This window comes from Propionivibrio sp. (assembly GCF_049316945.1).
Classification (GTDB): Bacteria; Pseudomonadota; Gammaproteobacteria; order Burkholderiales; family Rhodocyclaceae; genus Propionivibrio.
In genome coordinates this window covers 1-41,174 of record NZ_JBMOJE010000035.1, presented here as the reverse complement: position 1 = coordinate 41,174, position 41,174 = coordinate 1, and the positions used below count along the sequence as shown (strand labels likewise).

The 41,174-nt window shown below is 60.2% G+C and carries 33 protein-coding genes; 28 read left to right on the top strand and 5 right to left on the bottom strand.

Translation table 11 applies throughout. The annotated features are described in order from the left end of the window. The coding region (locus tag ACOYNV_RS10170; protein WP_422899655.1) for a hypothetical protein at positions 1-321 on the bottom strand (321 nt) is incomplete at its 3' end. Between the two features lie 211 nt (positions 322-532). Here ACOYNV_RS10170 and ACOYNV_RS10165 point away from each other — a divergent pair. The 15 genes from ACOYNV_RS10165 to ACOYNV_RS10095 all read left to right on the top strand — a co-directional run bounded on the left by ACOYNV_RS10165 (position 533) and on the right by ACOYNV_RS10095 (position 21,775). Further along, the gene (locus ACOYNV_RS10165) at positions 533-844 is read left to right on the top strand and encodes an ATP-binding protein (protein WP_422899654.1); all 312 of its coding nucleotides are present in this window, start codon (positions 533-535) and stop codon (positions 842-844) included. Beyond that, positions 841-1,299, top strand: a complete 459-nt coding sequence (locus ACOYNV_RS10160) for a response regulator (RefSeq protein ID WP_422899653.1) — start codon at positions 841-843, stop codon at positions 1,297-1,299. The genes ACOYNV_RS10165 and ACOYNV_RS10160 overlap by 4 nt, the downstream gene beginning before the upstream one ends. Positions 1,300-1,306: 7 nt before the next feature. Beyond that, a complete protein-coding gene (locus ACOYNV_RS10155; RefSeq protein WP_422899652.1) occupies positions 1,307-1,753 on the top strand; it encodes a response regulator in 447 nt (148 codons plus the stop codon). Positions 1,754-1,773: 20 nt separating this feature from the next. Continuing rightward, complete coding sequence (locus ACOYNV_RS10150) at positions 1,774-3,600, top strand: CHASE domain-containing protein (protein WP_422899651.1); 1,827 nt, start codon at positions 1,774-1,776, stop codon at positions 3,598-3,600. Positions 3,601-3,774: 174 nt separating this feature from the next. Continuing rightward, the gene (locus ACOYNV_RS10145) at positions 3,775-5,439 is read left to right on the top strand and encodes a response regulator (protein ID WP_422899650.1); all 1,665 of its coding nucleotides are present in this window, start codon (positions 3,775-3,777) and stop codon (positions 5,437-5,439) included. After that, positions 5,436-7,781 carry a response regulator gene (locus tag ACOYNV_RS10140; protein WP_422899649.1) on the top strand — a complete coding sequence of 782 codons (2,346 nt, stop codon included), beginning with the start codon at positions 5,436-5,438 and terminating at the stop codon, positions 7,779-7,781. Before ACOYNV_RS10145 ends, ACOYNV_RS10140 begins: the two co-directional genes overlap by 4 nt. Positions 7,782-8,086: 305 nt before the next feature. After that, the gene (locus tag ACOYNV_RS10135; RefSeq protein ID WP_422899648.1) at positions 8,087-9,223 is read left to right on the top strand and encodes a response regulator; all 1,137 of its coding nucleotides are present in this window, start codon (positions 8,087-8,089) and stop codon (positions 9,221-9,223) included. Beyond that, positions 9,220-11,748, top strand: coding sequence for an EAL domain-containing protein (locus ACOYNV_RS10130; protein WP_422899647.1), 2,529 nt, complete (start codon positions 9,220-9,222; stop codon positions 11,746-11,748). The genes ACOYNV_RS10135 and ACOYNV_RS10130 overlap by 4 nt, the downstream gene beginning before the upstream one ends. A 368-nt stretch (positions 11,749-12,116) precedes the next feature. Continuing rightward, complete coding sequence (locus ACOYNV_RS10125) at positions 12,117-12,785, top strand: biliverdin-producing heme oxygenase (protein ID WP_422899646.1); 669 nt, start codon at positions 12,117-12,119, stop codon at positions 12,783-12,785. Then, a complete protein-coding gene (locus tag ACOYNV_RS10120; RefSeq protein ID WP_422899645.1) occupies positions 12,766-16,719 on the top strand; it encodes an EAL domain-containing protein in 3,954 nt (1,317 codons plus the stop codon). The genes ACOYNV_RS10125 and ACOYNV_RS10120 overlap by 20 nt, the downstream gene beginning before the upstream one ends. Positions 16,720-17,153: 434 nt before the next feature. Beyond that, positions 17,154-18,860: a diphosphate--fructose-6-phosphate 1-phosphotransferase gene (locus tag ACOYNV_RS10115; protein WP_422899644.1), complete on the top strand. Its 1,707-nt coding sequence runs from the start codon at positions 17,154-17,156 to the stop codon at positions 18,858-18,860. Between the two features lie 84 nt (positions 18,861-18,944). Then, entirely contained in the window at positions 18,945-19,520 is a 576-nt protein-coding gene (locus ACOYNV_RS10110) for a DUF4337 domain-containing protein (protein WP_422899643.1), read from the top strand. A 313-nt stretch (positions 19,521-19,833) separates the two neighbouring features. Continuing rightward, positions 19,834-20,691: a hypothetical protein gene (locus tag ACOYNV_RS10105; RefSeq protein ID WP_422899642.1), complete on the top strand. Its 858-nt coding sequence runs from the start codon at positions 19,834-19,836 to the stop codon at positions 20,689-20,691. Next, positions 20,684-21,253, top strand: coding sequence for a chromate transporter (locus tag ACOYNV_RS10100; protein WP_422899641.1), 570 nt, complete (start codon positions 20,684-20,686; stop codon positions 21,251-21,253). The genes ACOYNV_RS10105 and ACOYNV_RS10100 overlap by 8 nt, the downstream gene beginning before the upstream one ends. 3 nt (positions 21,254-21,256) lie before the next feature. Continuing rightward, positions 21,257-21,775 (top strand): chromate transporter, encoded by a 519-nt coding sequence (locus ACOYNV_RS10095; protein WP_422899640.1) that lies wholly within the window; start codon positions 21,257-21,259, stop codon positions 21,773-21,775. 217 nt (positions 21,776-21,992) lie between these two features. Here ACOYNV_RS10095 and ACOYNV_RS10090 read toward each other — a convergent pair whose 3' ends face one another. Next, positions 21,993-22,403 (bottom strand): surface-adhesin E family protein, encoded by a 411-nt coding sequence (locus ACOYNV_RS10090; protein WP_422899639.1) that lies wholly within the window; start codon positions 22,401-22,403, stop codon positions 21,993-21,995. 146 nt (positions 22,404-22,549) lie between these two features. Here ACOYNV_RS10090 and ACOYNV_RS10085 point away from each other — a divergent pair, with 146 nt between their 5' ends. The 8 genes from ACOYNV_RS10085 (at position 22,550) to ACOYNV_RS10050 (ending at position 31,589) form a co-directional block, all read left to right on the top strand. Beyond that, positions 22,550-23,818 carry an ATP-dependent 6-phosphofructokinase gene (locus ACOYNV_RS10085; protein ID WP_422899638.1) on the top strand — a complete coding sequence of 423 codons (1,269 nt, stop codon included), beginning with the start codon at positions 22,550-22,552 and terminating at the stop codon, positions 23,816-23,818. A gap of 392 nt (positions 23,819-24,210) precedes the next feature. After that, entirely contained in the window at positions 24,211-25,035 is an 825-nt protein-coding gene (locus ACOYNV_RS10080) for an undecaprenyl-diphosphate phosphatase (RefSeq protein WP_422899637.1), read from the top strand. Continuing rightward, positions 25,032-25,601, top strand: coding sequence for a YqiA/YcfP family alpha/beta fold hydrolase (locus tag ACOYNV_RS10075; protein WP_422899636.1), 570 nt, complete (start codon positions 25,032-25,034; stop codon positions 25,599-25,601). Before ACOYNV_RS10080 ends, ACOYNV_RS10075 begins: the two co-directional genes overlap by 4 nt. 8 nt (positions 25,602-25,609) lie before the next feature. Further along, on the top strand, positions 25,610-27,520 hold the full coding sequence (locus tag ACOYNV_RS10070) for a ribonuclease catalytic domain-containing protein (protein WP_422899657.1): 1,911 nt from the start codon (positions 25,610-25,612) through the stop codon (positions 27,518-27,520). Position 27,521: 1 nt separating this feature from the next. Continuing rightward, positions 27,522-28,406, top strand: coding sequence for an energy transducer TonB (locus ACOYNV_RS10065; RefSeq protein ID WP_422899635.1), 885 nt, complete (start codon positions 27,522-27,524; stop codon positions 28,404-28,406). 173 nt (positions 28,407-28,579) lie between these two features. After that, positions 28,580-29,401, top strand: a complete 822-nt coding sequence (gene aroE / locus ACOYNV_RS10060) for a shikimate dehydrogenase (protein ID WP_422899634.1) — start codon at positions 28,580-28,582, stop codon at positions 29,399-29,401. Then, positions 29,398-30,105, top strand: coding sequence for a monofunctional biosynthetic peptidoglycan transglycosylase (gene mtgA, locus ACOYNV_RS10055; protein ID WP_422899633.1), 708 nt, complete (start codon positions 29,398-29,400; stop codon positions 30,103-30,105). The genes aroE and mtgA overlap by 4 nt, the downstream gene beginning before the upstream one ends. 140 nt (positions 30,106-30,245) lie before the next feature. Next, entirely contained in the window at positions 30,246-31,589 is a 1,344-nt protein-coding gene (locus ACOYNV_RS10050; RefSeq protein WP_422899632.1) for a CorA family divalent cation transporter, read from the top strand. 217 nt (positions 31,590-31,806) lie between these two features. On the opposite strand, the gene hemL is transcribed toward ACOYNV_RS10050, so the two are convergent. From hemL to thiD, 3 genes are read right to left on the bottom strand one after another with little or no spacing between them, the layout of a single operon-like run. Next, entirely contained in the window at positions 31,807-33,087 is a 1,281-nt protein-coding gene (hemL, locus tag ACOYNV_RS10045; protein WP_422899631.1) for a glutamate-1-semialdehyde 2,1-aminomutase, read from the bottom strand. After that, positions 33,084-33,728, bottom strand: a complete 645-nt coding sequence (gene thiE / locus ACOYNV_RS10040; RefSeq protein ID WP_422899630.1) for a thiamine phosphate synthase — start codon at positions 33,726-33,728, stop codon at positions 33,084-33,086. Before thiE ends, hemL begins: the two co-directional genes overlap by 4 nt. Further along, the gene (thiD, locus tag ACOYNV_RS10035) at positions 33,721-34,569 is read right to left on the bottom strand and encodes a bifunctional hydroxymethylpyrimidine kinase/phosphomethylpyrimidine kinase (protein ID WP_422899629.1); all 849 of its coding nucleotides are present in this window, start codon (positions 34,567-34,569) and stop codon (positions 33,721-33,723) included. Before thiD ends, thiE begins: the two co-directional genes overlap by 8 nt. A gap of 545 nt (positions 34,570-35,114) precedes the next feature. On the opposite strand from thiD, the gene ACOYNV_RS10030 reads away from it, so the two are divergent. The 5 genes from ACOYNV_RS10030 to ACOYNV_RS10010 all read left to right on the top strand — a co-directional run. After that, positions 35,115-35,474 carry a response regulator gene (locus ACOYNV_RS10030; protein ID WP_422899656.1) on the top strand — a complete coding sequence of 120 codons (360 nt, stop codon included), beginning with the start codon at positions 35,115-35,117 and terminating at the stop codon, positions 35,472-35,474. 41 nt (positions 35,475-35,515) lie between these two features. Further along, entirely contained in the window at positions 35,516-35,878 is a 363-nt protein-coding gene (locus ACOYNV_RS10025; RefSeq protein WP_422899628.1) for a response regulator, read from the top strand. 15 nt (positions 35,879-35,893) lie between these two features. After that, the gene (locus tag ACOYNV_RS10020) at positions 35,894-36,403 is read left to right on the top strand and encodes a chemotaxis protein CheW (protein WP_422899627.1); all 510 of its coding nucleotides are present in this window, start codon (positions 35,894-35,896) and stop codon (positions 36,401-36,403) included. 67 nt (positions 36,404-36,470) lie between these two features. Next, the gene (locus tag ACOYNV_RS10015; protein ID WP_422899626.1) at positions 36,471-38,636 is read left to right on the top strand and encodes a methyl-accepting chemotaxis protein; all 2,166 of its coding nucleotides are present in this window, start codon (positions 36,471-36,473) and stop codon (positions 38,634-38,636) included. Positions 38,637-38,670: 34 nt separating this feature from the next. Further along, positions 38,671-41,174 (top strand): Hpt domain-containing protein (locus ACOYNV_RS10010; RefSeq protein WP_422899625.1); only part of this gene is annotated, 2,504 nt, incomplete at its 3' end.

Below are 41,174 nucleotides of genomic sequence, written 5' to 3'. Positions count from 1 at the left end.
GCCAAGTACTACCCCGACTTCAACTCTTTCACCACGGCCATCGAACGTTGCTTGCGTGCTTATCCGGTTGTCACAGACACTAGACGAGAAAGCCCACTTGCCAGCTAAAGTCGCGGCGAAAACGGCGTAGCGACTGCCAATTGCCATCTGAAACTGGGCAAATCCCCACTTCTGGCCTGAAAATTGGCATGTATTTCTGATGCCTGTGATAACCGGATAAGCACAGTTGCTCTCCCGCAAGCGGGCGAGGGGAGCGATCTTCTCCCCTCGCCCATTTATGGGAGAGGGGCCGGGGGAGAGGGCGATGAATCTGGCGAGCACCAACAAAATCCAGAACAGATCAAGCTATGTGCCTGAAGATGCCCGTATCTATTGGCTTGTGGCCGCTACTCACTGCACAGGGCCGATTGGCAAGGCTTGCAGCGAAGCTGGTTGTGCGTTACTGGCCTTGAACCGGCGAACGGTCAATCCATGAAAAAAAATATCGCCAGCCGCTTCGCCGTGGCCAACCCTTGGGCAACGCGAGGAGGCCTTGAAGGAAAGCGAATTCCACTACCGCACGGGCGCCGATTACACCACCGACCGGGAATTCCGGATCATGCCGGACGGCCGGGCGCATCGCCGAAAGCGGCGCCACCGTCAGCGTCGGCGACTTGCCGCCGGCCTGCATCGATGCCCCGCGCCTGGCCGATCCGTTCGCGGCGGCGCTGAAAGCAGCACCGGCATCGGGCTGGCCATTGTGCGGCGCATTGCGGAAAGTTGTGGCGGGCGCGCCTGGATCGAAGAAACACCAGGCGGCGGTTGTAATATACTGTCCGGATTACCAGTGGAGGAAGCATCATGAACGTGCACTTGACTGCCGGATTGCAACCCTTCGTCATCCTGCTCGCCGAAGACGAGCCGGCCGACGCCCACCTGGTCAAGGCCGCGCTGACTGAAACCGGCGTCGTGGCCGAACTGCATCATGTGCGCGATGGCCGCGAGGCGTTCGAGTTCCTGCGCCGGCAAGGGCCGCGATTTTCTGATGCGCCACGCCCGGACCTGATTCTGCTCGATCTGAACATGCCGCGTATGGATGGGCGGGAATTTCTCACCGCCATCAAGCAGGAGCCCGACTTCAGCGACATTCCGGTGGTCATTCTGACGACCTCGGAGGCCGAGCGCGACATCGTCGCTTCCTACAACCTGGGCGCCGCCGGGTATGTCACCAAGCCGGCGGATATCCAGCAATTCATCGCCGCCATCCACCAGCTCGGCGACTACTGGATCAAGCTGGTGCGCCTGCCCCATCATAACTAGGTGACAGATGATCACTCCTCATGTTTTTCGCATTTTGCTGGTCGAAGATGAGCCCGGCGATGCCCGGCTGATGCAGATGGCGATCAGGAAAAGCGGCTACCCGCTTGATCTGCAGCGGGTCGAAGATGGCCTCACGGCGCTCGAGTGCCTGTCTCAGCAAGGCGAGCGATTCCGTAGTTCACTGCGCCCCGATCTGATTCTGCTCGATCTGAAGATGCCGGGCAAAGGCGGCATCGAGACGCTGCAGGCGATCAAGCAGAGCGTCAATCTGCGTGCGATTCCCGTGGTGGTGATAACCACCTCGGCGCTGGAGGCCGATGTGAGCGCCGCTTACCGCCATGGCGCGGCAGGCTTTGTGCCGAAGCCGACGGATCTCATTGAATTCGTTGCCGTCGTCAAGACGCTTCTCGACTATTGGCTGATGCTGGTGCGCCTGCCGAACAAGTACAGATGAAGCCTGTGTCGAATACGAACATGGCCAGCATTCTCAAGTCGGCAGGCCATGCCGCCCGGAAACTGCAGCAGCTGCCGGCGATAGCCTGGGCGGTCCTGCTCGCTTCGCTCGCGCTGACCGCCGTTGCCTGGAGTGTCTCGGACAGGTTTGTGCACCAGATCGCGCAGGATCGCTTCATCTCACGAAGCGAGGACGTGAAGGACAGCATCATCCGCCGCATGGCAGATTACGAAGTCATCCTGCGCGGCGGCGTCGCCCTGTTTGCCGCCCCCGAGAGCGTCGAACGCGCCGATTGGCAGGCTTATGCAGACAATCTGCACATCGCGCGCGACTTTCCCGGCGTCCAGGGCTTTGGTTTCAGTCAGGTGGTATTGCCCGCAGAGCGTGCGCGGCACGAACAGCAGATTCGCGGCGAAGGCTTCCCGGAGTACACCATCAGGCCGGCCGGCGAGCGCGAACTGTACACTGCCATCATCTATCTGGAACCCTTCAACGTCATCAACCAGCGTGCCTTTGGCTACGACATGTATTCCGAGGCGACCCGCCGCGCCGCCATGGAGCGCGCTGCTGACAGTGGCCGGCCCGCGCTTTCCGGGCGCGTCAAGCTGATGCAGGAGACGGCGACGAATGTGCAGCACGGGGTGCTCATGTACCTGCCTGTGTATGGCCACCAGTTGCCGCTTGAAACCGTGCAACAACGCCGCGCGGCGCTGCAGGGCTTCGTCTATGCGCCGTTCAGGATGGACGATCTGATGCACGGCATCCTCGGCGCCGAGCAGCGCGACATCGAGTTCGAACTGTATGACGGGGCGCAGCCCTCGGCGCAGAACGTGCTTTACCAGGGCCATGCCTCCGGCTTGAACGCGCTGGAGCGATCGCTGGCCACGACTTTCGACAATCTGAGCCAGATCGAGATCGCCGGACGCAGCTGGTCGATCTACCTGCATGCCAGCCCGGGCTTCCTCTCAGCGGCGGAGAAAAATCAGCCGCTGCTGGTGGCCGTCGGCGGCAGCGTCGTGAGTTTGCTGCTGTTCTTCATCTTCGTCTCGATGGCCAACCAGAAGAAGCGCGCCGAAGCGCTGGCCCGCGAAATGACGGTCGATCTGCGCCGCTCCAACGCCGATCTGGAACAGTTCGCCTATGCCGCCTCGCACGACCTGCGCCAGCCGCTGCGCATGATTTCGAGTTATCTGCAGTTGCTGGAAATGGAACTGGCTCCGCTGCTCAACGAGGAGACGAAGCAGAACCTGTATTTCGCCACCGAGGGCGCGCAACGCATGGACCAGATGCTGACGGCCCTGCTCGAGTATTCCCGCGTCGGCCGCAACAGCGATGCAATGACGCTTGTGGAGAGCCGCCAGATGCTCGATGAAGCCTTGCATTATCTGCAGCCGGCGATTGCCGAAGCGCAGGCCGAGGTGCGCATCCAGGGCGTCTGGCCAGCCATTGTCGGCCGGCGCGATGAAATGGTGCGCCTCTTCCAGAACCTGGTCGGCAACGCGCTGAAGTACCGCATCGCCGGGCGCCGGCCGGAAATCCTGGTGGTCGCCGAGGCGGGCGTGAATGCTGGCAGCGAACATCGGTTTTCCATCCGGGACAACGGTGTCGGGCTGCTCGCCGGGCAGGAGGCGCGCCTGTTCAAGTTGTTCGAGCGGCTGCAGCCGCGCGGGAAATATCCCGGCACCGGCATCGGCCTGGCCTTGTGCCGAAAGATCGTCGAGCTGCACGGCGGACGCATCGGGGTGGAATCACCCGGCGAGAACCGGGGTTGCTCCTTCATTTTTACCCTGCCGGCCGCGACTGACCGCTCGCCGGCGCTGATTACGCAGAATGCTCAGAGGTTGTAAAAAAATGCCTGAACACCCACCGCAGAGGCGCAGAGGCGCAGAGGAAACGCAGAGGAAACGCAGAGGAACCCCATTGTTTTTAAGGATTTTCTCTGCGAAACCTTTGCGGCTCTGCGCCTCTGCGGTGGATTCTTGATATTTTCACAAGCTCTCAGTACACCCAGGAGAAATCGCATGTGTGAAACACCTCAGGAAAGCTTGTCAATCCTGGTCGTCGAGGATGACCCCGGTGACTTTGGCATGGTCAAGGCCTTTTTGCGCCAGGCCGGGCTGGCCGTCAGCGCCGAACCCGTTCGCTGGGCCAAGACCCTGGCCGAAGGCATCGCCAGCGCCCGGCGCAGCGCGCCCGATGTCATCCTGCTCGACCTCTCGCTACCCGACTCGCTGGGGCTGACCACGGTGCACGCCTTTCTCGCCGCCGTTCCCGCTGCGCCGATCGTGGTGCTCACCGGCAATGACGAAAAAACGCTGGCGCTGGCCACGCTCAAATCAGGGGCGCAGGATTATCTGGTCAAGGGCCAGTTCGATCAGGATGCGCTGGGCCGTGCCGTGCGCTACGCGCTGGTGCGCGGCAAGCTGGAGCAGCGCCTGTTGCACCACCAGCAACACCTGGAGGAGATGGTCAAGGAGCGCACCATCGAACTGGCCCGCGCGCTCGATGCCGCGCAGGCCGCCAGTCGCGCCAAGAGCGTCTTTCTGGCCAACATGAGCCACGAAATCCGCACCCCGCTGAACGGCATCATGGGCATGACCTGGCTGCTGATCCATAACGCCAGCGACCGAAAGCAAATCGAGCGTTTGACCAGCATCGATGGCGCCGCCCATCACCTGCTGGATATTCTGAACAACGTTCTGGACATGGCCAAGATCGAGGCCGGAAAAATGATCCTCGAAGAGCGCGCTTTCGCTCCGGCGTCAATTCTGCACGAGGTGTTCGCATTGCTCGACGGCCAGGCCAATGCCAAGGGGCTGTTGCTTGAACTCGAATGCGACATGGCATTGCCCAAGAGCCTGCTCGGCGACCCGCTGCGCCTCAAGCAGGTGCTCATCAACCTGGCCGGCAATGCCCTGGAATTCACCGAGCGCGGCAGCATTACGCTGGGTGCGCGGCTCAAATCCCGCACTGGCGCTGGCGCATTTGTCGAGTTCTCGGTGGCCGATACCGGCATCGGCATCGCCAGCGCAGACATCGAAAGGATTTTTCATACCTTCGAGCAGGCCGACAACAGCAACACGCGGGCCCATGGCGGAACGGGCCTCGGCCTGGCGATCAGCCGCAACCTGGTCAATCTGATGGGCGGCGAGCTGGAAATCAGCAGCGTCCCCGGTCACGGGAGCACATTTTCCTTCGTCGTTGGCCTGAATATCCCGGAGCCGGCGCAGCAACCGGCCCTCGACCAGGCGGTGCACAGGCCTTTTTCGCTGTCCGGCGCACGCATTCTCGTCGCCGAGGACGACCTGCTCAACCAGGAGATCATCCGCGAACTGTTGTCGAACAAGGGAATGCAAGTCGAACTGGCCGCAGACGGCGGGCAAGCCGTCGATCTGGCGATGAGCAACCCTTACGACCTGATCCTGATGGATTTACACATGCCGGTGATGAACGGGACGGACGCCAGCCTGTGCATCCGGCAACTGCCGCAGCACGCCGATACGCCGATCCTGGCGTTGACCGCCGATGTCTTTGCCAACACCCGTGAAAAATGCCTGCTGGCCGGCATGAATGACCATATCGGCAAACCATTCGAAGTTGACCACCTGCTTACCAGCATCGAGTACTGGCTGAACGTCAATCATGCCGCGTCACGGGCGGTCGGCAGCCGGGAGCCATTGCCATGAGCAACGGATCATCGCGGCCGTCCTCGATCCTGGTCGTCGAGGATGATGCCGGTGACTTCAGCCTGGTCCGGGCGCAGGCGCGCCTTGCCGGCTGGGTGCTCAGTGAGAAGGATCCCGTCATCTGGGCGCAGACGCTGGCCGAGGGCATGGCCACGGCCCGGCGTGAAGCACCCGATGTCATTCTGCTCGATTTGTCGCTTCCCGACTCCTCGGGCCTGGCCACGCTGCGGGCGATGCGCGCCGCCGTGCCGGACTTGCCGATTATCGTGCTCACCAGGGTGCAAGGCTTATCGCTGGTCGGCGACGTGTTCGAAGCCGGCGCCCAGGATTATCTGGTCAAGGGACAGTTCAATTTCGATGCGCTCGGCCGCGCCGTGCGCCACGCCGTGGTGCGCAACCGGCTCGAGCAGAAAATCGCAGTCAACGAGCGCATCCTGGCCACCGGCATCGAGGCCATCGACGAGGCCTTTGTCCTTTTCGACAGTGATGACCGGCTGGTTTTCTGCAACGAAAAATACCGCTCGCTGTACGCTGGGTCGGCCGATCTGATGGTGCCCGGCGTCACCTTTGAGCACTTCATTCGGGAGCGCGTCAAGCGCGGCCAGTATTCCGCCGCCAGCGGCCGCGAGGATGAATGGGTGGCCGAACGCCTGGCCGCCCACCGGCAAAGCAATATCCAGTTGCTCCATCAACTCGACAACGGCCGCTGGCTGCGCATTGTCGAGCGCAAGACGGCAGACGGCCATATCGTCGGCTTCCGCGTCGATGTCACCGAACTGCAAACGGCGAAAGAGGCCGCCGAAGCGGCCAGCGCGGCCAAGAGCATGTTCCTGGCGAGCATGAGTCACGAAATGCGCACGCCGATGAACGGCGTGCTCGGGATGCTCGAACTGGTCAGCGCGACTGAGCTGACGTCCGGGCAAAGGGAGTACATCGAACTGGCCCAGAATTCAGCGCGCAGCCTGCTTGTCCTGCTCAACGACATCCTCGACTTATCGAAAATCGAAGCCGGGAAGATGGAGCTGGAGCACGTGAAGTTCGAGCCGCGCAGCGTTCTTTCAGAAACGTTGCGGGCGCTGTCGATGTGCGCGCAGGAGAAAGGCCTGGCGATCGATCTGCAGATCGATGAACGGATCCCCGATTTTTTGCTGGGCGACCCGACGCGCTTGAGCCAGATCATCATCAATCTTCTCGGCAATGCCATCAAGTTCACGCTCAAGGGGCGCGTCACGCTTGCCGCCGCCGTTGAAGAACTCGGCGCCGAGGGCGCCAGGATCGCTTTCAGCGTCAGCGACACCGGGATCGGCATCCCGCGCGAACAGCAGGGCGCGATCTTTGCGGCGTTCACCCAGGCCGATACCACGACGACGCGCAAGTTTGGCGGCACCGGTCTCGGGCTGGCCATCTGCAGCCGCCTGGTGGCGCTGATGCAGGGGCAGATCGAGGTCGACAGCGAAGCCGGTCGTGGCAGCGTTTTCCGCTTTGTTGTCCCCTTTGGCCTGTCCGCCGGGACGGCGGACAGTTTTCAGCCGGCCGTGCCGGCCGACCTTGCCAGCGACGTCAGGCTGCGCATCCTGCTGGCCGAAGACAATCCGACCAACCAGAAATACGCCATGGCCGTCCTGGCCAACGCCGGCCACTCCGTGACGCTGGCGCAGGACGGCGAGGAAGCCGTGGCCCAGGCCCTGGCCGCCACCTTCGACCTGATCTTGATGGACGTTGAGATGCCCCGACTGGATGGCTTTGGTGCGACGCAGGCCATCCGCGCCGGCGGCTTCGCCAGTCCGATCATCGCGCTGACCGCGCACGCCATTCCGGGCTTTCGCGAACGATGCCTGGCCGCCGGGATGACCGACTATCTGTCGAAACCGGTGCGCAGCCGCGATTTGCTGAGCAAGATCGCGCAGATTCATGGCCGCGCGCCGGACCGGGCGCTGGCAACTGAAGCCTTGGTTCCGGTAGCGGGCAGCCAGGCAGAGAGCGTAGCGCCGGTGCTCGACACGGCTTACGCGCTCGAACTGCTCTACGGGGACATCGACATCCTGCTCATGCTGTTGCCCATCATGCCTGACCAGATAGCGGCAGACCGGCTGGAGATAGCCGGCGCCATTGCCGGGAAGGACGCCGTACGGGTAAGAAAGGCCAGCCATCGCCTGAAAGGGAGTGCCGGCCAGATCGGCGCGATAGCCACGCAAAAGACTTGCGAGCTGCTCGAAGCGACAGCGGCCAGCGGCAATTGCGACGCCTTTGTCGAGCTGCAGCAACAGCTCGAAGCCGATCTCGATGCCCTGGTACCGGCGATTGCCAACTACCTTGAAAAGTGCTCTGCAGCTACCCCATAAGGCGACTAGAATTACAAAAGCAATAGATTTGTGGCTAAAGATAAAAAGGGTGCATTGCTAACAGCCTGTCGGACTGTGAAACTGATGGATAGCCGTCATTCCGGCGAAGGCCGGAATCCAGTGGTGCACCTCTGGATTCCGGGTCAAGCGCGGAATGACGAGGTTATCCATGGATTTCATCATGACTGACTACCAGTTTCCCGGTACGATTGGAATTGACAAAAACAGCACCCGGATCAAAGACCATATCCCGCACGTCGGGTTAGCGTAACTTGGAATAATCGAGAAATAGCAGGGAGAGAATCATGGACAGCGAATACACACTTTTCATCGTCGACGATGTGGAAGCCAGCCGGCGCATGGTCGAGTCGGCCTTTGGCCAGCTCTACAACGTTGAGTCGTTCGCGTCCGGTGCGGCCTGCCTCGAACGAATGGCCGCAAAGGTGCCCGACCTTTTCCTGCTCGATGTCGATATGCCCGGCATGGACGGCTACGCCCTGTGCCGCCAGATCAAGAGCCAGCCGGCCAGCAGCGCCGTGCCGGTGATCTTCATTTCGGCGCTCGACGACCTTGAATCACGCCTGGCCGGGTATGACGCAGGCGGCGACGATTTCATCGTCAAGCCGTTCAAGCTGGCTGAACTGAAGCAGAAAGTAGTGGTCCTGCGCCGCACCGGCGAGGGCCAGTCAAGCCTGCAGCAGCGCCTGGAAGACTCGCACATGCTGACCAGCCTGGTCATGTCCAATCTTGACGAATACGCAGTGCTGGTCAATTTCCTGCGTTCGCTGAACACCTGTGACGGCTATCGCGAGGTCGCCGACGCGACCCTGAACATGCTCAAGGCTTTTCAGCTGGACGGTGCCTTGCAGTACCGGCTGCCGGGGCTGGAGATGACGATCAACATCGATGGCGAGGCGCGACCGCTGGAGGCCTCGATCATCAGCCTGGTGCGTTCGCTGGGAACCATCGCCACCTACCGCAACCGCGCGGCGTTCAATTTCGATCGCGTTTCCGTGCTGGTTAACAACATGCCGATGGCCGACCCGGAATTGTGCGGCCGGATCAGGGACCATCTGGCGATCGCCGTCGAAACGGTCGATGCCAAACTGCTGGCGATGCTGGTCCATCAGGAAAGCACGCAGACCAAGGGCGGCATTTCGACCTTGCTGCAGACCCTGGGCCGCACCGTTCGCTCCTTCAGCGACAAATACGAGCAGGCGCGCTTCCAGGGCACGGAAACCACGCGCCTGATGCTGGGCGAACTGGATGTCCAGTTTGCCGGTCTGGGCATGCTCGAATCGCAGGAAGAGATCATCAAGGGGATCATCCAGTCACGGACGGATCAGTTGATCGACATTTTCGATTTCGGTGCCGAAACCGAGAAAACACTCAACGACCTCTCTGTGCGCCTGGGCCAGACGCTGGAGCCCGTCGGCAAATGATCGATCGCACCATCCCGCTGGCGCTCAAGCCACGCCCGGTGGTGCTGGTCATCGAGGACGAGCCCGGCGATGCGCAGCTGATCCGGCTGCTACTGCTGGAAAGCAACGACGAGGCGTTCGAGGTGCATCTGGCCGGTTCGCTGGCCGAAGCACAGCACCTGATCGACGACGATGGATTGCACCCGGATGTGGTACTGCTCGACCTCAACCTGCCCGATTCGACCGGCATCGCCAGCGTCGAACGTTGTCGCAAACTGAGCGATGCCCCGGTGGTCGTGCTTACCGGGCTGGATGACCAGGCGGCAACCAAGACGGCAATTCAGTCGGGCGCCGAGGACTATCTGACCAAGGGCGGCGATGGCCCCGCTTTGCGCAAGGCGATCCGCTACGCCATGCTGCGCCACCAGCGCGACGCCGACGCCCATCTCGCCGCCAGCGTTTTTACCTTTGCCCGCGAAGGCATCATGATCACCGCCGCTGACGGCGCGATCATTGACGTCAATGACGCCTTTACCCGCATCACCAGTTACCGCCGTGACGAAGTCCTCGGCCGTAATCCGCGCCTGCTCAGTTCAGGTCGGCACGACAAGGAATTCTACGCCGCCATGTGGCGCAGTCTGATCGAGGACAAGCACTGGTACGGCGAAATCTGGAACCGGCGCAAGGACGGCGATATGTTCGCCGTGATGCAAACCATCAGCGCCGTGCGCGATGCGCGCGGCAGGGTCCTGCACTACCTGGCGCTGTTTTCCGACATCACCGTGCTCAAGGCGCATGAAAGGCAGCTCGAGCACATCGCCCACTACGATTCGCTGACCAGCCTGCCGAACCGCGTGCTGCTGGCCGACCGCATGCAACAGGCCATGGTCCAGGCGCAGCGCCGCGGGCAGCGGCTGGCCGTGGCCTATCTCGACCTCGATGGCTTCAAGGTGGTCAACGACAACCACGGGCATGAAGTCGGCGATCAGTTGCTGATCGCCCTGGCGGCGCGCATGAAGGACGCCCTGCGCGAAGGCGATACGCTGGCCCGCCTGGGCGGCGACGAGTTCATCGCCGTGCTGCTCGATCTGGCGGACTTGACCGCCAGCGTGCCGATCATTGCCCGCCTGCTCGCCGCGGCGGCGCAGCCGGTGAACATCGACGACCTCCTGCTCCAGGTCTCGGGCAGTCTCGGCGTCACCTTCTACCCGCAGGCCGAAGAAATCGATGCCGACCAACTGCTGCGCCAGGCCGACCAGGCCATGTATCAGGCCAAGCTGGCCGGCAAGAACCGCTACCACGTCTTCGACTCCGAACAGGACAGCAGCGTGCGCGGCCACCACGAGAGCCTGGAACGTATCCGCCGCGCCCTCGCCGCGCGCGAATTCGTTCTCCATTACCAGCCCAAGGTGAACATGCGCACCGGAGCGGTGGTCGGCGCCGAGGCGCTGATCCGCTGGCAACACCCGGAAAAAGGTCTCCTGCCGCCGGCCATGTTCCTGCCGGTGATCGAGGACAACGCGCTGGCCATCGACATCGGCGAGTGGGTGATCGATACCGCCCTCACCCAGGTGGCGTTGTGGCATGCGGCCGGACTGGGCATCCCGGTCAGCGTCAATGTCGGCGCCCGCCAGTTGCAGCAGGCGGACTTCGTCGAGCACCTGCGCGCCCTGCTCGCCGCGCATCCGGACGTGCGCTCGGGCAATCTCGAACTGGAGGTGCTGGAAACCAGCGCCCTGCAAGACCTGGCGCGAGTCTCCCAGGTCATCGAGTCGTGCCGGGAAATCGGGGTGATGTTCGCCCTCGATGATTTCGGCACCGGCTATTCCTCGCTGACCTACCTGAAACGCCTGCCGGTCACCCAGCTCAAGATCGACCAGAGCTTCGTCCGCGACATGCTCGACGACCCGGACGACCTGGCCATTCTGGAGGGCGTCCTCGGTTTGTCGCGCGCCTTCCGCCGCCAGGTCATCGCCGAAGGCGTGGAAACCGTCGAGCACGGCGAGATGCTGCTGCACCTCGGCTGCGAACTGGCGCAGGGCTACGGCATCGCCCGGCCGATGCCGGCGGCCGACCTTCCGGCCTGGGCGGCGACCTGGCGTCCCGATCCGGCCTGGGCCGACCTGCCTGTAGTCAACCGCGACGATTTGCCGCTGCTGTTTGCCAGCGTCGAGCACCGTGCCTGGATCGGCAGCATTGAAAACCTCCTCCAGGCCGAGCGCCAAGACCCGTCACCGCGAGATCGGCACCCGTGCCACTTCGGCGCCTGGCTGAATACCGAGGGGCGGGCACGTCATGGCACAAGGCCGGCCTTCAGGGCCATTGAACCGTTACACCGGCAGCTGCATGCGCTGGCTGAGGAGTTGCTTGATCTTCAGTCACGGGGCCGTCATCCGGAGGCGCTGGCGCGGCTTTCCGAACTCCATGCCCTGCGTGATGCCTTGCTCGAACTGTTGAAGGTGCTGGTGCAGGAAAGTGGCTTGCGCGTCGGCGGCAGGGCCAACAAACGCCCGGCAAAGCCCGTCAAATGGCGATCTGCAAAATGAAGCCGGGCTACGGGATTTCCGAAGATTTGCCCGGCAAGACGATCCAACCTAAAAAGGGCAGTTGACCACAGCGAACACGGCGAACAGCGCGAAGCCTCCCTGAAGAGGGACAACGGAAAAACAAGAGCTTGCAATGTTTTCATGATTCACCCTTTGGGTAAGCCATGAAATCCTGAAAACCTGAGCACCCCACGAGTATTTGCTTCGCAGCAGCTTTTCGCCGTGCCCGCCGTGTTCGCCGTGGTTAAACTGAGGTTTTAAGGTTCAATTAAATTGACTCAAGCATCTATTACCTTTAGGCTAGTTGCAGGAAATATTACCGTGCCAGAAAATAGACAGCATTCAGCCAAGAAAACGGGATTTCGTTGATGGACAGGCAGCACGATTCACCACACGCCACCGATGACCAGGGCCGGCCAAAGCGCGAAAGCGTTAGCGCCGGGCTGCAGCGCTTTACCCACGCCGCCCACGTGCACATCAACCGGCACCCGTTGTTGTCAGGCTTGACCAAGCCGGGTTATGCGCTGGACAAGTACCAGGCTTTGCTGGCGGCGTATTACCATATCTATGCCGTTATCGAGCGGCACATCGACGCTTTCCTGGCCGTCAACGCGTTGCCTTTCAGCTACGGCGAGCGCCGCAAGCTGCCGTGGCTGGTCACTGATCTCAAGTATTTCGGCATTGATCCGGAAACCCCGGACTTGAGTCCATTGCGGCCGATTGCGCTGGCCCCGATCGACAGCGCCGGGGAACTGATCGGTACGCTCTACGCCATCGAAGGCGCAACTCTCGGCTGCCAGGTGCTCTCCCGTCACCTGCACGAAACGCTGGGCCTGACCGCCAGTAGCGGCGCATGCTTCTTCAACGGCTACGGCGACGCGCATGAAACGCAGCGGCGCTGGCGTGAATTCGGCGTTTTTGCCAATTCCATCCGCGCCAACCCGAAACAGCAGGGGGCCGCCGAACTGTCCGCGCTCGGGGTGTTCGAAGTGATCGAGCGACAACTGGATGATTACCATGCCCGACTTGATCGATAACCCGGATGACCAGGGTTTCCTCGATGCGGCCCTGAAAACCTGCGCTGAGGAACGTATCCACGAGATCGGCACGATTCAGCCGGTGGGTGTGCTGATCGCCGTCAGCGAACTGGACATGACCGTTCGCATGGCCAGCGACAACCTTGACGATCTGTTCCGCCTGACGGCCAGGAAGGCCATCGGTCAGCCGCTGGCCACGCTGATTGGAGCCACCCAGGTTGAAATATTTCGCACCCTGTCCGCCCGCGAGAGTTTGCCGGGTGGCCTGATCTGTTCGATCGCCCTGCGGCGCAAAGGCCGCAGCACCACCTTTGATGCCCATGTATTCCGCGCTGACGGGTTGATGGTCATCGAGATCGAAAAGGATGCGCCGGGTCAGGGTGACGTCTTCCGCCACCAGTTCATCCCGATCCGTGATTCGCTGTGGAAGCTCGATGCCGAGCAGGATATGCAACGCTACAGTCAGGCGGTCGCGGATGAAGTGCGCCTGCTCAGCGGTTACGACCGGGTCATGATCTACCGCTTCGACCACCACTGGGACGGCGAAGTGATTGCCGAAAGCCGGGTCGACGCCGCCCTGTCTTACCTCGGCCACCATTTCCCGGCGGCGGACATCCCGCCGCAGGCCCGCGAACTCTATACGCGCAACCTGGTGCGCCTGATTTCCGACGTCGACGGTACCTCCGTACCGATCGTCAAGGCCGCCTCGGCCGCCCCGCTGGACTTGAGCCTGTCGTGGTTGCGCAGCCTGTCGCCGGTGCACATTCAATACCTGCGCAACATGGGCGTGCACGCCAGCCTGGGCATCTCGCTGGTGCAAAACAACCGGCTTTGGGGCTTGATTGCCTGCCATCATCTTTCCCCGAAATACGTTCCCCTGCGCACCCGGGAAATGGATGAATTCATCGGGCACATGGTGTCGCTGAAGCTGAGCAACATGGAAAGCGCCGAGCGCGGAAAACTGCAGGACCAGATAAGAGTCTTCCTCCAGCACCTGTCCGATTCGATCCGCCAGACCAATGACCTGGACGTCGTCGCCAACTCCTGCGAGGCCGACTTGCTCGGCCTGGCACGGGCCAGCGGCGCCGTGATATCCATTGCCGGCATACGCCACCATCTCGGCCAGACGCCCCCGGATGCGACCCTGGACAGATTGCTCGAGGCGCTCAAGTCGCTTCCTCCAGCGCCGATCCATTGCACCGACCACCTGGCGGAACTGCTGCCCGATGAAGCCGGCCTGGGCGATATCGTCTGTGGCCTGATGATCGCTCCAGTGGACCAGACGATGCGGGATTTCGTCATGTGGTTCCGGCCGGGCATCGTGCGTACCCTGCGCTGGGCCGGCCGTCCGGACAAGCGGGTTTTCCTCGATGCAAGCGGACGCGCGCATGTCTCGCCACGCCTGTCCTTTGCGACCTGGATGGAAACCAGTCGCGACAAGTCGCTGGCCTGGTCAAAAGTGGAGATCGATGCGGCGGCCACGCTTTCACTGGCCATGATCGAAGTCATGACCCGGCACGCACTGAAATCGAGCGATGCCAGCTATCGCCTGCTGGCCGAAAATTCCACCGATCTGATCGCCCGCCTCAATCCGGCCGGACGCTTCCTTTTCGTTTCGTCGGCGAGCAAGGAACTGTTCGGCGCCGAACCGGCGGCGATGCGCGGCCGGGCTCTCCTGGACTGGATTCTGGCTGATGACAAAGCAACCTTGGCGCGCTTGCTGGCCGATCTTGCGGCCATCGGCAAGCAGACAACGACGACACTGCACTGCCGCCGGGAAGACGGCCGTGCCATCTGGATCGAAGCCACACTGAAGCGCATACGCGGGCTCGATGACACGGATGAGATTGTCTTCAATGCCCGCGACGTCACGCAGCGACACAACTATCAGATCGCCATCGAGGAAGTGCAGCGGCGCAATACGCGCATCATGGATGCGTCGGGCGATGGCTTGCTCAGTCTGGACGGGTCCGGAAACATTGTTTACGCCAACGAACTGATCGGGCAGATGCTCGGTATCGAAGCGGCTCAGCTTATTGGCAGGCACAGTTGCGATACCCTCTACCGGTGCGAACACCCGGAGGATTACCGGCAATCCTCCCCGTTCATGAAAACGCTGCAGGACGGCGAAACCCGTCAGGGAGTCATCGATCTGCCGCAGCCGCTGGAAGGCTCGTTCACGACCGTCAATTTCATTTGCACCCCCCTGCTTGAAGAGCACGCCATCGTCGGCGCTGTCGTGGTTTTTCGCGCGGCTGTTCAGCCGGCAGCCCCGGACCAACGACCGGCCACCGACATCATCCTCGAACAGACCGACGAGGCCGTCATGGTGACCACCGCCGAGGGCGTCATTACCTCGGTCAACCGTGCGTTTACCGAGATCACCGGCTTCCGTGCCGAGGAAGCCATCGGCAAGACGCCGGGCCTGCTGAAGTCGGGGGTGCATACCCCGAACTTTTACCATGGTTTCTGGGAATGCCTGCGCACCAAGCATCGCTGGGCGGGAGAAATCTGGAATCGGCGCAAGAACGGGGAAGTCTACCCGCAGTGGGGTAGCGTCACGGCGATTATCAACAACACCGGCGAGGCGCAGAACTACGTGGCGGTGTTCTCGGACATTTCCAAGGCCAAGCAGGCCGAGGAAAAACTGTATTTCCTCGCCAATCACGATGCGCTCACCGGCTTGCCGAACCGCATGCGCTTTTCCGACCAGCTGGCCGGTGCCATCAGTCGGACCAAGCGCAATGAAGCCAAGGTCGCCGTGGTTTTCATCAACCTCGATCGCTTCAAGCTGGTTAACGACATTCTCGGGCCAGCCTCGGGCGATACCTATCTGCGCGCCATTTCAGACCGCCTGATGAAAGCCTGTCGCAAACATGATTCTCTGGCGCGCTGGGGTGGCGATGAATTCATCATGGCGCTTGAGGAAATGGCCGATCACAACGCCATCGGCACCTACATTGCCCGCCTGCAAAACGATATCGGCGAGGATTTGATCATCGACGGACACAAGCTGATGCCGACGGTCAGCATTGGCATCAGCATCTTCCCGGCTGACGGTTCATCGCCGAGCGATCTGATCAAGGCCGCCGACGCCGCGATGAACCGGGCCAAGGAATTGGGGCGCAACCGTTTCGCCTTTTTTACCGACGTCATGAGTCGTGAAATAAGCGAAAAATTCAACGCCGATACCGAACTGCGGCGCGCGCTCCAGGAAGGCGAGCTGTGCCTGCATTACCAGCCGCAGATCGATGCTGTCAATGGCCAGCTGATCGGCGTTGAAGCCCTGGTCCGCTGGCAACATCCGACGCGCGGCCTGATCCCGCCACTGCAGTTCATTCCGGCGGCCGAAGAACTGGGATTGATCGAGGAAGTCGGCAAATGGGTGCTCGACGAAGCCTGTCGCCAGATGCGGCACTGGCTGGACAATGGCGTTTCGATCCCGCGCATTGCCGTCAATGTTTCGCCTGCGCAACTGAACGAGTCATTCGTCAAGCACGTCGAACGGGCCATTCTGAGCGCCCGGCTTGACCCGGGTCATCTGGAGCTTGAAATAACCGAGGGCGCGCTGGAGGCGGGCGAGTCGGTCAAGTTGATTCTCATGCGCCTGCGCGCCATGGGCGTGCTCCTGTCGGTGGACGATTTCGGTACCGGCTATTCGTCGCTGTCGCACATCAAGCATTTGCCGATCACCTGTTTCAAGATCGACAAATCATTTGTCGACGGCATTCCCGGCAATGAAGAAGACGTCGCCATCATCAAGGCCATTCTGTCGCTCGGTTCGAGCCTGCACCTGGACATCGTCGCCGAGGGCGTCGAAACCAGGGAACAGTACGAATTTCTCCGGGACGCCGGCGTGACCAGCATCCAGGGCTTTTATTTCGCCAAACCGATGCCCCCGGATGCCCTCTCCGAATTTGTTTTCCGTCGCTGATAAACTGGCTGAAAACCAGAGGTTGTGAACAAATACAGGAACACCCATGGCCCGAGGCCAGGCTACGCGCCCGCAGAGGGGCAAAGGTTCCGCAAAGAAGACTCTTGAACCTGGAAAAAACAGTTCGTCCTCGAAAAACACCAAAAGCAACGCGCAGCCTCACTGAAGAGGGACGAATCTGGCTTCCGGCTCAAGCCCGGAATGACGGTGGATCAATGGGGGGTGGTGTTGGAACCAATTTACCCTGTACCTCATTGACCGGAATGCTGCAGTGCAGCAGCGATTAAGGTAGAATCGCACGGAATTTTCGATGATTGGCGCGTTCATATGCAGACGGCGCCTCAATCAGGCATCGAACACCCCTTCGAACTCGCAGAACCGCAGCCTTGCACTTCTTTTCGCGTCTCTCTTTTTTACCAATTAAGGATCAAACCATGAGTACCCTGGCAGAACAGTTACAGAAAATGGAAGTGCACCATTCGGTTTTTGAATCCGCCGTGCGCCAACTGCCGCTACCGGTCTGCGCCGCCTTCGGCTCCGCCGCGCAGCCGCAAGCGGTCAGCTTCGCCAACAGTTCGCGCGTGCTGAGCACCAAGGACAGCGACAGCGTCGCCAAGAGCTTCCCGAACTCGGTAAAGGCTTCGGGCAACGTCGTTCTTTCTTCTTCCGGGATCAATGCCAGTACGGCGCAGGGCAAGCGCGTTGCCGTGCTGTTCTCCGGCGGTCCGGCTTCCGGCGGTCACAATGTGGTGTGCGGCATCAAGCGCGTGCTCGGCCAGGGCAACACCCTGTTCGGCGTCAAGCCCGGCCCCAAAGGCCTGCTGCTCGGCAATCTGTTCGAGATCACCGACGCTGACGTCGATACCATCATCAACACCGGCGGCTTCGACTTCCTTGGCACCGACCGCACCAAGATCAAGAGCGACGAGCAGTTTGCCGACGTCAAGGCCACCTGCATCAAGCACAATCTGGATGCCATCGTCGTCATCGGCGGCGACGATTCCAACACCAACGCCGCCGTGCTCGCCGAATTCCTGTTTACCGGCGTCAAGGCCGACGGTTCCGGCGTGCAGGTGATCGGCGTGCCGAAAACCATCGACGGCGACTTGCAGATCGGCGACCTGCTGCCGATTTCCTTCGGCTTCGATACGGCCACCCGGATCTACAGCGAAATGGTCGGCAACATCCTGCAGGACACCCGCTCCTCGCTCAAATACTGGCACTTCATCAAGCTGATGGGGCGCTCCGCCTCGCACGTGACCATTGAAGTGGCGCTGCAAACCAAGCCGGCCGTCACCATCATTTCGGAAGAAGTGGCCGAGAACAAGCAGTCGCTGGCTTCCATCGTCGAGCAGATCGCCCAGGTCGTGGTGCTGCGCTCGAAAAAGGGCATGAATTACGGCGTGGTGCTGATCCCCGAAGGCCTGATCGAGTTCATTCCCGAGATGAATACCCTGATCGCCGAACTCAATGACGCGCTGGCGCACAACGGCGCCGAGTTTGCCGCGCAGGCCGACGACGCCAAGGCGGCCTTCATCCAGGGCAAGCTTTCCGCCGACAACGGCAAGTTGCTGGCTTCGCTGCCAGGTTATGTGGTCAAGATGCTGCTCGCCGACCGCGACTCGCACGGCAACCTGCAGGTTTCGCTGATCCCGACCGAGCAGTTGCTGGTCGATATGGTCAAGGCGCGTGTCAAGCAGATCGACGCCAAGGTGCCGTTCGGCGCGCACTGCCACTTCCTCGGCTACGAAGGCCGCTGTGGCGCGCCGACCCTGTTCGACGCTGCCTACACCTACAATCTCGGCCTGACCGCCGGCTCGCTGATCCTCGATGGCCGCTCCGGCTACATGGCGACGGTGACCGGCCTCACTGTCGGTGGTTTGCCGCAGGCCATCCCGCTCACCGGCCTGCTCAACATCGAGCGCCGCCATGGTCAGGACGAGTTCGTGATCGAGAAGGCGCTGGTCAAGATGGATTCCCCGGCGATGAAGTTTTTCGTCTCGCGTCGCGCGCAATGGTCGGCCGACGATCTCTTCGCCTCGCCCGGCCCGCGCCAGTTATGGGGGCCGTCCGCTTACCAGCAGCCGATCAGTGTTGCGCTGAACTCCGCTTCCGATTCGCTGGCGTTCAAGATCGGTTGATCCGGTTGATTTGTCGCAACAAAAAGGCCATCCTTCGGGATGGCCTTTTTTCGAGCCTCAATTTTTCATTCAGGAGATAAACAGATGTCCGGTCACGGTTTTCATGTCCATGGTCCGCACGACCACCAGGTCGAACACGTTGCCACGCATGGCGGCGACAGCTTCACCTCGCGGCTGGCGGTGCTGACGGCGATCCTGTCGACGATTGGCGCAATCTTCGGTTACCTGGGCGGCCACTCGCAGAACCTGGCGTTGCTGTACAAGAACGAAGCGGCCATCCAGAAGACCTCGGCGTCGAACCAGTGGAACTACTATCAGGCCAAAAGCAACAAGCAGAACCTGGCCGAACTTTCAATGGTGCTGACCAAAGGCGATGCCCAGGAAAAGTACCGGCAGGATGTGGTGCGCTACAAAAGCGAGAAGGAGGAGATCAAGGCCGATGCTGACAAGCTCGAAGCCTTGTCCAAAGAAGCCGACAAGAAGAGCGAAGCCGAAATGCACGTGCACGGACGCTGGGCAATGGCCACCACGCTGCTGCAGATCGCCATCGCCCTGTCGGCCATCACCCTGCTGACGCGCAAGCGCTGGATGCTGGTCGGGGTTTTTGGCGCAACCGGGCTCGGCTTGCTGGTGGGTGTCTTGGGCTTTCTGCACATTTGAGATGAGGATTGGTGCAAGGCCGCTGCTACAGGGCAAATTTGTTCTAATGCTAACCCATTGATTTACCGTCATTCCGGGCTTGACCCGGAATCTGACCGAAGGAAATGCAGAGCCAGTTCGTTTATCAAACTGGTGTTTAAAATCTTGATCAGATGAACGAATCTGGATTCCGGCTTTCGCCGGAATGACGGTGGATGGTTAGAACAAATTTACCCTGGCCGCTGCCTTTCCGTTACTTCCCAGGCTCAATGAGGAAACCGATTATTATCGCTGCCATCGGCAGTTCTTTTCGTTAGCCAGCAAGGGAAACATTATGGCCAAGAAAATAAACCCCGAGCTTCTGCAAAAGCTCGACAAGCGCATTACCAACCGTGAATTCAAGTTGCTGCTTAAGCCGGATGGACTCGACCGGCATACCAGGATCGGCCAGTTGCAGAAGGCTATCCACGACTTGTGCGATGAATCCGGGATTGCGTTCAACTCGCCGGAAACCATGGTCAGCGGGCTGCGCAACATCTTCTTCGTTGATACCAGCGATGCGGCCTTGCACCGGAACAAATTGATCCTGCGCGTTCGTGAGTCGAGGAGCAACATCTGGGTCGATGACTGGTGTGAAGTCACCTTCAAATGCCGCTCGGAAAATATCGATCGCGCCTGGGCCTACAACCCGATTCCGCTCAGCGAGATAGCGCACCGAATCCGCTTCAAGGAAGAGATTCTCAAGGATGGCCCGGTCGGCTCGATTCGCCGCATCTATTCGCACAATTCAGTGATGGACACGGTGCCGATGGACCTGATATCCAGCCGGAAACTCAGCCAACTGGTTTCTGTTTTTCCTGGCCTGTCTGCCGTCAACCTGCCCATGGAAAAAAATACGCAAATGGTCGGTGGTCGCCGCAACAAGATTCTTGAGGCCTGCGTGACGCTCGGCCATATCGCCTTTTCGGAAACGGTGCTGGCGCATTGTGAAATCGGCATCTGGTTCCACTCCATAGGCAAGCCCATGGTCGGTGAATTGGCCTTTGCCTACCGGGTGCACAAAGCCAATCGCAAGGATATTGCTGCCCACCAAGCGGCTGAGGCCTTCTTCAGGAAGCTGCAATCGTTCTTTGCCGATCAACTGGCGACGGGCACCACCAAAACTGCCATGGTTTATGGCAGCCATGAATAATCCGCTTTCCACCGCGCCCGCCACGATCAGCCTGGACCAGATTTTTCGGCAATTCCTGTATGTTGGCGCGATCAGTTTCGGGGGCGGCATTGTGGCTTACCTGCGCGATCTGCTGGTGAGCAAACGCCAGTGGGTCAGCAGTGACGAGTTCATGGTGATGCTTTCAATCAGCCAGACGATGCCGGGTCTGAATGCCGTCAATCTGTCCATCCTCATGGGTGATCGTCTGCGCGGCGGCAAGGGGGCGCTGGTTGCTGCCCTCGGAATCCTGCTGCCAGGGGCGCTGATTGTTTTGACCATCGGCACGCTCTACGGCATCCACAGCGATCACCCCAAAGCCAACCATGTGCTAGGCGGAGTGACGGCGGCGGCCATCGCACTGCTGGCCACCGTGACCTGGAAACTCGGGCGGCGAGCGCTTACAGAGAAAGTGTCCCTGGGCCTGGTGATTCTTACCTTTGTCTGCATGAGCATTCTGAAGTTGCCGCTCTATCTGGTACTGGCGACCGTATTGCCGCTGGCGCTGTTCCTCTATCGGCCCTCCCGAAACGGGGATGATTAAGCCGTGGTCACCACACTGCTTCAACTGGCCGGCGTCTTTTCCATGCTCTCCCTGCTCGCCGTGGGCGGCGGGTCGGCCGTGTTGCCCGAAATGCAGACGCTCCTCGAGCAGTATTTCCAGATCACTCAAGGCGAATTCGTCAAAGCCTATGGCATTGGCCAGTTGGCGCCGGGTCCGAATATGCTGGTTGTGCTGATCATGGGCGATATGGTTGCCGGTCTGGCGGGTGCGCTGGTGGTGGCGGTGGCCTTTTTCCTGCCGTCCAGCCTGCTCTGCCTTTTCATTGGCCGACTGTGGCAGCGAATCGGCGAGCGACCCTGGCGCAAAGCCGTCCAGTCCGCGCTGGAGCCGATCTCGATCGGCTTGATGTGCTCGGGGGTTTATACGATTGCCAACGAGGCGCTGGTTGGCTGGAAGAGCGGCCTTATCGCCCTGGTCGTCGGCGTGCTGCTTTTGCGTACCGGGATCAACCCGGTGCTGCTGATTCTTGCTTCGGCGGTCGTTGGACTGGCCTTGTCCTGACGAGGCTTGCATCGAATCATTGGCAGCGCACCGCTTCAGATCGCCCCTGGCTGTTTCTGAGAGCCTGTGAAAAAATCAAAAATCCACCGCAAAGGCGCAAAGGAGCAAAGAAAACGCAGAGGAACCCCATTGTTTACAAATGTTTTCTTTGCGAAGCCTTTGCTCCTTTGCGCCTTTGCGGTGGGGGGTAGGCATTTTGTCACAGCCTCTGAGGCACTCATGGCAAAGGCTGCTTGGCAGCGCAGGCAATCTTCCACAGCTTTTCTTCCATTGACGCCACCGAGATCGAGTACCACCCTTCCACTTCGTCTTCATCCGAGAGGACTTCGGCACCGTTGCCCATCGTTCCGGCGTAGGACGTCGAAGCCAGATACTTTTCCCGCTTGCCGATGCAGTCGTAGGAAGTGCTGACGATGGTCGACAGATAAGGCGGCAAGCCTTCCTCGACCTGTGGCTCGGCCCAGCGCACGAGGTGCAGAACCTTCGCCGTATCGCCATTTCTGCTGACCGTTGCCTTATCGACAAACACCCGCATGCCGTCTTCGAACTTCTGGATCTCGACCCATTCGGCTGAGGCTCCGCCGCTGAATACCGCAAGTGCCAGCAAGTGAGCAATTTGTCTATTCATTTTCATGGGATGGGATTTTACCGCCCCACGGCGCGAAGGTCGAAAGGAAAGCGCGCCCCATTCCCTGATCCGTTTGACCGCGCTGCCAGCGTCGGGGATACTTCAGGCTAGCGTTTTTACCCGACTGTCCTCAGGATAAAGCCCTCATGAATATTACCGTTCTTGGTGAAGCCCGTTTCCCGTCACCGCTTCCTTTCCATATCAGCGACAAGGCGCGCGTCCTGTTCAACGTCATCGTCGATCCCGACAAGCCGCCGAAAGAGGAACTCCTGTTTGAAGTCGCCGGCCCCAGGGAACTCCTGTACTTCGACCCCAGGCACACGCGTGCCGGCATCGTCACCTGCGGCGGCCTGTGCCCCGGTCTCAACAACGTCATCCGCTCGCTCGTTCTCGAACTGCATCACGGCTATGGCGTGCGCGAAATCCTCGGCTTCGTGAACGGCTACCAGGGCCTCGATCCCTGGCGTGGCGGCGAGCCGATCCCGCTCACCCCGCAGTTCGTCGAGGATATCCACAAGGAAGGCGGCACCGAACTCAACACCTCGCGCGGCCCGGTCGATGTGAGCGTCGCGGTCGATAACCTGATCCGGCGCAAGATCAACATCCTCTTCGTCGTCGGCGGCGACGGCACCCAGCGCGGCGGCGAAGCGATCTACCAGGAAGCCAAGAGCCGCGGCCATGCGCTGGCCGTGGTCGGCGTCCCGAAGACCATCGACAACGATGTCGCTTTCGTCTCGCGCACCTTTGGCTACGTCACCGCCGTCGAGGAAGCGGCCAAGGCGCTCAGTTGTGCGCATACCGAGGCGCACAGCGTGCACAACGGCATTTCGCTGGTCAAGATCATGGGCCGCCACGCCGGATTCATCGCGGCCGGCGCCACGATTGCCAGCCAGGATGTCAATTTCACGCTGGTCCCGGAAGTACCCTTCGTGCTCGACGGCGAGGATGGATTCCTGGCCGCCCTCAAGAAACGCGTAGTTAGCCGTGCACACGCCGTCATTCTCGTTGCCGAAGGCGCCGGCCAGCATCTGCTGCAAGCCGGTGGCGAGGAGCACGACGCCTCGGGCAATCTCAAGTCCAAGGACATCGGAAACTTCCTGCGCGAGCGCATCGAGGCTTATTTCAACGCCGAGAACATCCCGTTCGCCCTGCGCTACTTTGATCCGAGCTACATGATCCGCAGTGTGCCGGCCAGCGCCGAGGACGCGATACTCTGCGATTTCTTTGCGCGCAACGCGGTGCATGCGGCGATGGCCGGCAAGACCGGCCTGGTCATCGGCTTCCAGCACGACACCTTCACGCACGTACCGGTCGAACTGATCACCCAGCACAAGAAGCAACTCGACCTGAACAGCCCGGCCTGGCTCGGCGTCCTGGCCGCCACCGGCCAGAAGTTCGCGCAATTCGCGCTCTGACCGTTATTGAGGAGTCGGCCTGCAAGGCAAGCAGGACGGGCATCTTCAAGCATCATGCCGTGGGAGCCAATGTTTATAAGGCTCCCACGGCATGCGTCGCCAAGATCTCCTATTGACGGGCGCTGCGGGGCGGCTATTCTAAAGCGATTCCTTTCAACCCAGAAAAAGCAGTTCGTCCACGAAAAGCACCAAAAGCACGAAAAGAATCAAGGAGATAACAAGCTGAAGATCACCACCCAAAGAGCGAATAGAGAAAATACATCAAGCCATTGATTTTGTTCGTGTCTTTCGTGATTTTCGTGGATAGACTGAAGTTTTTGGGTTCAATCGCCTGCTTGAGCCGCTTTCACAAGCCACCCTGTTAAAATGCGCCTTTTTCCTGGAAGCCCCCCGTGGATCTCCTTATCCTGCTCAAAGCCCTGATTCTCGGCCTCGTCGAGGGCGTTACCGAATTCCTGCCGGTGTCTTCCACCGGCCACCTGATTCTGGCTGGCGACCTGCTCGATTTCAATGACGAGCGCGGCAAGCTGTTCGAGATCGTCATCCAGTCCGGCGCCATGCTGGCGGTCGTCTGGGAATATCGGGCGAAGATCGCCGAAGTCATACGCGGTCTGCCGCGCGAGCCTGCCGCGCAACGTTTCGCGCTCAACATTGCCATCGCTTTCATGCCGCTGGCCATTCTTGGCCTGCTTTTCGGCAAGGCCATCAAGGCCAATCTGTTCAACGCGCCAACGGTGGCGGCCACCTTTATCCTCGGCGGCGTATTCATCCTGTGGGCCGAGCGCCGCCAGCATCGCATCCGCTTCGAGTCGGTCGACGAGCTGAAGCCGCTCGACGCCCTCAAGCTGGGGTTGGCGCAGGCGCTGGCACTGATTCCGGGAACTTCGCGTTCCGGGGCGACGATCATTGGTGGCTTGTTCTTTGGCCTGTCGCGCCGTGCGGCGACCGAGTTTTCGTTTTTCCTGGCCATGCCGACGCTATTTGCGGCGACCCTTTACCAGCTCTACAAGGAGCGCGCTCTGCTCTCTTTCGATGATGTGGGGATGTGGGCGGTCGGTTTCATGGCGGCCTTCATATCCGCCTTCTGGGCGGTACGCGGCCTGCTGCGCTACATCAGCACGCACGACTTCACGGTATTTGCCTGGTATCGCATCGCTTTTGGCATTGTGGTGTTGATTACCTGGAAACTTGAGCTGATCGCCTGGGCCAGTTCGTGAGCGCCGGAATCCTGTATCTGCACGGCTTCTGCTCGTCGCCGGCGTCATGGAAAGCGCGGATTCTGGCGGACCAGATGAGCGCGCGCGGGCAGGGCGATCGTTTCTTCTGCCCGGCGCTTTCAACGGTTCCGCATGAAGCCATCAGTCAGGCCGAAGCCATCATCGAGGCGCAACCAGAGCAACTGACGCTGGTCGGCAGTTCGCTCGGCGGCTTTTACGCCACCTGCCTGGCCGAGAAATTCGACCTGCGGGCGGTGCTGATCAACCCCGCCGTCGTCGCGCCGATCTCGCTCAACGAGTTCATCGGCACGCAGACCAACCTGTACACCAACGAATCCTTCGAATTCACCGCCGAACACGTCGAGCAGTTGCGTGCGCTTGAATTGCCGCGCGTCACCCCCGAACGTTACCTGCTGCTGGTCGAGACCGGCGACGAGGTGCTCGACTACCGGCAAGCCGTTTCCCGCTACGCCGGTTGCCAGCAAATGGTGCTGGAGGGCGGCGACCACAGTTGCACCCGTTTTCCTGATTTGTTGCCTCAACTGCTTGAATTTTGCGGGTTATAATCTTGTCGATGCATGTTCTGTTCGAAGAAGACGGCGCCTTCAAAACCGCCACTATCCTGACCGACAACGACGCTTCCTTGCAGGTTGAAACGGCCTCCGGCAAGCGCGCCAAGATCAAGTCGTCCAGTGTGCTGTTACGCTATCTGACCCCGGCGCCAGGCGAATTGTTGAGTCTTGCCGAGGCCTTGGCCGAGGGCATCGAAACCGAGTTTCTCTGGGAGTGTGCAAGCGATGGCGAATTTTCTTTTGCTGATTTTGCCGACGACTATTTCGGACACAAGGCCACCACGGCCGAAGCGGCGGCGCTGTTGCTGGCCCTGCATTCAGCACCCGTCTACTTCCATCGCAAGGGCAAGGGGCGCTTCCGCAAAGCCCCTCCGGACATTCTCGCCGCCGCTCTGGGCGGCCTTGAAAAGAAGCGTCAACAAGCGCTAGCCGTCGAGCGCATGGTCGGTGAGCTGAAGGCCTTCACGCTGCCGCCCGAGTTCGCTCCGCTGCTCAATCAACTGCTCTACAAGCCTGACCGCAACCGTTTCGAAACCAAGGCGCTGGAAGCCGCTTGCGCCGAAACCGGGCTTTCGGCGCTGCACCTGCTGGAAAAATGCGGCGCCATCCGTTCGCCGCAGGATTACCACTTCCAGCGTTTTCTGCTCGAATACTTCCCGCGTGGCACTGACTTTCCGGCCACTGAGCTGCCGTTGCCACCGACCGGTTTGCCGCGTGCCGAGGTGCAGGCTTTTTCGATCGACGATGCGGCGACCACCGAGATCGACGACGCCTTTTCGCTGCAGACGCTGCCAGGTCTTGGCTGGCGCGTCGGCATCCACATTGCGGCACCGTGCCTGGGCATCACCCCCGCTTCGCCGCTCGGCGAAATGGCGCGCGAACGGCTATCCACCGTCTACATGCCGGGCAACAAGATCACCATGCTCCCCGAAGCCGCCGTCGAGAGCTTCACGCTGGCCGCCGGCCGCGATTGTCCGGCGCTCTCGCTGTACCTGACGGTGACGCCCGAATTCGAGATTTCGGCACACGAATCGCGTATCGAAATGGTACCGATTGCCGCCAACCTGCGTCACCACGACATCGAACCGCTGTTCAACGAGCAGACGCTGGCTGCCGGCCTGCCCGAATTTGCTTTCCGCGATGAGTTGAAAACGCTGTGGCACCTGGCCAACGCCTGCGAAGGCCGGCGCGGCAAGCCGTCGGCGATGCAGGGCAACAACGACTACAACTTCGCCATTGCAGGCGATCTGGCCGACGCGGAGAGTTGCCGTGTCGAAATCAGCGAACGCAAGCGCGGCAGCCCGCTCGACAAGCTGGTCGCCGAACTGATGATCGTCGCCAACAGCACCTGGGGCGGTCTGCTTGCCGAAAAGGGCATCCCGGCCATCTACCGCGCGCAGACCGGCGGCAAGGTGCGCATGACGACCTCGCCGCAACCGCACGAGGGACTTGGCGTTGCCCAGTACGCCTGGTCGTCTTCGCCGCTGCGGCGCTACGTCGACCTGCTCAACCAGTGGCAACTGATCGCCTGCCTGAGCGGCGACACGCCGCACTTCAAGGCCAAATCCGACGCCCTGTTCGCCGCCATGCGCGACTTCGACCTGACCTACAGCGCCTACGCCGAGTTCCAGCGCGGCATGGAACGTTACTGGTGCCTGCGCTGGCTGCGCCAGGAAGGAGTGCTGACCATCGATGCCACCATCCGGCGCGAGAACCTGGTCAAGCTCGACCACCTGCCGCTGATCCAGCGCGTGCCTTCGGTCCCCGAGTTGAGGTCGGGCCAGCGCGTCCGTCTAAGCATCGAATCGATCGATTTCCTGACGCTCGAACTGGGCTGCCGTTATGTCGAAACGCTTGATCTCGTTGCAGCGGTTGCTGAAGTAACCGACGATCCCGTGGAGGCAGTCGACTGACGTGAGCAGCACTTTCCGCCAATCGTGGGCAGCATCGACCAGCGAGCGCAACCTGTGGTTGGCGATCGCTGTCTCGGTCTTTCTGCACGCGCTGGTACTGTCGCTTCAGTTCAAATTCCCCGATGCATCGCGTGCCTTTCAGGACAGGGCGATGGACATCATCCTGGTCAACAGCAAGTCGGCCCGCAAGCCCACCAATGCGCAGGCTCTGGCGCAAGCCAATCTGGATGGCGGCGGCAACACCGACGAGAACCGGCGGGCGAAGACCCCACTGCCCCCTTCGGACAAACAGCAGAGCGGCAGCGAACTGGAGCAGGCGGAAAAGCGCGTGCAGGCACTTGAAGCGCAGCAGCAGCGGATGCTGGCGCAGACGCGCAGCAAGAGTACGGCAGCGCCCAATGCCGACAAGGAGGCCCAGCCGCAGCCGGTTCTCGGCGTGAGTGGCCGCGATCTGGCCCAGAGTGCGCTGCAGATGGCGCGTCTTGAAGGCGAGATCGCCAGGGACACCGATGAATACAACAAGCGGCCACGCAAGAAATTCATCGGCACGCGCACCGACGAATACCGCTTTGCCCAATACATAGAAGACTGGCGCCTGAAGGTTGAACGCGTCGGCACACTCAATTATCCGGAAGCCGCCAAAGGCAAGCTTTACGGTTCGCTGGTCCTGTCGGTGACGGTCAACAGTGACGGGTCGGTCGACAAGGTCGAAATCAACCGCTCTTCAGGTCACCGGATTCTCGACGACGCCGCTCGCCGTATCGTTGCCATGGCTGGCCCCTACGCCACCTTTCCGCCCGATATCCGGAAAGATTATGAAATACTCGTCATCACCCGCAGCTGGAACTTCACCAGCAGCAATCAGGTGGAAACCAAGTCGCGCTGAGAGCTTGTGAAAATATCAAGAATCCACCGCAGAGGCGCAGAGGCGCAAAGAAAACGCAGAGGAAACCCACTGTTTTTACAGATTTTCTCTGCGAAACCTCTGCGCCTTTGCGCCTCTGCGGTGGGTGTTCAGGTATTTTTTCACAGCCGCTGAGCCTGGGATGGCATGACCCCATGACTGATCGCTACTGCGTCTTCGGCAACCCCATCGGGCACAGCAAATCACCGCTCATCCACGCCGCCTTTGCCGCCCGGACCGGCGAGGATATCAGTTACACGGCCATCCTGGCGCCACGCGACGGATTTGCCGCAGCGGTACACGCCTTCGTCGCCAACGGCGGGCGCGGCGCCAATGTCACGGTGCCGTTCAAGGAAGAAGCCTTCCGCTTGTGCACCCGCCGCACAGCGCGCGCCGAAATCGCCGGCGCGGTCAATACGCTGGTTTTTTCCAGTGACGGCATCCTGGGCGACAACACCGACGGCGCCGGACTGGTGCGCGACATCACGCTCAATCTGCAGTGCCCGGTCGCCGGCAAGCGCGTTCTGCTGCTCGGTGCGGGAGGTGCCGCACGCGGTGCGATCGGGCCCTTGCTCGATGAACGGCCCGGCGCATTGATTATTGCCAACCGCACGGCATCCAGGGCGCAGGCGCTGGCCGAACACTTCGCCCGGCTCGGTGCCATTTCGGGTAGCGGTTACGCCGAACTGGCCGGCCACTCCTTCGACATCGTCATCAACGCCACATCTGCCAGCCTTGGTGGCGAGTCGCCGCCGTTGCCCAGCGGCATCCTTGCTGCCGGCAGCCTGGCCTACGAGATGATGTATGGCCGGGGTGACACGCCCTTCCTGGCACTGGCCAGAAGCCAGGGTGCACAGCAACTTGCCGATGGGTTGGGCATGCTCGTCGAGCAGGCGGCAGAAGCCTTTTACCTGTGGCGCGGGGTACGTCCGGACGTGGCGCCGGTGCTGGCCATGCTGCGCAACGCAGGCGCATGAAGCCGGTCTTGCCCTTTGCTGTTCTCTGGCTGAAACGGCTGCTCCTCGGCCTCGTCGGCCTGGTCTTGCTCTACCAGTTCTGGTTGTTTGGCTGGGTGCTGTGGTGGAGTTGGGCAAATCCTGACAGCACGCGCTTCATGGAGATCCGGCTGGCCGAGTTGCAGGCCACAGATCCCAAGGCGCAACTGAAAAAGCAGTGGGTCAGCTATGGCAAGATATCGAACCACCTGAAGCGCGCCCTCATCGTCTCGGAAGACGGCCTGTTCATCCATCACGAAGGTTTCGACTGGGACGGTATCCAGAAAGCCTTGGAGAAGAACCAGCGTCGCGGCAAGATTGTTGCCGGCGGCTCGACGATTACACAACAATTGGCCAAGAATCTCTTTCTGACGCCTTCGAAAACCCCCTGGCGCAAAGCTGAGGAAGCCATCGTCACCCTGATGATCGAGGCCGTGTGGAGCAAGCAGCGCATTTTCGAGGTCTACCTCAATGTCATTGAATGGGGTAATGGCGTGTTCGGCGCCGAGGCCGCCGCGCGGCACTATTACGGCATCAGCGCCGCACAACTCTCGGCGGAACAGGCCGCGCGACTGGCCGGCATGGTGCCAAGCCCACGCTATTACGACCGCAACCGCAGCGCTCCGGGTCTGGCCAGGAAAGCCGACGTTATTCTTGGCCGAATGCCGTCTGCCCAGATTCCCTGAGCAGAAAAAAGACGTTTTCGCTTTTCTTCGTGCGCTTCGTGTCCTTCGTGGTTAAACGATATTTGCGCTTCAGCCACCCCGCTTCAGCGTGCTAGAATCGCCGCCTGTTTGATGCGCCACAGCACAGGGGAACCTGCCCGATGACTGAAGAAATAAATAGCCTGGATCACTTGGCCAACGTCAAGGACCTGCTCGCCAAGCACAAGCTGGTAGAAGACCTTGTTCACCGCCAGGACATGCCGCGCCATGATCTCGTCGAGGACGTGCTGCATAAACAGCATCTGGCCGGGTTACGCTCCCTGCTCGAACGTATTCCCCTGGCCGATATTGCCCAGATCATCGAAGCGCTGGAGCCGGAAGATCGCCTTCTGGTCTGGTACGAGGTGCGCGAGGAACGCGGCGAGTCGATCCTCGAAATTCTCTCCGACGAAGTGCGCCAGGATCTGATCGGTGACAGTCACCACCGGAATGAAAAAACCAGCGTCAACGCCTTCGAGTTGCGCAACGGGCGGTTAAGCCAGATCAGCGTCAACACGCCCTACGACCTGAAATGCCTGAAGCCGATCTGGATCGATCTGGTGGCGCCGACGCCAGAAATCCGGGCGTGGGTCGGTCGTTTCTTCGATGTTCAGATACCGAATCCGAGCAACCTGACCGACCTCGAGGCGAGTGCGCGCTTCTATCTTGAGGACAACGGCGAAATTCACCTGCACTCCGACTTCCTGCTCGATCTTCAGACCGAGTCACGCAACGTCGCCGTCGCTTTCATCCTGCACAAGGACATTCTTTTTTCGGTGCGTACCGAAGAGCTCCCCACCTTCCGCCTGCAACGACTGCGCGCACGCACCCAGCCCGGCTACGTGACCGATGGCAAGGATGTGTTGCTGGACCTCTACGCGGCCGATGCCGAATATTCAGCCGACGCCCTGGAAGATGTCTATGCCGATCTGGAAGTGGCCGGCAAGAAGGTGCTCAACCAGAATCTGCCAGATGACGAAGCGGCACTGATACTCTCGGAAATCGCCCGTGTCGAGGATCTGAACGGTCGTATTCGCCGCAATGTACTTGATACCCGTCGCGCCTTGTCGTTCCTCATGCGCGGAAAATTCCTGAGCGGCGACCAGCAGGAAGATTCCCGGCAGATTCTGCGCGACATTGAATCGCTCGATAGCCACACCTCTTTCCTGTTCGGAAAGATCAACTTCCTGATGAGTGCGACGGTTGGCTTCATCAACATCAACCAGAATAATCGTGTCTCGAAACTGACCACGATCAGTTTGGTTTTTTTGCCGATCAATATTCTGGCCGGGATTGGCGGGATGTCAGAATTTTCGATGATGACCCAAGGCATCCCCTGGCCTGCTGCCTACGGCCTGTTCACTGCAGGAATGGCGGTGGTTGGCTGGACCACCTACCTGGCCCTGCGACAATTCGAGCAGAAGGCCGCCAGAAAACGGATCAAGGAGCGGGGGCTGTCAAAATAAGCCTGTTGCGCAGGAGTTTACCAGTCGGGACGATTTCGCCGAACTGGTGCTTTTGCTGCGCAGCTTCAAGGTCATGGCGAATAAACGCGCCGAAAAGTTGACCCTGCTGCAACCCGCATGAACAGGCGATCTGCAAGCCTTATGCCTGAAGAGTGGCGTGCCTGTTGGCTGTCCAACCATTGGCTGTGTAGAACGCCTATTGGCGCCCTACGCCGGGCTACCAGGCTTTGAAGGCGACCTCCGCAGCCGACACCGTTTCGGCAATATCCGCCGCGCTGTGCGCCGCTGAAACAAATCCCGCCTCGAAAGCCGACGGCGCAAAGTAGTGTCCGGCGTCGAGCATGGCGTGGAAGAAGCGGTTGAACGCTTCCTTGTCGCACTCCATGACCTCGGCGTAGCTTTGCGGACATTCGCTCCGGAAATAGAGGCCGAACATGCCGCCGACCGATTGCGCTGAAAAGGCCACGCCGTGCCTTGCTGCAGCGGCAACCAGTCCGTCGCACAGTTGCCGGGTACGCATAGTCAGCATCTCGTATAAGCCCGGTGCCTGGATCAGCCTTAACGTCGCCAGGCCCGCAGCGACAGCCACCGGATTGCCCGACAGCGTCCCGGCCTGATAAACCGGGCCGAGCGGCGCGATCTTTTCCATGATTTCGCGTTTGCCGCCAAAGGCGCCGACCGGCATGCCGCCGCCGATCACCTTGCCGAGCGTGGTCAGATCCGGCGTGATGCCGTAGTAGCCTTGGGCGCACTTTGCTCCGACGCGAAAGCCGGTCATCACTTCGTCAAAAATCAGCACCGCACCGTGCTCGGAGCACAGCCTGCGCATGGCATCAAGGAACGCCTGCTGCGGCACGACCAGGTTCATGTTGCCGACCACCGGCTCGACAATGACTGCCGCAATGCGCGCGCCGTGCTCGGCAAAGGCGCTTTCAAGCTGGGCAACATTGTTGTAGTCGAGCACCAGGGTCAATTGCGCCAGTTCAGCCGGGACGCCGCCCGAACTGGGATTGCCGAAAGTCAGCATGCCCGAGCCGGCCTTCACCAGCAGGCTGTCGCTGTGCCCGTGGTAACAGCCCTCGAACTTGATCAGCAGGTCGCGACCGGTAAATCCACGCGCCAGACGGATGGCGCTCATCGTCGCCTCGGTGCCCGAACTGACCAGACGCACCATGTCGAGCGACGGCAGCAGGTCGCACAGCAGGTCGGCCATATCGACTTCACGTTCGGTCGGCGCGCCGAAGGACAGCCCATCAATTGCAGCCTCCTGAACGGCGGCCACCACCTCCGGATGGGCGTGACCGAGAATCAGCGGCCCCCACGAGCCGACGTAATCGAGGTAGACATTGCCATTGGCGTCGGTCACCCGCGAACCACTGCCCCTGGTGAAGAAGCACGGTGTACCCCCGACCGAACGGAAAGCTCGCACCGGAGAATTGACGCCGCCGGGGATGTGTCGTTGTGCGCGTTCGAAAAGCTGCTGATTACGGTTACTCAAGCCGGTTCTCCCTGGAAAAAATTCTGATAGGCCCTGGCGCGCGACTCAATGTCGGGCGCTTCAAACAAATCGGTGATGACGGCGAGCAGGTCGGCACCGGCGGCAACCAGCGCGGGGGCGTTGGTCAGCGTGATGCCACCGATGGCACAGGCCGGAATGCCCAGTTCGTCGCGGCAGCGACCGAGCAGCGACACAGGCGCCCGCTCTGCATGCGGCTTGGTCGGCGACGGGTAAACCGCGCCGAAGGCGACGTAATCAGCGCCGGCCTTGAGCGCAGCACGCGCCAGATCGAAATCCGCGTAGCACGAGACGCCGAGCAGCTTGCCCGGACCAAGCGCCAGCCTGGCGGCCACCAGATCGCCATCGTCTGCGCCCAGATGCACGCCATCGGCATCGACGCTCAGTGCCAGCGCCAGGTCATCATTGACGATGAAGCAGGCGCCGAAGCGCCGGCACAGGGCGCATAGGGCACTGGCGATTTCAGCCTGTTGTGCTGCGCCGCGCTTCTTGTCGCGATACTGGACAAGCTTTACGCCACCCCGCAGTGCGGCTTCCACCTGTGCCAGCAGCACGTTCTGGTCGAGGCCATCTGGAGTGATGGCATAGAGTCCGCGTAAAAATTTCTTCTGGAGTTCAGGCATTGCGGCTTCCTTCCGTCCGGCGCGCCCGGAAAAAGCGGTCCGGAATGAATTGCCCCATTCCCGGCCGGAAACCCGACGCCAGCGTCTGCCAGGTGTAATCCTGCGCTTCACGCACGGCCTCGCTGATGGGCATCTTGTGCGCCAGGCGGGCAGCAAGCGCTGACGCCAGCGTACAGCCGGATCCGTGATAACTGCCGGGCAGCCGCTCCCAGGTATCGCGGCGAATCAGACCGCTTTCCCCGTATAAATCATTGCAGACCTGTGGCGTATTTTCATGCGTTCCGGTGAGCAGGACATGTTCGCACCCGAAGGCGATCAGTCGGCGCGCGCATTCGTCGAGCGACAGTTCTTCCGCCCTCTCATCCTCATTCGTTTCGCCGGCCAGGCGGCGTGCCTCAAGTGAATTCGGGGTCAGGATGGTCGTTTGCGGCAGCAACAAATCCTGCAAAGCAGAAATCATGTCTTCGTCGGCCAATTCGTCGCCACGTCCGGAAGCCAGCACCGGGTCAAAAACCAGCGGGACATCCGGGTAGTCGGACAGGATTTCGGCAATCACCGCAATGTTTTCGATGCTGCCGAGCAAACCGATCTTGAAAACATCCACCTGCATGTCTTCCAGGAGCGTGCGCGCCTGATCTTCGACCCAGTTGGCGTCGATGGCCAGTATGCTGTCGATGCCGGCGGTGTCCTGGACGGTCAGCGCCGTAATCACCGACAGCGCGTGGCATCCCAGCGCGGAAATGGTCATCAGGTCGGCCTGAATACCGGCACCGCCCGAGGGATCGCTGGCGGCAAAAGTCAGGACAATGGGCGGCGACAGTTGTTTCGAAAATGAATCCATGGGAGCAAACTGGCGCTAATAAATAAAAACTTGGCAGATGGAGGAGCGGATGGCTAGAATCAATGACGTTCTGCCCCCTAATTTTACCCGAAATCCGACGCTTGCCATGAACACTGCAACTGAAGCGGGATACGGTGCCTGGAGGTGTCTGACCTGCGGTTTCATTCTTTACGAGGCAGAAGGCAGCCCCGAAGAGGGTATTCCAGCCAGGACTCTTACCGTGAAAGTCGCGCTAGCGACTCTCGAACCTCCCCTCGCCCTCTGGGAGAGGGGGCGGGGGTGAGGGAAACGGGCAGGACTTTCATAATTTGGGGTGCCTTACAAAGTACTGCCCGTTTGGCGGGATGTGACGATGAAATTGGTTTGCCCGGAATGCGGTGCACGCAAGGATGATTTTGATATGGTTTGGATTTAAGCCTTTGATGTATAGTACTGGTTAGACGGTATATTCTGACGTGATCAGGAGCCCGTTCAAGATCCCGGATCGAAGGGTACACTGGAGATAGGAATTGGTCGACGCTGCGAACTTGAGTGGCATCAAGGTGATGATCATCGATGACAGCAACACAATACGGCGGAGCGCGGAGATTTTTCTCGTGCAGGCCGGGTGTCAGGTGGTGCTTGCCGAGGATGGTTTTGACGCCCTCGCGAAAATCGCTGACCATCAGCCCGAAGTCATTTTTTGCGACATCATGATGCCGCGGCTTGATGGCTATCAAACCTGCGCCCTGATCAAGAAAAACCAGCGCTTTCGCAGTACGCCGCTGATCATGCTCTCCTCCAAGGATGGCCTGTTTGATCGTGCACGAGGACGCATGGTCGGTTCCGACCAGTATCTGACCAAGCCGTTTACCAAAGATAGCCTGCTTCAGGCAGTTGCAACTTTTGCCCATCCGCAGGCTTGAAAAAATCCGCACAATATAAGACACCCCTGGGAGTTATTGCCATGCCGGTCAAAAAAATCCTCGTCGTCGACGATTCGCCGACTGAACGTCATGTTCTGCTTGAGCTTCTGACCAGGCACGGCTACCAGGTCATCACGGCCGAGAGTGGCGAAGAGGGTATCGTGAAAGCCAAAGCCGAATTGCCGGATCTGATCCTGATGGATGTCGTGATGCCTGGACTGAATGGTTATCAGGCGACCCGAACGCTGACCCGCGACGACCTGACCAAGCACATTCCAATTATCGTGTGCACCTCGAAGGGGCAGGAAACAGACAAGATATGGGGTTTGCGCCAAGGTGCGCAGGACTACCTGGTCAAGCCGGTCAACGGCGAAGAATTGCTGGCCAAGATCTCAGCCCTGTAAGCGTCAACACAGCGCATGGCCAAAAAAGGCAGTCTCCGCGAGTTTCAGGCACACTTGGCAAGGCGGCTTGCCGGTGCCAGCGATCAGAGCGCCGCTGGTCTGCTCGGCATCCAGTCTGGTGCCGACTACTGGCTGCTCAATCTGTCTGATACCGGCGAAATCATTCCGCTGACGCCGCTGACCAGTGTGCCCCTGACCAAGCACTGGTTTGTCGGCATTGCCAATATTCGGGGAAATCTTTACTCGGTCTCCGACTTTTCTGCTTTCCAGGGCAAGGATGCGACCCCGCAAAACACCAGTTCGCGATTGCTGCTGATTGGTACTCGCCACGGCAATAACGCCGCTCTGCTGGTGCCGCGAGTGCTCGGCCTGCGCAACGTGGATGACCTGACCCCCGTGGCAGCGGACCCGGATGCGCCGCTCTGGGCAAGTGAGGCCTTTACCGACAAAGAAGGACGCCGCTGGAAAATGCTGAACGTTCGCCAACTCCTGGCGGATGAGGATTTCATGGATATCGGCGTTTGAGCCAGTTTTGTATCAGAACCGTACTTGACAACCCGTACCCTCCAGACGGCGTTACCGGAGAAGCAACATGGCGTTCAAGCTGAAATTGCCCAAGTTTTTATCGGGCAGAAAAGACCCCGCAGATTTAACCGTATCTGCGGCTACGCTAATGGATGATGTCCATCCGGTCGCCCTGAAGAAAAGCGGATCCACACCGGGTTTTCTGGACCAATACACCCTCACCAAGCAATTGCAGATTCTCGGTGGCATTCTCCTCGTGGTGATGTTGATCATCTCCACGGTCATCTATCACGATAACCGGGAGTCAACTTACGGCAGTGTCTACATCGCTACTGCGGGGGAAATGCGTATGCTCTCGCAGCGTCTGGCCAAGTCAGCCAGCCTTGCGTTGCAGGGGAACACGGCGGCATTCAAACAGTTGCGTGATTCGCACAACCAGTTTTCCACCAACCTGGAACGTCTGACCAACGGCGGCGAACTGGCCGATTCCACCGTTCCGCCATCGCCCGATAGTGTGCAGCCGCAGTTGCAAAAGCTGACAAAGACCTGGAGTACGACCAATAAAGACACTGTTCAGTTGCTTGAACTGGAAAAGAACCTGCTCGAACTCAACAAGGATGTGACTACGATCACGGACAAAGACGCCCACCTGCTCGAGCTTTCAGAGCAGGTGGCCGCGCTCAAGCTGCAGACCGGTGCGAGCGTCCGGGAAATTGTTGTAGCCAACCAGATGGTGATGTTGACGCAGCGTATTGCCAAGAACGCCAGTTCATTGCTGCTGGGAGACGAAATCAGCCCTGAAATTGCTTTCCTGCTGGGCAAGGATACCAATACCTTCAGTGACTTGTTCAACGCCCTGAGCAAGGGCAGCGAGGCACTACGCATCCCGGCCACAAGCGATGCGGAAACCAGACGCAAACTTGGCGAACTCGAAACCAGCTTCAAGGAATCCCAGGCCGCGGTCAACGGCATTCTTGGCGGCATGCAGCGACTGATCACCGCCAAGCGTGCCGGCTCCTCAATCGTCCGCAACAGTGAAGACTTGCTCGATGCGACCGACCAGCTGGCACAAGCCTACCAGCGCGGCATAGCCGAGCGTGCGGTTTACGGCTTCACTTTCGCAGGCTTGGTTCTTTTTGCGCTCGCAGCACTTTTCGCGATGGCCAAGGTTTACCTCCTCGATACTCGCCGCCAAGCGGAATTGGCCGACCAGAGCCGGCAGGCAAGTGAATCGGTCAACCGCCAGAACCAGGACGCCATTTTGCGGCTGATGAACGAGTTGGGCGACTTGGCTGACGGCGACCTGACGGTTACCGCAACCGTGTCCGAAGACATCACGGGCGCCATTGCCGACTCGATCAACTACACCATTGAAGAGCTTCGCGTGCTGGTCCGACGGATCAATGATGCGGCGGGTCGGGTAACCACCGCCACCGGAATCGCTCAGCAAACTTCGTTTGAATTGCTTGATGCGGCGAAACGGCAATCCATAGAAATTCAGGACGCCGGTCATTCCGTTCTCGCCATGGCCAGTTCGATGACCCAGGTGTCATCAGATGCCAACCAGTCGGCACAGGTGGCGCGCCAGTCACTGGCGGCGGCCGGCAAGGGTACGCAGGCGGTGCAGGATTCGATCAAGGGCATGAACGAAATCCGCGAGCAGATCCAGGAAACCTCGAAGCGGATCAAGCGTCTTGGCGAATCGTCTCAGGAAATCGGCGAAATCGTCGAGCTGATTTCCGACATTACCGAACAGACCAACGTGCTGGCGCTTAACGCCGCCATCCAGGCGGCTTCCGCTGGCGATGCCGGGCGCGGGTTCACCGTGGTTGCCGAAGAAGTGCAACGACTTGCTGAGCGTTCAGGTGAAGCGACGAAGCAGATCGCGGCGATTGTGAAGACCATTCAGACCGACACGCAAGATGCTGTTTCCGCGATGGAAGAATCAACACGCGGCGTCGTCGAAGGCGCGAAACTTTCCGATGCGGCGGGGCAAGCACTGGCCGAGATCGGAAAAGTTTCGCAAAATCTCGCCGAACTGATCGAAAACATTTCCGACGCAACCCGCCAACAGGCCGATTCGGCAACGGGCGTGGCGGGCAAGATGCAGGACATACTGCGCGTTACCGAGCAGACCACCGCCGGTACGCAAAAAACAGCCACTGCGGTCGGCGAACTGGCAGGCCTGGCAACGGAACTCAAGGGTTCAGTTGCCGGCTTCAAGGTGGGCTGAACGCCCTGCGCAGAGATCGGAGATACTGCCCCCCATGAATGCCGTGACGGAATTCGATGTCGGCCCCCTGACCTGGGTCAAGAGCGAGATTGACCTGGCGCTGGATCGTGCTGATCAGGCGCTGCAGCAATTCAATACCAGCGTTGCCGCCGGCACCGGCGACCTGACGCAACTCAAGTTCTGCCGAACGCACTTGCACCAGGTTCAGGGTGCGCTGACCATCGTCGGCCTTGACGGAGTAACGCAGTTTGCCGAGGCGGTTGAGGCCATGCTCGAGGCCATCGAGCAATGCAGGCTTCCGGCAGAAGAAGCCTCCATCGCGCTTGCACACCGCGCACTGGCGGTGATCGGCCACTACCTTGCCGACTTGACCAGCGGCCAGCCGAACCAGCCGCTTCGTCTCTTGTCGATCTACCGCGAGGTACAAGCGGCACGCGGTTTGCAGCGCATCTCGGCAACGGATCTTTTCTTTCCCGACCTGAGCGCCCGTCCGCCGCGGCGCGAGTCCCCGGCGCCAAAGATTACGCACAGCGAGTTTCAGCGCCTGGTCCGGCAAGAACGCGCCCGCTTTCAGCGCGGCTTCCTGTCGTGGCTACGTTCCCCGCAGGATCGGCGAGGCATCGGCGAGATGTTGAGCGCGGTAAAGCGCATCGAAGACACGCAGGATGCGGCATCGGCTCGTTCCTTCTGGTGGGTTGCTACCGGCTTTCTCTCCGCACTGGCCGAGGGTACCTTGCCGGAAGAAACAAATGTCAAGCAGTTGTGCGCGCGCATCGATCTGCAGATTCGCCGGCTGTTTGAAGGGTCGAAGAACGTCGCCGAGCGCCTGATGCGCGATGTGCTCTATTTCGTCGCCAGCGCGAACAGCAGCAACGATGCGGTACAACTGGTCAAGAATACCTATCAGTTGCAAGCGGTTATCCCGACCACCGAGACCAGCGCGCCTGCACCGGAAGAAAATATTCGCCGCAAACTGCGCGACGTGATTTCGGCGACCGAAGAAGCCTGGAACAAGTATTGCACCGGTACCATGCAGTCGCTCCCCTTGTTCAGGGAGAATGCCAACGCCTTGTCTGTCGTCGTCGAACAACTTGGCCACACCGATTATCGTCGTCTGGCGCAAGCGATTGCCGCGGCCGCCAACTGGCTGTCAGGCGACAGCACCCGCCATTCGGAAGCGCTGGCGATGGAGATCGCGACGGCGATCCTGCTGACCCAGAATGCACAGGAAAATTACCAGCGTCTTGGCAGCGATTTCGCGCACCAGGTCGACGTAACGGTGGCGCGGATTCATGGCTGCCTTGCCGGAACCCCTCCGCAACCTGGTTCGGAAGTTCCCCTGCTTGACGAAATGTCGCGTCAAGCACAGGAAAAACTTCTGATCGGACAGGTGGCCAAGGAGATTCAAAGCAATTTTGCACAGATTGAGCAGGTGCTCGATGGCTTCTTCCGCGATGCCGAAAAGCGTGCCGATCTGGTCAGCCTTGAGGTTCCATTCCGCCAGGTCGCTGGGGCCTTGACCATCATGCGCCACGACGCGGCGGCTGCCGCCGTGCACGAATGTTCGGCAGAAATAAAGCGCTTTGCCGATGCGGGATACGATCCACAGGAATCCGATTTCGAGCGCATCGCCAATCAGTTGTCGATGATCGGCTTTTTCATTGATTCGTTGCAACATGGCGCCGCCGACTTTGACAGTTTTGTCAGGCAGATGCAGTCTGGTCCGGCGCAAGATAGCCTGGAGCCGGATGAATTCGAGGTGTCCGGGGAGTTCTGCGAAGACTTACCCGGCATCTCGTTTGAGCAGGAGGTCGAGCGGCAGAAGCTTGAAACACATGCCCTGCTTGATGCCCTCAAGGAACAGCCCGGCGACGCAGGACTGCGCGAGGAAATCAAGCTCAATCTGGTAGCGCTTAAAAATGACGCCGATCTTCTCGCCGACACCGCTCTCGGCGAGCAAACCAAGGCCATGCTGTCGGCGCTTGAAACGGGTAAGGATGCGTCACCGCAATTTGACCAGGTGATGGCATCGCTGAAGCCACAACTCCCGGAATTGCTTAGCCCGTCTGCAGAAACAATCCAGCTCGCGCAAGCCAGCAGTGAAGAAATCGACGCCGAACTGATCGGCATTTTCCTGGAAGAAGCCAACGAAGTCCTTGCTACCATCGATGAGAGCCTGCAAGCTCTTAAGGATCAGCCGCACAATATTGAATTATTGACGACCATCCGGCGCTCTTTCCATACGCTCAAGGGCAGTGGCCGCATGGTCGGCCTCAAGGACGTTGGTGAAGTCGCGTGGTCAGTCGAGCAGACCCTTAACCATTGGCTGCAGCAGGAACTGGAAGTCGGCGCTTCGATCTTCGATCTGCTCGGGCAGTCGCATAGCGTTTTTTCAGCATGGGTCCAGCATCTGGAAACCCATACCGGAAGTGCGCCCGATGCGCGTAGCCTGGTGGCCTTTGCCGATTCCCTGAGACGTGCCAAGGAAGAGGTACAGGAAGAGGTACAGGAAGAGGTACAGGAAGAGGTACAGGAAGA

What these genes read in the sequence shown, in the direction of transcription:
- ACOYNV_RS10160 (WP_422899653.1), top strand. Translation starts at nt 841, where the DNA reads ATGAACGTGCACTTGACTGCCGGATTGCAACCCTTCGTCATCCTGCTC.
- ACOYNV_RS10155 (WP_422899652.1), top strand. Translation starts at nt 1,307, where the DNA reads ATGATCACTCCTCATGTTTTTCGCATTTTGCTGGTCGAAGATGAGCCC.
- ACOYNV_RS10150 (WP_422899651.1), top strand. Translation starts at nt 1,774, where the DNA reads ATGGCCAGCATTCTCAAGTCGGCAGGCCATGCCGCCCGGAAACTGCAG.
- ACOYNV_RS10145 (WP_422899650.1), top strand. Translation starts at nt 3,775, where the DNA reads ATGTGTGAAACACCTCAGGAAAGCTTGTCAATCCTGGTCGTCGAGGAT.
- ACOYNV_RS10140 (WP_422899649.1), top strand. Translation starts at nt 5,436, where the DNA reads ATGAGCAACGGATCATCGCGGCCGTCCTCGATCCTGGTCGTCGAGGAT.
- ACOYNV_RS10135 (WP_422899648.1), top strand. Translation starts at nt 8,087, where the DNA reads ATGGACAGCGAATACACACTTTTCATCGTCGACGATGTGGAAGCCAGC.
- ACOYNV_RS10130 (WP_422899647.1), top strand. Translation starts at nt 9,220, where the DNA reads ATGATCGATCGCACCATCCCGCTGGCGCTCAAGCCACGCCCGGTGGTG.
- ACOYNV_RS10125 (WP_422899646.1), top strand. Translation starts at nt 12,117, where the DNA reads ATGGACAGGCAGCACGATTCACCACACGCCACCGATGACCAGGGCCGG.
- ACOYNV_RS10120 (WP_422899645.1), top strand. Translation starts at nt 12,766, where the DNA reads ATGCCCGACTTGATCGATAACCCGGATGACCAGGGTTTCCTCGATGCG.
- ACOYNV_RS10115 (WP_422899644.1), top strand. Translation starts at nt 17,154, where the DNA reads ATGAGTACCCTGGCAGAACAGTTACAGAAAATGGAAGTGCACCATTCG.
- ACOYNV_RS10110 (WP_422899643.1), top strand. Translation starts at nt 18,945, where the DNA reads ATGTCCGGTCACGGTTTTCATGTCCATGGTCCGCACGACCACCAGGTC.
- ACOYNV_RS10105 (WP_422899642.1), top strand. Translation starts at nt 19,834, where the DNA reads ATGGCCAAGAAAATAAACCCCGAGCTTCTGCAAAAGCTCGACAAGCGC.
- ACOYNV_RS10100 (WP_422899641.1), top strand. Translation starts at nt 20,684, where the DNA reads ATGAATAATCCGCTTTCCACCGCGCCCGCCACGATCAGCCTGGACCAG.
- ACOYNV_RS10090 (WP_422899639.1), bottom strand. Translation starts at nt 22,403, where the DNA reads ATGAATAGACAAATTGCTCACTTGCTGGCACTTGCGGTATTCAGCGGC.
- ACOYNV_RS10085 (WP_422899638.1), top strand. Translation starts at nt 22,550, where the DNA reads ATGAATATTACCGTTCTTGGTGAAGCCCGTTTCCCGTCACCGCTTCCT.
- ACOYNV_RS10070 (WP_422899657.1), top strand. Translation starts at nt 25,610, where the DNA reads ATGCATGTTCTGTTCGAAGAAGACGGCGCCTTCAAAACCGCCACTATC.
- aroE (WP_422899634.1), top strand. Translation starts at nt 28,580, where the DNA reads ATGACTGATCGCTACTGCGTCTTCGGCAACCCCATCGGGCACAGCAAA.
- mtgA (WP_422899633.1), top strand. Translation starts at nt 29,398, where the DNA reads ATGAAGCCGGTCTTGCCCTTTGCTGTTCTCTGGCTGAAACGGCTGCTC.
- ACOYNV_RS10050 (WP_422899632.1), top strand. Translation starts at nt 30,246, where the DNA reads ATGACTGAAGAAATAAATAGCCTGGATCACTTGGCCAACGTCAAGGAC.
- thiE (WP_422899630.1), bottom strand. Translation starts at nt 33,728, where the DNA reads ATGCCTGAACTCCAGAAGAAATTTTTACGCGGACTCTATGCCATCACT.
- thiD (WP_422899629.1), bottom strand. Translation starts at nt 34,569, where the DNA reads ATGGATTCATTTTCGAAACAACTGTCGCCGCCCATTGTCCTGACTTTT.
- ACOYNV_RS10030 (WP_422899656.1), top strand. Translation starts at nt 35,115, where the DNA reads ATGATCATCGATGACAGCAACACAATACGGCGGAGCGCGGAGATTTTT.
- ACOYNV_RS10025 (WP_422899628.1), top strand. Translation starts at nt 35,516, where the DNA reads ATGCCGGTCAAAAAAATCCTCGTCGTCGACGATTCGCCGACTGAACGT.
- ACOYNV_RS10020 (WP_422899627.1), top strand. Translation starts at nt 35,894, where the DNA reads ATGGCCAAAAAAGGCAGTCTCCGCGAGTTTCAGGCACACTTGGCAAGG.
- ACOYNV_RS10015 (WP_422899626.1), top strand. Translation starts at nt 36,471, where the DNA reads ATGGCGTTCAAGCTGAAATTGCCCAAGTTTTTATCGGGCAGAAAAGAC.